Source organism: Shinella sp., from assembly GCF_052438155.1.
Taxonomy (GTDB): domain Bacteria; phylum Pseudomonadota; class Alphaproteobacteria; order Rhizobiales; family Rhizobiaceae; genus Shinella.
Genome location: NZ_JBQVPI010000029.1, coordinates 1 through 53,588 on the forward strand (window position 1 = coordinate 1; position 53,588 = coordinate 53,588).

The following is a 53,588-nucleotide window of genomic DNA, read 5'->3' on the forward strand; positions in this document are numbered from 1 at the left end:
CCGGTAGCTCGTCAGGCTCATAACCTGAAGGCCGCAGGTTCAAATCCTGCCCCCGCAACCAAATCAAACAAAGCCCCGATGCAGAAATGCAACGGGGCTTTTTGCGTTCCGGCTGGGCGGAACAAAGCATCGTCTGCAACCGCTTTGCAGGTGACCTCTTGCGCATTGAGGACCGCAAGGAAGCGGGCAAGGAATTCCAGCTTCGCCTGGCTATTTTTAAACTCCCCCGCCCGTACCCGGCGGCGTATTCGTTTTTGTGCCGGCCTAAGGACGTGCCGTGCGGCGGCCGAGGCGAAGCCGCACGGCAAGCAGCCTTATTCGGCGGCCTCGAGGGATGCCATGTCGATCACAAAGCGATAACGGACGTCGGAGCGTTCCATACGCTCGAAAGCCTCGTTGATCCCGTCCATGCGGATCATCTCGACGTCGGGCATGACGTTCTTGCGGGCGCAGAAGTCGAGCATTTCCTGCGTTTCGCGGATGCCGCCAATGGGTGATCCCGCCACGCGCCGGCGCCCGAGCAGCAAGGGAACGCTGTTGAACGGGCTCATCGGGCCGACCTGGCCGACGATCACCAGCGTGCCGTCAACATCGAGCAACGGCATGTAGAGATCGATGTCGTGCTTGACGGGCACGGTGTCGATGATCAGGTCGAAGCTGGACAGGGCGTCGGCCATGGCCTTCCCGTCGGTGGAAATCAGGAGCCTGTCTGCCCCCAATGCCCTGGCATCGTCTGCCTTGTCGCTGGTGCGGCTTAGCACCGTGACTTCAGCACCCATGGCGGCGGCGAGCTTGACGGCCATGTGACCGAGACCGCCGAGGCCGATCACGCCGACGCGGCTTCCCGGTCCGACATTCCATGTGCGCAGTGGCGAGTATGTCGTGATGCCGGCGCAAAGAAGCGGCGCGACACGGCTGATGTCGAGGCTGTCGGGCACGCGGCAGGCGAACTCTTCCCGTACGACGAGGTGTTTGGAGTAGCCACCACGGGTGATGTCGCCGGTGATGCGGTCGGGCGCGTTGTATGTGCCCGTGTTGCCTTCCCGGCACAGCTGTTCCTCGCCGCGACGGCACTGGTCGCAGCTCTGGCAGCTGTCGACCATGCAACCGACGGCAACGTGGTCGCCGATCTTGTAGCGCGTCACCGCGCTGCCAATCTCGATCACCCGTCCGACGATCTCGTGGCCGGGGACGAGCGGATAGACGGTCCAGGTCCAGTCGTTGCGGGCCATGTGCAAGTCCGAATGACAGACGCCGGAATAGAGGATTTCCATGACCACATCGTTGGCGCGTGGTGCACGGCGTTCGAAAGTGTAGGGAACCAGCGGTTCGTTGGCGTCCGTTGCTGCAAAACCAAAGCTTTTCATGGATATGCCTTTCGTTGATTTAAGAGGCTGGATTTCGTGCATCACCCCGGGTGCCGGCCACCGCGAGCCGGCCCCCGCGATGGCGACGAAAACGTGATGATCCAGGGGGCACTCCAGCCGTGGGTTGCCGAATGAAGGAAGCGCTCCTGCCGACCGGGAGCCTTATGGTCTGGAGCAGGCGCTCACCGGTCTCGGTGAGCGAGACGCTTGGTATGGTTCGCGTCAGAAGCCATACTCCCAAATTATTCCGGATCGTGTGGCTGAGAACCGAAGAGTAAAGACCGAGCTTTACCGCACCTTTTGCAAAGTTTTTGTTCCGGGCGACGACCAGGAAGGTGCTCAAATCACTGACGGTACCTCTGGCCACTACCGAATCCTGTTCAATACAGCGCGCGTATTTGCAGCCTAATCGTACTCTCCCCCTGGTGCTAGAGAGCAACCGCCCAGAGGTGTGTGCCACGATTTCCATCAAGGGCGCGCCGTTGTCGGAAGGCATTGACCCCAACGCCCTCATGAACGGGCATGGCCAGCGGGCCGGTTCGTAACGGGGCTGTGATAAACTGGTACGCCAATCCCATCGAAATGGATGCTGACGCAAGGTCCACGGACGGATAGCAAGGGATGGACGGCGTGCATTTGAAGGAATGGCGGAAACATGGACGAATACGACTACGTTGTTGTCGGCGCGGGATCGGCTGGCTGCGTGGTTGCCAATCGGCTTTCAGCGGGTGGCCACTATCGTGTTGCACTGCTGGAGGCCGGCGGCAGTGACCTGAACTTCTGGGTGCGCATGCCGATCGGCTATGGCAAGGCGTTCTACCATGACACGCTGAACTGGAAATATCTGACCGAACCCGTGCCGGGTTTCGGCGGCCGTCAAAGCTATTGGCCGCGTGGAAAGGTGCTCGGCGGGTCCAGCTCGATCAACGCCATGGTTTTCATAAGGGGCCAAGCCCAGGATTTTGATGAGTGGCGCGCGCTCGGCAATCCGGGCTGGGGTTACGAGGACGTGCTGCCGGCCTTCAAACGGATGGAAAACAACCTTTCCGGGGCTGATCAATGGCGAGGGCAGGAGGGACCGGTCACCGTCACCAATATCGAGAAAGTGGTGCATCCGCTTTGCGCGAATTATCTCGCGGGCGGGCAAGAGGCAGGCCTTGTACGCAACCCGGATTTCAACGGCGCGACGCAGGAAGGTATCGGCATCTATCAGATCACGACGCGCCACGGTTTTCGGTGCTCTGCCGCGACGGCCTATCTGGCCCCGGCGCGCAAGCGGCACAATCTCACTGTGATCAAGGCTGCCCAGGCGACCCGGCTGTTGTTCGACGGCAAGCGCGCGACGGGTGTCGAGTACAGGCAGGGCGGAGAGATTAGGCAGATCCGGGCACGCCGCGAGGTGATCCTGTCCGCCGGGGCCGTGAACACGCCGCAGCTTCTGCAGCTCTCCGGCGTCGGCGATCCTGCCTTGCTGAAGCGCCATGGCATCGAGGTCGTGCACGCGGCCACCGGCGTCGGGCGTAATCTGCAGGACCATATCGGCTTCGACCATCTTTACAGGAGCAGACGCCCGACACTCAACGATGTACTGCGCCCCTGGTGGGGCAGGCTCATGGTGGGGCTGCGCTATGTGCTGACGCAGAGCGGCCCGCTGTCGCTCAGCGTGAACCAGGGCGGAGGGTTCTTCCGCACCAGCCCGGAGCATACGCGGCCGAACATGCAGCTCTATTTTTCGCCGGTCAGCTATACACGCGCCCTTCCGGGGCGGCGGGCGTTGATGAGCCCGGATCCTTTCTCCGGCTTCCTCGTCGGGGTTTCCAACTGCCATCCAACGAGCCGCGGGCAGCTTGCGATCCGCTCCGCGGACCCTTTTGCCGCGCCCGAAATCCAGCCGAACTATCTCTCGACGGAGGAGGACGTGCAGGAACTGCTCGAAGCCGCGCATTTCCTGCGGCGTCTTTCCCGGACCGGCCCGATGCGCGAGATCATCGAGAACGAGATCCGGCCGGGCACAGATATCACGGGCGATGAAGAGCTGATCGCCGACATCCGGGAGCGCTCCGGTTCGGTGTTCCACCCCTGCGGCACCTGCGCCATGGGGCCGGACGCTACGACCTCGGTGGTGGATGCGCGTCTGCGCGTGTACGGCCTCGAGGGCCTGCGCGTCGTCGATGCCTCGATCTTCCCCCGAATCACTTCCGGCAATCTCAATGCGCCAACGCTCATGGTCGGCGAAAAGGGTGCCGAAATGATCCTCGCTGACGCCCGATAGCGTTCAACCGGCGCGGCGGCCCTGTTCCTTGCGCATGTCCTTCAGAACGGCGCCGAGGGTTTCCGCCGCACTTGCGATCATGCGCGGCGGCGCGGAGCTGAAGCCGAGGACAAGCCCGCGTTGCTTGACCGGCGTGATGGCAAAGCGGCTGATGGGGGAGACGAGGATATTGCGCTCGGCCGCACGGCGGGCGACGGCGAGTTCGTCGAAATCGTCGGCAAGGCGGCCGACGGTGTGAAAGCCCGTTTCGGTCGGCGCGACCTCCAGCATGCCCTCCATATGCCGCGCCGCGCCGTCGAGCAGCGCCTGGAGCCGTTCGGCATAGACACGCCGCATGCGACGGATGTGGCTGGAAAAATGACCGCATTCTATGAAGCTGGCGACGACCGATTGCAGGCTTGTGGCAGACCCCTGCAAGGTTGCCCCGGCGATGCGGTAGAAGACGTCGACCAGTCCTGGCGGCGCGACGACATAGCCGAGGCGAAGGGCTGCGAACAGCGCCTTGGAAAAGCTGCCGACATAGATGACGCGGCCGGACGTATCGACGCTCTTCAGCGTCGGCGGTGGATGGCCCGCATAGTGGAATTCGCCGACATAGTCGTCTTCGATGATCCAGGCGCCGGCTCTTTCGGCGGCCCGCAGCAGTTCGAAGCGGCGCTGGAGGCTCATCGTCACGCCGAGCGGGTGCTGATGGGCGGGGGTGACGAAAGCGAGGCGGAAATCCGGTGCGACCGCCAGCCCCTCGGCAACGTTGATGCCCTCCTCGTCGATGCTGAGCGGCACGAGCTTCGCGCCGGAGGAAATCAGGCTGTTGCGCGCGCCGATCGCGCCGGGATTTTCGATCCATACCGTATCACCGGGATCGAGCAGGGTGTTGCCGATGCGGTTGAAGGCATCCTGCGCGCCGTTGAAGATGAAGACCTGTTCGGGCTCGCAGGTGATGCCGCGGTTGGCGCGCAGGTGCATCGCGACGGCCCGGCGCAGCTCCATCAACCCTTCTGCCGGGGGGTAGCCGAGCAGCAGGTTGCGCGGCTGGCGCCAGTAGCGCGCGACCATGCTTGCCCACAGCGCCATCGGAAACTCGTCGAAGGCCGGAATGCCGGTGATGAAGGGGCGCGGGTTTTCCGGGTGCGCGAGGCGGGGAAAGTAGTGTTCCGAAGCGTCGGCGCTGAGCTGGGCAAGGCGCGGCGGACTGCGGATTTCGTCTTCGATGCCTTTCACCGCGATCCTCGCAGGGCGGCCGTCGCGCAGGGTTTCGGCCACATAGGCGCCGGCGCCGATGCTGGAGCGGATCAGCCCCTCGGCGGCGAGCTGCTCGTAAACGCTGATCGCCGTGGTGCGGGAAACCTCGTGGTCCTTCGCCAATGTGCGGCTGGAGGGCAGGCGCTCACCGGGCTGGAGTTCGCCGGAGAGGATCATCTCGCGGAGCGCCGAACAGAGCTGCGCGCTGATCGGCGTCCTGGACGTGCGATCGAACTGCAGCGTGGGCAGCAATGCGCCGCCCGGATATTTTACCATCTCGCCCTCCCGGCCTGTCGTCCCTTCGCAATAATGGTCCGCTACTAAAAGTAAAGTGGACCTTATCGCGTGAAGATTTTGCGATGATTGTCGTACCAGTACGCGGCGTCAAGGGCCGTTCCATCCGCCAGGCAGATTGGCCGTCAAACAGATTAGATTGTCATGAAGATCAAACGCATCGAGACCTTCTGCAACAGATATGTCGGCTTCGTCCGCATCACCGATGAAACCGGCGCCACCGGCTGGGGCCAGGTATCGACCTACAATTCCGACATCACGTCCGAGATCCTGCATCGTCAGGTCGCGCCCTATACGCTCGGCGCCGAGATCACCGACCTCGATGATCATCTCGACCGCATCTTCGAGCGCGAGCACAAGTTTCCGGGTTCCTATCTCTACCGCGCCATGTGCGGCCTGGACACGGCTGTCTGGGACCTGCGTGGCAAACAGGCCGGCAAACCGGTCGCGGCATTGCTCGGCGGCTCGGCCGGTCCGCTGCGCGCCTATGCCTCCTCCATGAAGCGCGATATCACACCGACCGCCGAGGCCGAGCGGTTCAAGCGCCTGCGCGACGAATACGGCTTCGATGCCTTCAAGTTCCGCGTTGGTGCCGAATGCGGCCGCAACCAGGACGAATGGCCGGGCCGGACGGAGGAGATCATCCCGACGATCGCCAGGGCCGTTGGCGCAGAGGCTGATCTGCTCGCCGATGCCAACTCCTGTTACTCCCCCGCGCGCGCCATCGAGGTCGGCCGGATCATGCAGGACAATGGCCTCGTGCACTACGAGGAGCCGTGCCCCTACTGGGAACTCGAACAGACGAAGGAAGTCACGGACGCCCTCGACATCGACGTGACCGGCGGCGAACAGGATTGCGACCTGCCGACCTGGCGCCGCATGATCGAGATGAAGGCGGTTGACATCGTGCAGCCGGATATCTGCTATCTCGGCGGCATCAGCCGGACGTTGCGCGTCGTGCGCATGGCTGAAGCCGCTGGAATCCCCGTGACACCGCACGCCGCCAATCTTTCCATGGTGACGCTTTTCACCATGCACCTGCTGCGCGCCATTCCGAATGCCGGGAAGTATCTCGAGTTCTCGATCGAGGGTGAGGACTATTATCCCTGGCAGGACGGTCTGTTCCGCAAGTCGCCTTATGAGATCGTTGATGGTAAGGCGACCGTGACCGACGAACCCGGCTGGGGTGTCGAGATCGATTCGGAATGGCTGGCGCGCTCCAGCTACCAGGCAAGCGAGGCGAATTGAGATGAGCACCGAAACCCTCGTCCACGAGTATTTCTCCAGCGGCACGCTCTCCGGCTTGCCCGATGGCCATTTCATCGACGGCGCTTTCGTCGCGGCCTCCGGCGGGCGCTCGATGGAAACCTTCGATCCCGGTGCTGCCCGTGCCTTCCATGCGTTCGCCGCGGGTGACGGCAGCGACGTGGACCGCGCGGTTGACGCCGCACGCCGCGCGCAGCGTGACTGGGCGCGCACCAAGGCGAGCGCCCGTGGTGCGATCCTTTTCCGCGCGGCCCAGATCATCCGGGCAGAGGCCGCTCGGCTCGCCGTGGTGGAAAGTCTCGACAGCGGCAAGGCCCTGCAGGAGGCCGAGGGGGACGTCGCGAGTGCGGCACGCTCCTTCGAGTATTATGCCGGCGCGGCCGACAAAATCCAGGGCGACACCTTTCCGCTCGGCACCGACTATATCGGCTACTCCATCGAGGAACCGGTCGGCGTCACCGCCCATATCATCCCCTGGAACTATCCACTTTCGACGGCGGCCCGCAGCATTGCGCCGGCACTGGCCGCCGGCTGCACCGTGGTCGCCAAGCCGGCGGAGCAGACACCGCTGACGGCGCTGATGCTTGCCGACATCCTTTTTCGTGCCGGTCTGCCTGCGGGTGTGTGCAGCGTCATCACCGGTACAGGCGCGGAAGCCGGCGGGCCGCTGGTCGCGCATCCCGGCATTCGCCACGTCACCTTCACGGGCTCTGTGCCGACGGGCATCCGGGTCATGCAGTCGGCGGCAGCCAATGTCACCAGCGTCGTGCTCGAACTCGGCGGCAAGTCGCCGCTGATCGTCATGGCGGACGCGGATATGGATGCTGCCGTCGAAGGCGTGCTCGGCGCCATCTATGAGAATGCCGGGCAGATCTGCTCGGCCGGCTCGCGCCTCGTCGTGGAACGCAAGGTGCATGCGGAACTGGTCGAGCGCCTTGCGGTTCGCGCAAGCGGCCTGACGCTCGGCCATGGCCTGCGCCGCCCGCAGGTCGGTGCGCTGAGTTCGGGTGCCCATCTCGACAAGGTGGCGGGCTATGTGGAGGGTGCTCGCGGCCGCGGCATTACGATTGCTGCCGGCGGTGAGCGCGCAACGGACCCTGAGAGCGGCACCGGCTGGTTCTTCCAGCCGACCATTCTCGATGCCGTCCGGGCGGATGACCCGGTGATCCAGGAGGAGATTTTCGGCCCAGTACTGTCGGTGCAGGTCGTCGAGGGCGAAGAGGAAGCCGTCGCCATCGCCAATGGGACGGATTTCGGCCTCGTCGCCGGCATCTACACCCGCGATTTCGGCCGCGCCCATCGCATGGCGCGCGATATCGATGCCGGGCAGGTCTACATCAACGAATATTTTGCCGGTGGCATCGAGGTGCCCTTCGGCGGCAACAAGCTGTCGGGTTTCGGCCGCGAGAAGGGGTTTGAGGCCCTGCGCAGCTATACCCGCACGAAGAGCCTCGCCGCGAAGATCAGCTGATCGTCATACTGGTCTTACCGCAAGGAGATAATGGACCTTTCAGGGGAGCCAATCTCCCTCTTTGATGGCAATGGCTAAAAATCGGGAACTAAGGGCCATCATCGGGAGTGAGGTGGCCCTCTTCAGAAAAGAACGCCGGAGAAACGGCGGCTTTCAACAGCCAAATGGAAGAGGAGAACAGCATGAAATCGACATTCGCGCTCGCCGCGACGACGGCGCTTGCCCTCATCGTCGCAAGCACTGCAGCTCACGCAGATACCCTGCGCCTGCTCACCTGGGGCGGCTACGCGCCCGATAACGTCATCAAGCTCTTCGAGGAAGCCAACCCCGACATCACCGTCGAGGTCACGCTTTCCAACAACGAGGAAATGGTTGCGAAGCTCCGGGCAACCGGTGGCGCCGGCTACGACCTCGCCCAGCCGAGCCATGACCGCATTTTCGCGGCCCAGCAGGAATACAACATCTACAAGCCGCTCGATCTCTCGAAGATCGACACCGCGTCGCTCGCACCGAACCTTCTCGACGGCGTGAAGGCCAATGCGACGATCGACGGCAATCTCTATGCCGTGCCGCATCAATGGGGCACATCTGGCGTCGTCGCCGATATTTCCAAGGCGCCGAACGTCAAGGGCTGGGCGGATCTCTGCAATCCGGAATACAAGGGCCGCACCTCGATGCGCCTGCGCCGCACCATCCTGCTCGGCACGGCCTTCTCGCTCGGCAAGGACCCGTTCGCGCTCTATGGCGACAAGGCCGCCTACCAGGCGATGCTCGACGAGGTGACGGAAAAGCTGATCGCCTGCAAGGACAACGTCAAGACCTACTGGAACGGCGGCGACGACCTTTCGACGCTCCTGCTCTCCGGCGAAGTCGTCGTCTCGGAAGCCTGGGATTCGACGGCCTTCAAGCTTTACGCCCAGAACAAGAACCTGGTCTATGTGCCGCCGGAAACCGGTGCGCTTGCCTGGATCGACACCTTCGTCATCCCGCGCAAGGGCGAGGCGGATGACGCCGCCTACAAGTGGATCAACTTCGTCATGAAGCCCGAGATCGTCAAGCTGATGTCGGATTCGACGGGCGCAATTGCCGCCGTCAGCAACGGCATCGATCTCCTGCCGGATGAAAAGAAGGCCGCCGTGAAGGCCGCCTTCGACGAAAAGGACCTCGCGAACCTGAAGTTCTTCGCCAATATTCCGGCGGGTCTTGAGGACATGGAAGGCAAGGCGCTCGAGCGCATCAAGGCCGCCGCGTCCAACTGATCGCCTCTGAAGGCGTGACACCAGCCGGCCGAGGGATTGCCTTGGCCGGCTGTTTTCAAAATGGCCGCCTTGCGGCCGCGATTTGCGAGCACCCATGCACGACCTTCAATGCGAAAGCCTGAGCAAGCGGTTTGGCGCCTATACGGCCGTCAACAGCGTGTCCTTCAATGTCCCGCGCGGTTCGTTCTTCTCCATTCTCGGACCCTCCGGCTGCGGCAAGACAACGCTGATGCGCATGATCGCGGGCTTCGAGGAGCCGACGAGCGGTGACATCCGCATCAAGGGGCAGTCCGTGCTCTCGACGCCGCCGAACAAGCGGCCCGTCAAGATGGTGTTCCAGCATCTCGCCCTCTTCCCGATGATGAATGTCGGCGAGAATATCGCCTATGGGCTGCGCTGCCGCGGCGAGAACAAGATGGACATTACCCGCAAGGTGGCGCAGGTGCTCGACCGCGTCGGTCTGCCGGGCACGGAGCAAAAACAGGTCGCCCAGCTTTCGGGCGGGCAGAAGCAGCGTATCGCCATTGCCCGCTGCATGGTGCTTGAACCCGACGCCCTGTTGCTCGACGAGCCGCTCGGCGCGCTCGACCTGAAGCTGCGCGAGCGCATGAAGATCGAGCTGAAGCAACTGCAGCACCAGTTCGAGACGACGTTCCTCTACATCACCCACGACCAGTCGGAAGCGCTGCTGATGTCCGACAATGTGGCTGTCATGAATGCCGGCCAGTTCGAGCAGATCGGCTCGCCGCAGGAACTCTACCACCATCCGAAGACCGGCTTCGTCGCCGGTTTCGTCGGCGACAGCAACCGCTGGCCGGGCCGCGCGCTTTCGGTGGCGGATGGCAAGGTGCGCGTGGCGCTTGACGGCGGCGGCGAGGCGATAGCGACGGTCGGTGACGACCGGATCGCGGCGGGCAGCGCGGTCGAGCTTTTCGTGCGTCCGGAAGTGCTTTCGGTCGGTACAGGCGCCGAAAACCGGCTTGAGGGAACCGTCGAAAGCCTGCTTTTCAACGGGGCAAGCAGCCGCATCCTGGTGCGCACGCAGGGCGGCAACCTCGTCGAAGTCGGCCAGGCCGTGATGGACGACAGCAGCCGCGCCACACCGGGTGCCAAGGTCGATATCGGCTGGAGCCACGGCCATGGCCGCTGCTTCAGCGTGTCGAGGTAACGGCGATGGCGCGCTCGGACGTCACGAAACTCTCCTTCATCCTGCTCTTCGCGCCCTTCGCGCTGTGGATCGCGCTGCTCATCATCCTGCCGCAAATCGGCATCGGCTATATCTCGCTCAGGGAAAAGGTGGGGCCGGGCGAATACACGTTCGGCGTCTCGAACTACGTCGCCTTCCTCTCGGAGCCGATCTACTGGAACACGCTGCTGCGCACCGCCTGGATGTCGATCCTGGTGACCGCGATGGCGCTCGTCGTCGGCTTTCCCGTCGCCTATTACATCGCCAAGATCGCGCAGCGCCGCTCGCGGGCCGCCCTCTTCCTGATGTGCCTTATCCCGCTCTGGGTGAGCGACCTCGTGCGTGCCTTCGGCTGGATCGTCATCCTGCGCGAGACTGGTCTCGTTTCGACCTTCCTGCAGAAGATCGGCCTGGTCAGCGGTCCCGTGGAGTTTCTCTACAACGACGCCACCGTGGTGATGGGGCTCGTCTACACGGTCGTGCTGTTCATGATCGTGCCGCTTGTTTCCACGCTCGACGGCATGGACAATTCGCTGATCGAGGCGGGTTACAATCTCGGCGGCAGCCGCTTAACGGTCTTCCGCCGCATCGTCGTGCCCTATGCCATGCCCGGTATCGTCGCCGGCTGCATCATCGTCTTCATGCTGACGGCGGGCAGCTACCTCACGCCCATCCTGCTCGGCGGCAAGAACAGCATGTGGTTCACGGAGCAGATCTACGAACAGTTCGTGACGCGCTACAACTGGGAGTCCGGCGCGACCTTCGGTGTCCTGCTTCTCGTGTTCACCTCGTTCGTCGTCTGGCTTGGGCTGCGGTTGACCGGCCAGAGCCTCGCCTCCACCGTCGCAAAGGACTGATCATGAACGTTGCGGCCCCGCAATCGCCTCTCCTCCGATGTGTCTACCGCGGCTATATGCTGGCGTTCCTCATCTATCTCGCCGCACCGCTTTTCGCCGCCGGCATGTTCGCCTTCAACGACTCGATGTTTCCGGCGCTGCCCTGGAACGGTTTTACGCTCGACTGGTTCTTCAGCAGCACGGAACCGAAGATCGGCATGTTCCATGACCGGCGACTGCTGCGCGGGCTGCAGAATTCACTGATCATCGGCGTCGCCGTCTCCGCGATGGCGGTCGCCGCCGGCACCTGCAATGCCTTCCTGTTCGAGCGCAAGCAGTTTCCCGGCAAGAACATCTTCTACATCCTGATGATCGTGCCGCTCGTCATTCCGGGCGTCATCCTCGGCATCTCGCTTCTGGTTTTCGCCAGCATGATCGCCAACGGCCTGGAAGAAACGTTCGGAATCGAATGGGACTTTTTGCGCCCCGGGATTTTTCTCGTCATCCTTGGCCAGTTCTCGTTTCTCACCACCATCACCTCGCTGGTGATTGCCGCGCGGCTGAGAAAGTTCGACATCGCGCTGGAGGAGGCGGCCTTCAATCTCGGCGCGACGCGGCTGCGCGTGCTGATGACGGTGACGCTGCCCTATCTGATGCCGGCGCTCTTCTCCGCCTTTGTCGTCGCCTTCCTCGTCTCGTTCGAGAATTTCAACACGACGCTGATGCTGGTCGGCTCCGATGCGCCGCTGACGATCACCATGTACGACCGCATGGTGAAGGTCGGCTCGACGCCGGTGCTGAACGCTGTCTCATTCTTCCTGATGGTGGGATCGGGGGCGCTGGCTTTGCTCAGCGTGGTCGTGCAGCGCAAGGACGAACAGGCGTAGTCCCTGCGAAAACGATTTGACCAGCCCCGGCACTGCGCGGGGCTGGTCTTAAGCTGTTGGTACCGGCCGTTACTTGGCCGCGTTGTACTTCGCGTCGACCTCGTTGATCGCCTGGACGTTGCCGGCGGAGCGGCCGTTTTCGTCAAACGTTTGGGCGAGATAGGCGTCTGCGATGGCCTTGGCGAGTTCCGTGCCGATGACCCGGGCGCCCATGGTGATGATCTGGGCGTTGTTGGAGAGTGCTGCGCGCTCGGCGGAGTAGGTGTCGTGCGTCAGCGCGGCGCGGATGCCCGGAACTTTGTTGGCCGAGATGCAGACGCCGATGCCCGTGCCGCAGACGAGGATCGCGCGGTCGTATTCGCCGGCGATGACGCCGGAGGCGACGCGATCGGAGAGGGTGGCATAGAAGGCGTCCGGGCCGGCGTCGGTGCGCGAGACTTCGTGCACGTCGTGGCGGTCCTTCAGGTGATCGGCGAGAACCTTGGCGAGGCCTTCGCCCGCGCTGTCACCGGCAATAGCGAGTTTCATGAGAAGTCTCCTTTCAGATGGTGGCGGCGCAGCGCGCCAGGATGTCGAGATAACCTTCAACCTTCCAGGCTGAGCGGCCGATGAAGAGCCCGTCGATATTCGGGCAGGCGATCAGTTCCTCGCAGTTCTGCGGGTTGACCGAGCCGCCGTAGAGGCAGGGAATGCGGCGGCCGAGGATTTTTTCCGCCACGTCGGCGATCTCGGCGTGGCGCGCATCGGCGTAGTCCGCCGTTGCCGGAATACCCTTTTCGCCGATCGCCCAGACGGGCTCGTAGGCGAGCAGGATTTCGGCCTGTTTCTGCGTTGTGTTAAGCCTCGACAGCGCACCGCGTACCTGCTGCGCCAGCACTTCGGTCGCATGGCCGCCTTCGCGGTCGGCGAGCGTCTCGCCGATACAGATCAGCGGCACGAGGCCATGGCGCACGGCAGCCTCGGTCTTGAGGCCGACCGTCTCGTCCGTCTCGCCGAAGTGTTCGCGGCGCTCGGAATGGCCGAGTTCGACGAGGTCGAGGCCGCAATCCTTCAGCATCAGCGGCGAGACCTCGCCCGTCCAGGCACCTTCGTCCGCCCAGTGCATGTTCTGCGCGCCGACCTTCACGGACGTATTGGCGAGCATCGTCTTGACTTCGCGCACGGCGGTGAACGGCGGGATGATGAAACGCTGGATGCGCGCATCGCGGCCGCTGTCGGCCGCAGCAAGACCTTCTGCGAAGGCCTTCGCCTCGGCGAGCGTCTTGTTCATCTTCCAGCTCGTGCCAACCCAGAATGTCCGGCTTTGGCTCATATGGTTGTCTCCTTGTGGGCGATCCGCACCACGGTTTTTCCGTCGCCGAGTTCGGCCAGCGTGTCGTGGGGGAGGGGTTTGTCGGATAGGACGGTGTCGAATTCCGCGAGGTCGGCCAGCACATGCAGTGCCGTGTGGCCGAAGCGGCGATTGTTGATCATCAGGCAGGACTGGCGGCTGGACGTCATCATCGCCCGCTTGGTGCGCACGACGGCTTCATCCATGTGGTAGGCGAGGCGCCCTGCGGCTGCGGGTGCGGAGATAAAAGCGATGTCGGCGCGCAGCCGCGACAGCGCCTCTTCCGTGACGATGCCGAAATAGGCGTTGAACTTGGCCGAATAGACGCCGCCGAGGCCGATCAAGCTGACGCCGGAAACGCCTTTCAGGCGTTCCATGATCGCCGCATTGTTGGTGATGATGGTGATCGGCTTTTTTGCCGCCAGCACGTCGCCGAGCACGGAGGCCATCGAGCCGTCGTTGATCATGACCGTCATGCCGGGTTCGACGAGATCGGCGGCGGTTTCGGCCAGCGCGCGCTTCACATCGGCTTCCTGCAATTCGCGGAAGCGAAAATCACTCTCGAACTGGGTGCCGGCATCGATGGTGGCACCACCGCGCACCTTGCGCAGCACGCCGGCCCGCTCCAGATCGTCGAGGTCACGGTGGATGGTCATCTTGGAGACGCCGAAGCGCGCCGCGATGTCGTCAAGCTCGACAGCCCGGCTTTCGACCAGAAGATTGATGATCTCCTGCCTGCGCTCTTCCCGTTTCACCGCGTTCTCCATCCTCACGCTGCGGATAGTTCTATAACATCATGTTTGTGAAATTATAACATAGATTTTGTGATTTTGTGATTTTTGTCACGCAGAGCTTCGCAGGAGCAACCGTGCCGTCCGTTCGTCCGTGATCAGTCCATGGAGCTTATGGCTGTGCAGGACGGCGCGGATGGCCTCGGTCTTCACCGGGCCGCCGGCGATCGCCACGATGCGGTCCTTGCCGTCTTCCGAGAAGGATGCGGCGAGCGTCCGTGCCGTCACCGATGTTTCCAGGATGCGGCCCTTGTTGTCGAAGAAATGGCCAAGCAACTCGCCCACACCGCCAAGGGCCGCGATCTCCTCCAACTCGTCCTGCTGGAGCATGCCGGATTTCACCAGGTGTGCCTGGTTGTCGACCGTGCCGATGCCAACGATCTTGAGGTCGGCGCTGCGGGCAAGATTGAACACCTCGCTGACGCCGCGCTGGGAGAGCAGCACTTCGCGGTCCTCTTCCGTATTGGCGAAGAAGGGCACCGGCATCACATAGGCCTGGGTGCCGGTCTTTTCCGCGAGGCGATGCATGACGTCATAGGGATTGGCAGCATAGTTGCGGGTAAGCCCGCCGAGCAGCGAGACGAAGCGTGTGCCGCTGGCGCTGATCCGCGGCAGGTGGCGAACGGCGGCCGAAAGCGTGCGGCCGTGGCCGAGGCCTATGACGGCAGATTCGCCCCGTTCGATTTCGCGCCGGAGGAAATTTGCTCCGGCATGGCCGAGTGTGGTCAGCGCGAGCGGGTCGTCGTCAATGTCGGGCGAGACCTCGCAGTAACCGAGCCCGTAGCGGGTAGAGAGTTCGACCTCCAGGTTGGCGCATTCGGCAATGTGACCGTCTATACTGACCTTCACCACGCCCTCGGCAACCGCCCGCGCGATCAGCCGGTGCGCCTTCACCGATGGGATGCCCAGGCGTTTTGCTACAGCGGACTGGGTGAAGCCGCCGATATAGTGCAGCCAGGCGGCGCGGACGGCGAGGGAATCTTCATTGTCGATCATCAGTGGTGTCCTGCCTTGCTTTACACCCGGAGTGATTTTTCAGATCAAGCCTTAGCAAGCGGACCAGCAGCGGTCAGCCCAGCTTGAGATCGGAAACACCGGTATCGATATACGGCGCCCAGAAGGCAATGCTTTCGGCGATCTGCGGAATGACCTGCCGGTCGTTCGGCTCGCGCTCCTTGAAGGAGAGTTCCAGGCAAATCTCGTTGTCGACCGCGCCGCCCTCGGCGAAGGCCTTCAGCAACGGTTCCGGCTGGATGCGGCCCTTGGCGTTGAACTCGGCGGTGAACGGCCGGTGGCCACCCTTGTCCATCAGGCTCTGCTTGATGTGGATGATCGGCGAGATTTTCGGCACCGCACGCGCCCAGGCATAGGGCTCGAAGTCGTCCGGGTTACTGGAGGTCACGTCGCCGTGGTCGATATCGGCCATCATCCACATCGGAATGGCCATGTCGACGGCGGTCAGCCGATCCTGCAGCTTGATGCATTCGGCAATGGTCTCGCCGAATTCGCGGCCGATGCTCATCGGCTCCCAGAAGACATAGGAGAGGCCCGCACCCTTGGCGTGCTCGGCAACTTCTGCCCAACAGTCGATCGCGATCTGGATCAGTTCCTCGCGGCGTGCCGGATCGTCAAAGTCCTTGTAGGTGAAGACGGCGAACTGGGTGCCGACGGAGGTGCCGCCGAGATCGCCGATGATATCGGCAAAGGTCTTGAACCAGTCGACATAGTAGCGCCGCACATCCGCATCCGGATGGCCGAAATGGTTGAGGCGGCCATAGGGGCCGGTCATGCCTGACGTGACGCGCACGCCGGTCCGTTCCAGCGCCTTGTCCATCTGCCGCGTCAGCCGTCGGATCGTTGCGGCATTCCAGCTCGGATTGATGAACTCGTGGGTCAGCTGGAGATCACGCAGGCGAAGGTCGCGCGCGACGGCCTCGATCAGGTCGTCGGGATCGGCAAAGCGGTTGACCAGCGGATTTGTGTTCAGCGAAAGCGTCAGCGGCATGGTCGTCCTCAGGCGGCGGCAAGGCGGGTGGCGTTGAACCAGTCGGCGAAGGCCGCGCGCTCGGCTTCCGTCATATGCAGGTAGTGTTTGGTGCGGCGATAGAGGATGTCTTGCGCTGTCTGCGCCCATTCGCTGGCGACGAGATAACGGGCCTCCGCCTCATAGAACTGGCCGCCGAAATGCCGGCCAAGGCTTTCAAGATTGGTGGCACCAGCGATGACATTCTTGGTGCGCGTGCCGTAGAGGCGGCCGTAATGCTGCACCAGCTTGCGCGGCATCCACGGATAGGTATCGCGCAGGCTGTTGGCGAAGGTCTCGTAGTCGGCATTTGGCATGTCGCCACCGGGAAGCGGCGCCTTCTCCGTCCAGTCACCGCCCATGCTCGGGAAGATATGCGCAAGACGGTGCATGCCGCGCTCGGCGAGCTCGCGGAAGGTGGTGATCTTGCCGCCGAAGACATTGAGCAGCGGCGCGCCGCCGGTCTCGTCGAGATCGAAGACATAGTCGCGGGTGACGGCGGAGGGGTTGCCCTTGCCGTCGTCGAACAGCGGGCGCACGCCGGAGAAGGAATGCAGCACATCCTGCCGGCGCAGCTTTTCCTTGAAGTAACGGTTGACTGCCTTCAGCAGGTAGTCGATTTCCGTCTCGTCGGCGGAGACGTCTTCGGCGCGTCCTTCATAAGCGATGTCGGTGGTGCCGATCAGTGCCTTGTCACCCTCATAGGGGTTGATGAAAATGACGCGCTTGTCGTGGTTCTGCACCAGATAGGCGTTCGCGCCCGCCCAGAATTTCGGAACGATGATGTGGCTGCCCTTGACGAGACGCACATTGCGCGAGGAGTTCGAGCCGGCGACGCGGTTGATGACGTCGGAGACCCAGGGGCCGGCGCAGTTGACCAGGCACTTGGCGCGGAAGGTCCGGGTTTCGCCGGTCGTGCTGTTCTTCGTCGTCACCGTCCAGGCGCCGTTTTCGCGGCGGGCGGAGACGGTCGGTGAGCGCGTCAGCACCACGGCACCTTTTTCCGCTGCACCCACGGCATTCAGCGTCACCAGGCGGGCATCGTCCACCCAGCAGTCGGAATACTCGAAGCCGCGGGTGTACTGGTCGAGGATCGGCGTGCCTTCGGGGTCGCGTGCGAGATTGAGCGTGCGCGTGCCGGGCAGCTTCTTGCGGCCGCCGAGATGGTCGTAGAGGAACAGGCCGAGCCGCACGAGCCAGGCCGGACGATCTTCAGGGCTGTGCGGCAGCACGAAGCGCATCGGCCAGATGATGTGCGGGGCGGCGTTGAGCAGCACTTCGCGCTCGATCAGCGCCTCGCGCACAAGGCGGAACTCGTAATATTCGAGGTAGCGCAGGCCGCCATGTACCAGCTTGCCCGAGCGCGAGGAGGTGCCTTCGGCCAGATCGTCCTTTTCGCTCAGCACCACGGAAAGGCCACGGCCGGCCGCATCGCGCGCAATGCCGGCACCATTGATGCCGCCGCCGATCACGAAGAGGTCAATAAGCTCGGGCTCGTTCATCTCAATCTCCTTCGACGCCTCACGGGGAGGCGCAATCGTTTTCTTCAGCGCGCGGCCAGGATGTCCCAGGCGGGTGTTATGCCCCGGCGAACATCCACATAGGCGGCAAACAGGCGCGTCATGCGTTCGGTGTCTTCGGGCTTGGGTTTTTCAGCATCGCCGAGCTCGGGAGTGACCCAGTCGGCAATGCAATCGTCCATCGTGCGGTAGGCGCCAATCGCCACGGCCGCCATCATCGAGGCGCCGGCGGCACCGGCCTCTTCACGGGTGCTGACGCGAACCGGTGCGCCAAGGGCAGCACCCAGCGTGCCACGGATCGATGCCGAGCGGGCCGCACCGCCGCTGACGCGGAGTTCGGAGGGCAGGGCGCCCATGGCCGAATAACAATCGCGGGTCGCCATGCCGAGGCCTTCGACGACGGCGCGCACGAGATCCGGATAGCGATGGCGGCTGGTAAGCCCGGTGAAATTGGCGCGGGCACGGGCATTGACGAAGGGGCCGCGTTCGCCGGCCTCGGAAATGTAAGGATGGTAGAGGATGTTGCCGGGCTTGCTTGCGGCAAACCAGGCATCGACGCGGCCGATCATGCCGTTGAGCCCGACGGTGACGCCGAATTCGCCCAAGAGGTCCGCGCCGAGTTGCAGCAGCCAGTCGAGGTTGATCGTCGCGCCCATATTGGTCTGGACCTGGGTGACCACACCGGGAATCGGCAGCGCGATGACGTAGCCGGTACGCTCGGCATTCAACACGACGTCGGAAACCGATTTTGCCAGAAGGTGCACGCCGGTCGAGCCGATGGCGGAGCAGGCGGCGTTGCGGCCCTCGCTGCGCACGCCGGCACCGAGCGCTGTCATACACATGTCGACATAGCCGAGGCAGACGGGCGTGCCGGCGCGGAGGCCGGAGGCGGCAGCGGCTTCAGCCGTCAGAGGATGGGTGGTCTCCGTGCCTTCGATGACTTCCGGCAGCAGGCCGCGGCGATGCGTCAGGCCAAGTGCTGCAAGCACGTCGCTGTCATAGCAGCGGGTTCGGAAGTTGCCGAAGGTGAAGCTCACTTCGGAAGGGTCGGTGGCGCGGATGCCGGTCAGGTTCAGGTAGAGCCAGTCCTTGCAGTGCATCGCCGTTTCGGCGCCGGCAAGCAATTCCGGGAAATACCGGTCCATATGGGCGAGCTGCGTGCCCTGCTGGCAGGTGTTGAGGCCGGTGCCGGTCGCCTCGAACCGTGCGCGGTCGGCGTCAGTGGCGGTAAGCCGCTCGACGGTCGGCGCCGCGCGGGCATCGAGCCAGAGCCAGGCATCGCCGGCCGGACGGTTGCCGGCCCCAACAAGCCAGGTGCCATCGCCCTGGGCGGTAATCGCAATGGCGGCGGTGCGATCGGCAAGGCGGTCGACCTTGTCCGCCAGCCCGCGCAAGGCGCGCGTGCAGTCGAGCCAGGTCTGGTCGAGCGATTGCGTGACGGAGCCGTCGTCGCCGGTGGTGTAGGTATTGCGGACGGAGGCGCTGGCGATCTGGCGGCCGGTCAGCGTAAAGGCGACGGCCTTCATCACCGAGGTGCCGGCGTCGATGCCGATGATCAGGTCTGCCGCTTCAGCCATGACGCGCACCAACGGATGCCGCGACAGCCTGCGTCGCTTCGCCTGACCCGAAACAGAGCATTCAATCCTCCCGATCGTCTTTCACGAAAGCGTGCGTGGCCTTGCAGGCCATCCGGCCGAGGCCAAATTGGCCTTCCAAGGACTTTATCACGGAACTCCCAAGTCTCGGAAGAGAACATAACACAAAGCTATCGTATGTCTCGTAAAATTTTTCGGACTTCGAAATTTTTTTCAGGTATGGTGAGTGTAGGCAAGGCGTGAGGCTTGGGTATGTTTTCCGCGATGTCCTCGTTATTCCTATGAGGGATTTGTCGCGGCGCTGCGACCTTTGGAATGCCAATAAAAGTGAGTTTTTTCACGTAATATCAATCAGATGAGTTTCGTTCTTTGCTTCTGCCCCGGCTCCATTCGTATGGGCGCGCCTGGGTTTGCAGGGCAGAACTAACCCTCGCCTTGCCAAGCGGAGAGCTGAAGAGGCGCCATGCCTGAAGACAATGTGATCGAAAAGGCAGATTGACAGCCTGCGTTAAGTTAACATATATACTGGGACATATAACACGCATATATCGCAACTGCGAAGATGTGTGCAATGCAGCGCAAGGCAGGTGAGGAGACCTGGCCGGCGCCTTCATGGGGAGGACATCATGACATGTTCTGTACGGAAGACAGTGACGCCCGCCTGCGACGGTGCAAGCAGGTCCGTCGGCGTGCCCCTGCGGTCGGCCCCGTGCCGGCGCAGCCACTGAAGTACCCTCCGTTCAATCGCAAGGCCAATCGACATGACTGACACCACGCTATCGAAGTCGCCGCAGTCTCCGCGAAGCTATCGCTGGATCGGCATTGCCGCCGCCGTCGTGCTGGTCGGCGCCATGGCGTTCGACACGACGATCGTGCAGATCGGCTCCGAAAGAGACGTGCAGGTGCAGAAATTCTCGCCGGAAGCCTACGGTGCCGAGCAGTTTCCGCTCATCAAGCAGAGCGTCGAGACGCGCGCCGTCGATGCTGTCGAACTTTCGACGGCGATCGCCGCCGACAAGAAGGCGGCAGCCGAAAAATACGGCGTGGCGACCTCGGTCGGCCCGGTCCTTCCGGTCAAGTTCACCGGCGTCGTCGGCGAGCGCAAGGCCAATTACAACGTTGTCGCCGTCGAAGGCCTGCCGGCCGAGTTGACCGTACGGGTGCAGACTGGTCCTGCACTCAACGGCACGGACCTTCGCGATGCGACGGGCCAGATCGAGTTCGGCCAGTTCAAGAACCAGATCGAGTACCAGGACGCCGGCTCGGCGATCAACAACGAGGTCAAGAAGGTCGTGCTCGGTGGCATCGATCCCGCAGCCCTTACCGGCAAGACCGTGTCGGTCATCGGTGTCTTCAAGCTGGTCAACCCGAAGAGCTGGATCGTCATTCCCGTGAGGCTCGACGTCCAATGAGCGCGCTTGTCGATACCGGCCCGAAGGGTGAAGTCGTGCTCGCCGCGCGCAACGTGGCGAAGTCCTACGGCAGCGTGCACGCCCTCAAGGGCGTCAATTTCGACATTCATCGCGGCCAGGTGACGACGCTGTTCGGCGAGAACGGTGCCGGCAAGTCGACCCTCATGAAAATCCTCTCCGGCGTGGTGCAGCCCACCGCCGGCGAGATCATTCTCGATGGAGAGCCCATCGCTTTCGCGTCATCCTCCCAAGCACGTGACCGCGGTATCTCCATCATCCATCAGGAGCTCAGCCTCGCTCCCAACATGAACGTTCGCGACAACATCTTCATGGGTCGCGAAATCATGACGGCAACGGGCGTGGACTTCGCTGAAGAAGAGCGCCAGACGCGCCTCCTGATGGCTGAACTGGAAGAGGACATCGATCCTCTCACCCCCGTCGAGGAGCTTCGCCTCGGCCAGCAGCAGATCGTCGAGATCGCCCGCGCCCTTTCGGTCAATTCGCGCATCCTGATCATGGACGAACCGACCTCGGCGCTCAGCGCATCCGAAGTCGAGGTGCTGTTCAAGGTCATCCGCGACCTGATGAGCCGCGGTGTTTCCATCGTCTACATCTCGCACCATCTCGAGGAAGCCCTGCAGATCACCAACCATGCGGTGGTCCTGCGCGACGGCGCGATGACGGCCTATGCCGAGCGCAAGGACATCGATCTCGAATGGATCGTCCGCCACATGGTCGGCGATAATTTCGATCTCGGCTCGCCGCCAACCGGCTATGACAAGGGCGCTGTGGCTCTCTCGATCGAGGGGCTGACGGTGGCGGATCCCGGCGGTGCCGGCTATTCGGTGGTCGATGGGCTTTCGCTTTCGGTGCGTGAAGGCGAGATCGTCTGCATTTACGGCCTCATGGGGGCCGGCCGCACGGAATTGCTCGAGACGGTCGCTGGTCGCCTCAAGCCGACGGCGGGCAAGGTCGTGCTGAAGGGCCGGGACGTTACCGGCCAGTCGATTTCGGCCTGCATTCGCAATGGACTCGTGCTCGTGCCGGAAGACCGGCAGCGCGACGGCCTGGTGCAGACGATGAGCGTCGGCCGCAACCTGTCGCTTGCCAGCCTCGGTGCCTTCACGCGCGGCCTCTTCACCTCCACCTCCCGCGAGGCGGCGCTGATCAGCGAGGCGATCCGCAAGGTGCATATCAAGACGGATGGCGGTGCCGCACCGATCGGCTCGCTCTCCGGCGGCAACCAGCAGAAGGTGGTCATCGGCAAGATGCTGGCGACCGAGCCGGAAGTCATCCTGCTCGACGAACCGAGCCGCGGCATCGATATCGGCGCCAAGGCCGAGGTCTTCAAGCTGCTCGCCGAGCGCGCCAAGCATGGGCTTGCCGTCGTCTACACCACCTCCGAGGTCGGCGAATGCCTCAGTATCGCCCACCGCATCATCGTCATGCGGCGTGGCCGCATCTCCGCCGAATTCGGTCCCGACGTGACCAAAGAACAGATCATGGCCGCCTCCGGCGAAGCCGTGCATGCCCACTAGGAGCGCTGAATCCATGTCAGTCACACCTGCAATCGACACGAAGACGGCAGTCAGCGGCGGCAAGCGCAAGAAGAGCTTCGTCGAGCTGCTGTTCGAAGGCCGCGCCTTCTTCGCGCTTATCGCCATCGTCGTCGTCTTCTCGCTGATGTCGCCGAACTATTTCACGGTCAGCAACTTCCTGATCATGGCCTCGCATGTGGCGATCTTCGGCCTCTTGGCGATCGGCATGCTGCTCGTCATCCTGAACGGCGGCATCGACCTCTCCGTCGGCTCGACACTGGGCTTGGCCGGCGTTGTCGCGGGCTTCCTCATGCAGGGCGTCACGCTGCCGCAAATTGGCGTGATCCTCTACCCATCGGTCTGGGTCGTGGTGGTTCTCACCTGCCTTATGGGGGCCGTGGTCGGCGCCGTGAACGGCGTGCTCATCGCCTATCTGCGCGTGCCGGCCTTCGTGGCGACGCTCGGCGTGCTCTATGTCGCCCGTGGCGTTGCGCTTTTGATGACCAACGGCCTCACCTACAACAATCTCGGCGGTCGTCCGGAGCTCGGCAATACCGGCTTCGACTGGCTCGGCTTCAACCGCCTTGCCGGGGTGCCGATCGGCGTCATCGTTCTTCTGGTCTTCGCCGTCGCCTGCCATATCCTGCTTGCCCGCACGGCCTTCGGCCGCTGGCTCTACTCGTCGGGCGGCAATGAGCGGGCGGCAGAACTGTCGGGCGTTCCGGTCAAGGGTGTGAAGATCGCGGTCTACGTGCTCTCCGGCGTCTGCGCGGCCGTTGCCGGTCTGGTTCTGTCCTCACAGTTGACCTCGGCAGGCCCGACGGCCGGCACCACCTACGAGCTGACGGCCATTGCAGCCGTCGTCATCGGCGGCGCTGCGCTGACCGGCGGCCGCGGCACCGTCATCGGCACCATGCTCGGTGCTTTCGTCATCGGCTTCCTGTCGGATGGCTTGGTCATCATCGGGGTCTCGGCCTACTGGCAGACGGTTTTCACCGGCGCCGTGATCGTTACCGCCGTTCTGCTCAACAGCTTCAAATACGGCCGCCGCTGAAAAGCGGCGACTGACCGGAACTGACTGCGACCGGGAGAGACGGGCCACCGAGTGCCCCGGCAGCGGAAAGTATTGCCGATCATCGGCGCAAACGAACTCAACAAAGGGAGTGAGATCATGTTCAAAAAAGGTATGCGTGTACTTTTCGCAGCAACTGCCGCTTTGCCGCTGCTGTTCAGCACAGCCTGGGCCGAGGGCCTGATTACGGTCATCGTCAACGATCCGTCCAACCCGTACTGGTTCACCGAAGGCGAAGTCGCCAAGGCGACCGCCGAAAAGCTCGGCTACACGGCCAATGTCGGTGCGCACAAGGGTGACACCAACACCGAGAGCAACCTGATCGACACCGCGATCACCAACAAGTCGGTCGCCATCATCCTCGACCCGGCAAATGCCGATGGTTCGGTCGGCGCCGTGAAGAAGGCCGTTGCGGCCGGCATTCCGGTCATTCTCGTCAACGCCGAGATCAACCAGGAAGGCCTTGCCAAGGCGCAGCTCGTTTCGAACAACGCCCAGGGCGCTGCTCTCGGTGCACAGCAGTGGGTCGAAGCGGTCGGCGACAAGGGCAAGTATGTCGAACTTTTTGGCGCGCCTGCTGACAACAATGCGGCAACCCGTTCGAACGGCTACGAAACCGTCCTGACGCAGTACCCGGACCTCGAAAAGTCCGGCAAGGAAGTGGCTGACTGGGACCGCACCAAGGGCCATGCCAAGATGCAGTCCCTGCTTCAGGCAAACCCTGACATCATCGGCGTGATCAGCGGCAACGACGAAATGGCGCTCGGCGCCATCGCCGCCCTCAAGGAAGCCGGCAAGCTCGAGCAGGTGAAGGTCGGCGGTTTCGACGGTTCGCCGGACGCAGTTGCCGCCATCAAGGCCGGTGAGCTGCAGTACACCGTCCTCCAGCCGGTCGCTGTCTTCTCGGAAGCCGCCGTCAAGCAGGCCGACAACGTGATCAAGAACGGCTCGACCGGTGTCGACACCGAAAAGCAGCTGTTCGATTGCCTGCTGATCACCAAGGACAATGTCGACAAGTACACCGCTCCGTTCGTTCTGAGCGAGTAATCAACACCGGGAGCGCCTGTCCGCGGGCGCTCCCATCCACCTTGCTTGGCATTTTCCTTGCCGCCCGATACGAGATACCAAACTTCTCTCCTCGAAGCATGGCAGGGTTCCCCGTGAACAAGAAAGTCGACGTCAAGGATTTGCTTTCGGAAGAGCTGCCGAGCGACAGCCGGCATGCGCGCCAGCTCGTGCGCCGCCAGGCGATCGCCGAAACGGTCATTGCCGAAGGGTCGATCCGCATCGAAGACCTGACCGAGCGCTTCGGCATCAGCCTGATGACGGCGCACCGCGATGTCGACGAGCTCGTCAGCCGCGGCCTTTTCCGCAAGACGCGCGGCATCGTTTCGGCGGCACCCACCAGCCTCATCGAATCCTCCGATGTCTACCGCGCCACCAAGCAGGCCAAGGAGAAGAAGGCGGTTGCCAGGGCTGCGATGCAGTTCGTCGAGCCGGGGCAGGCGATCTTCATGGATGACGCCACGACCGTGCACGAAATGACCCGCTTCCTGCCGGCCAAGGTGCCGCTGACGGTCATCACCAATTCGCTCGTGCTGATCAACGAGCTGAAGGAGGTGAACGACCTCAACCTCATCTGTCTCGGCGGGCAGTTCTACCATTGGTGCAATGCCTTCATGGGGCATATCACCACTAACGAAATTCGCCGCCTCCGGGCGGATACCGTGTTCATGTCGCTGTCGGCGATCGTCGATGACGTGGTCTACCACCAGTCGCCGGAAACCGTCACGACGAAGCGCGCGATGTTCGAGAGTTCTGCCCGGCGCGTGCTTCTGGCGGATCACACCAAGTTCGAGCGGCGCGCGCTGCACCACTTCGCGGCGCTTGAAGAATTCGACGCCGTGATCGTCGACGAAGATATCCCGATCTCCCACCTGTCGCGCATGCGCTCGAAGGGGATCAACGTCATTGTGGCGGACGGAGAACGAGCCGGCTGAGGTTTCCGCTGCCGCGGATATCCAGATGTCGGTCACCGCTCTTCCTTCGCCTGAGAATGGAGACAGCGATGCCTTGCATCATGGGTATAGACAGCGGCTTGACGGTGACCAAGGCCGTCATCTTCGACGCGGACGGCACGGTACTGGCCATCGCCCGCCGGCGTGTTCCGCAGCTCATCCCCGCGCCACAGCATGTCGAACGCGATATGGACGGGCTATGGACGGCAACGGCGGACGCGATCCGCGAGGCGGTCGCCGCCTGCGGTCGTCCGGCTTCCGACATCGTGGCGATTGCCGCTACCGCCCACGGCGACGGCATCTACCTGCTGGATGAAGACAAACGGCCGCTCGGCAATGCCATCGTTTCGCTCGATACACGCGCCGGCGCGATTGCCGATGCGTGGAACGAAGGCGAGGTTGGTGCTCGTTCGCTGGACCTGACAGGTCAGAAGCCGCACGCCTCCGCGCCGTCGGCCATTCTGCGCTGGATCCGCGAGCACCAGCCGGAGCGTTACGCCCGCATCGCCCATTTCATCGCGGCGAAGGACTGGCTGCGCTTCTGTCTGTGCGGCACGATGGGCACGGACCGCACAGAAGCCAGCACATCCTTCACCAACGTGCAGACGCAGGACTATGCCGACGACGCCTTCCGCCTCTTCGGGCTGGAGCAGCTTGCCGGCCGGCAACCGCCGATGGCGGGCTCCACCGAGATCGTCGGCGGCGTGACGGCCGAGACGGCGCGGCAGACGGGTCTCGTCGCGGGCACGCCGGTCATGGCGGGCCTGCATGACGTCACGGCGTCTGCGCTTGGCATGGGCGGCTATGGCGAAGGCGTGGTCGCCGTCATTGCCGGCACCTACTCGATCAACGAGACGGTGTCGCCTGCACCAAAGGTCGATGGCCGCTGGTTCTGCCGCAACGGCATCCTGCCGGGCGAGTGGAACAACATGTCCATCTCGCCCGCCTCGACCGCCAATTACGACTGGTTCATCGAGCAGTTCTGCGCCGGCGATGCGCGGCAGGCCGAGGCCTCCGGCGAGAGCATCCATGCCATCCTGGGCAAGGAATTCGAGGTCGCACGCCAGCGCCCGTCGAGCGCCTTCTTCCATCCCTATCTCTTCGGTTCGCCCTTCGGCGGAGCGTCGAGCGCTGGCTTTTATGGGCTCAATGCCTGGCACGACCGGGGCGATCTGGTGCGGGCCGTGCTGGAGGGCATCGCCTTCAATCATCGTGTCCATGTCGATGCGCTGCGTGATGGTTTTGCGCCGACCTCGGCCCGTCTGACGGGCGGCATCTCGCGCAATCCCGCCATGGCGGGCCTTTTTGCCGATATTCTCGGCCTGCCGGTCACGGCGACGCGCACGGAGGAGGCGGCTGCCTGGGGCGCGGCGTTGTGCGCGGGTGCAGGCGCCGGGCTCTTTGCCTCGCCCACTGCCGATCCGCGCGACCTTGCATCTATCGAGACGACCTACCAGCCGGATCCAGACCGGCAGCGCGCCTATGACGAAAAATATCGGGTCTTCCTCGATCTCGCCGAGGCCATGAAGCCGCTCTGGCCGACGCTCCGGCGTCTCGGCGGCGCTGCATAGCAACAGGACTGCTTCTCATGACGAACACAACAGCCGGCACGGTCGAGACCTTCGACGTGATCATCCTCGGCGCGGGCATCAACGGGGCCGGGCTCTTTCGGGATCTCTGCCTCCAGGGTTTGAAATGCCTGATCGTCGACAAGGCCGATTTCGGTTCCGGCACCAGCGCCGCTCCCTCGCGCCTCATCCATGGCGGCATCAAGTATCTGGAGACGGGGGAACTGGGCCTCGTCGCGCAGTCGACACTGGAGCGCAATCTGCTGCTGCGCAACGCGCCGCATTGCGTCGAGCCGCTGCCGACTTTCATTCCCTCCTTCTCGCTGATGAAGGGCGCCTTTGCAGCGTTCCGCACGCTGCTCGGCTCGACGACCGCGCCGCGCAGCCGCGGTGCCGTGCTGATCAAGATCGGTCTTGCGCTTTATGATCTCTACGGCGCACGGCATCGCGTCATGCCAAAACATCAGTTCTTCTTTCGCCGCAAGGCGCTGGAGGAAATGCCGGAAATCACGCCGCGCATCGTTGCCGGCGGCATCTACTACGATGCCAAGATCAGCCGGCCGGAACGGCTGGTCTGGGAACTGGTGCGGGATGGCCTCGATGCCAGCCCGGACGCCCGCGCGATGAACGACACGACGCTGCTCGGGCAGGAGGAAGGCGTGCTTCGGCTTCGCGATCCGCGCGGCACGGAGCGGCTGGTGCGCGCGGCCACCGTCGTGAACGGTGCCGGTCCCTGGATCGATCATGTCAATGCGACGCTTGGCGTTCCCGGAAAACTGATCGGCGGCACGAAGGGGTCGCATATCCTTCTCAGGCACCCCGAGCTTGTCAAAAGCCTCAAGGGCCGGATGATCTATTTCGAGGCGGATGACGGGCGCATCTGCCTGGTCTACGATTTCCTCGGTCTCGCGCTGGTCGGCTCGACGGACACCAAGGCCGACAATCCCGAGACGGTGCGCTGCGAGGAGGAGGAGATCGACTACTTCCTTGCCAGCCTGCGGTCTCTCCTGCCCAAGCTGGATTTCGGCCGGGAGCAGATCGTCTATGCCTATAGCGGCATCCGGCCTCTGCCGGCGTCGGACGCCAGTAATCCCGGCCTGATCAGCCGCGACCATTCGGCCCCCGTGGCGGAACCTGTAGAGGGACGGCCATTTTCCGTCATTTCTCTGGTCGGCGGTAAGTGGACCACCTTCCGCGGTTTCGCCGAGGAGGTCTCCGATACGATCCTCGCGCGCATGGGTCGCCCGCGCAAGATCAGCACGCAGATGCTGCCGATCGGCGGCGGGCGCGACTTCCCGGTGGATGATGTCGCGCGGCGCGCCTGGGTTTCCGCGCGATCCGCGAAAAGTGGCCTGCCCGCTGCGATGGTTGATGCTTTGCTTGGGCGTTATGGCACGACCGCCGATGCGGTGCTGGTCCATATCGGCGGGGAGGGTGGCGCCACGCCGCTCGCGCATGTGGATGGTTACAGCAGGGCGGAAATCGACTGGATCGCGCGCAGCGAAATGGTCGAACATCTCGCTGATATCGTCATGCGGCGAACGACGCTTGCCATCGAAGGGCGGCTCAGCGTCGCCGGACTGGACGAGATCGCGACCATTGCCGCGTCTGCCCTCGGCTGGGATGAACGCCGCCGGGCGGAGGAGCTTGCGGCCGTTACCGAACAATTGACCGCCTTCAACCGCGTCAGCCTTTGACACCTTGCGTGCGTAAAGCGCGTGCCCTTGAGCCGGCCGTCGAGAGACGGTCGGCTTTTTCTTTGGCTGTCGGAATGAGAAGCCGGATCGGCCATGTCACTTATTCTGAGAGATAGTTATTGACTTGTTATACCAGTTGAGAAATATAGGCCCACGCCGGGTGACCGGTGGAGGAAATTTCGGCTGGACAGGATTTTGGATCCGGCCGCTCGCATTCAGGGAGGTCTTCGATGACATCGATCGCGCTGTTCGGTGCCGGTGGCAAAATGGGCTATCGGCTCGCCAAGAATCTCAAGGGTTCGCGCTTCGATGTCCGGCATATCGAAGTGAGCGATGCCGGTAAGGCGCGCCTTGCCGGCGATCTCGGGCTCTCCTGCGTATCCGCCGATGAAGGTCTCGATGGCGCTGATGTCGTCATTCTCGCGGTTCCGGATACGGCGATCGGCAAGGTCGCAGCCGGCATCGTCGACAAGCTGAAGCCGGGCACCATGGTGGTGGCGCTCGATGCTGCCGCCCCCTTCGCCGGCCACTTGCCGGAACGCGCGGACCTTACCTATTTCGTCACGCATCCCTGCCATCCGCCGATCTTCAACGACGAGACCGACCCGGCCGCCAAGCGCGATTTCTTCGGCGGCGTCGCTGCCAAGCAGCACATCGTGTCCGCGCTGATGCAAGGCCCCGAAGAGGCCTACGCGCTCGGCGAGGAGATCGCCAAGGTCATCTGGGCGCCGGTCATGCGCTCGCACCGCGTTACCGTCGAGCAGATGGCGCTGCTGGAGCCGGGCCTGTCCGAAACCGTCTGCGCCTCGCTGCTCGTCGTCATGCGCGAAGCCATGGATGAATGCGTGCGCCGCGGCGTTGCCAAGGAAGCCGCCCGCGACTTCCTGCTCGGCCATATGAACGTGCTCGGCGCGGTGATCTTCGAGGAGACGCCGGGCGTCTTCTCCGATGCCTGCAACAAGGCGATCGAGTTCGGCAAGCCCGTGCTCATGAAGGACGACTGGAAGCGCGTGTTCGAGCCTGCGGAAATCGCAGCCAGCATCCAGCGTATCACCTGATTTCCGGCGGGCCTGGCCCGCCGCGGCCGGCGTCACGCGCCGGCTAAAGATCGCACCGGGGCGGCCATTTTCAATGGAGGGATGGCTGCTGGAGTTCGGTGCCTAACCGGGAGGAGAGACTATGAACATTACCCGCAGACTGATCACCGTCGGCTTTGCTGCCGTCATGGCCGCAAGCGTTGCCATGCCGTCTTTCGCGGCCGACCTCATCGCCATCATCACGCCAAGTCACGACAATCCGTTCTTCAAGGCGGAAGCGGTCGGTGCGGAAGCCAAGGCCAAGGAACTCGGCTACGAGACGCTGGTTCTGGTGCATGATGACGACGCCAACAAGCAGTCGCAGCTGATCGACACCGCCATCGGCCGCGGTGCCAAGGCGATCATCCTCGACAATGCCGGCTCGGAAGCCTCGATCGCCGCCGTGCAGAAGGCCAAGGATGCGGGCATTCCCTCCTTCCTGATCGACCGCGAAATCAACGCCACGGGCGTCGCCGTCTCGCAGATCGTCTCGAACAACTATCAGGGCGCCCAGCTCGGTGCCGAAGAGTTCGTCAAGCTGATGGGCGAGAAGGGCAACTATGTCGAGCTGCTCGGCCGCGAAGCCGATCTCAACGCCGGCATCCGCTCCAAGGGTTACCACGACGTCATGGACGAATATCCTGACATGAAGATGGTCGCCCAGCAGTCGGCCAACTGGAGCCAGACGGAAGGCTACTCCAAGATGGAGACCATCCTTCAGGCGAACCCGGACATCCAGGGCGTAATCGCCGGCAACGACACGATGGCCATGGGCGCGATTGCAGCCCTTCAGGCTGCCGGCCGCAAGGATGTCATCGTCGTCGGCTTCGACGGTTCGAACGACGTGCGCGACTCCATCAAGGCAGGCGGCATCAAGGCGACCGTCATGCAGCCGGCCTATGCCCAGGCCCAGCTCGCTGTCACCCAGGCGCATGAGTACATCACGACCGGCAAGGCGCCGGCCGAGGAAAAGCAGCTCATGGACTGCGTGCTCATCACCGCGGACAATGCCGGCAAGCTCGAGACCTTCGCGCTCTCCGAATAATCCTCCCGCGATGGCGCGAGGCGGGGTCGGTCCCGCCTCGCGTTTTCTGTTTGTGACGGAGAATGGGAATGCTGAGGTTCAACGCTGCCTGTACACTGGTGCTTGCGGGCGCACTCGCGCTTAGCGGTTGCAAGTTCGTCAAGACAGAGGACGAGCAGAAACAGGCGGCGGCAGGCGCCTTCAACCCCGACAAGCTGGTCGCCGACATATGGGACGCCAAGGTCGTGCCCTATCTCGAGGAGCGCGGTGGCGCCTTCCAGGACGTCTCGGCTCTTGCGGCAAGCGATTTGAATGCGGCCGCAGAAAAATACGGCCACAAGGAAAAGCAGGGCAATGCGCCCTGGACTTTCGCCGCCAAGATCGACGGCGTGATCGTCGGCGAAGAGACCAAGTCACGTGCCGGGTACGTCGACGTGGATGTCGATGGCGACAAAAAGGCCGATGTGCGCGTCTCGATCGGCCCGGCGATCCGCGGCACGGCGCTGCGCGACAGCCTGAAATTCGTGAACTTCAACGAGTTCAAGAACCAGATCGAATGGGCGCAGTACGGCAAGTCGTTCAACACCTATGTGAACGGTGCGCTGCTGGAGAAACTGTCGCGCGAAGGCCTGACCGGCAAGACGATCAAGGCGACCGGCGCCTACCCGCTGCCCGCCAAGGGCCAGCTGCCGCAGTTCGTGCCGGCCACCATCACCGTGGGAGGCTGACGATGGCTGAACAGGACGATGGCGACGTCATTCTCGAACTCAAGGACATCACCAAGGCCTATTCGGGCATCGTGGCGCTGAAGAAGGCGGACCTGAAACTTCGGCGCGGCGCGGTGAACGTGCTCGTCGGCGAAAACGGTGCCGGAAAATCGACGATGATGCGCATCATTGCCGGCGTTGAGCGGCCGACGCTCGGCGAGATCTGGATGGATGGCGAACGTATTCATCTCAACAGCCCGGCGGATGCGGTGCGGCACGGCATCGGCATCGTTTTCCAGGAGCTGAACCTCTTCGGAAATCTCTCTGTTGCCGAGAACATTTTTGCCACCCGCGAGATCACCCGCGGCCTGCGCGGTATCGACCACAAGGCCCAGGTGGAGAAAGCCAACGAATTCCTGAACCGCCTCGAGGCCGGAATTTCCGCCGATACGCTGGCGGAAGACCTGCCGATTGGCCAGCAGCAGCTTGTCGAGATCGCCCGCGCCGTCTCGCTGGATACCCGCATCCTCATCATGGACGAGCCCACTTCGGCGCTGAGCGCTGCCGAAGTCGACGTGCTGTTCCGCGTCATCGCGGACCTGAAAGCACGTGGCGTCGCCATCGTCTATATCTCGCACCGGCTGGAAGAGCTGATGCGCATCGGCGACTATATTACCGTCCTGAAGGACGGCCAGATCACCGGCCATGCCATGGTCAAGGACATCGATACGCGCTGGATCGTGCGCTCGATGATCGGCTCGGATGCCAAGGACTTTGCCAAGCAGGTCGATCACGCGCCGGGCGAGGAGGTTTTTCGCACGGAAGACATCTGCCTGCCGCGCGCGCAGGGCGGCTATGCGGTCGATCATGTCTCGATCGGCGTGCGCAAGGGCGAGATCCTTGGCATCTACGGCCTGATGGGCGCAGGGCGTTCCGAGCTTTTCGAATGCATCATGGGCCGGCACGAGCATTACACGGGAAAAATCTTCGTCGAGGGCGAGGAGCTGAAGGGCCGCGACACGACCCGGCGTATCCGCGAGGGGCTTGCGCTGATCCCGGAGGATCGGCAGCGCGAAGGGCTCGTGCAGTCCATGTCGATTGCCGACAACCTGTCCATGGCAAGCCTCGGCCAGTTCCTGAAAGCCGGCTTCCATATCGACCTGAAGCTTGAGAAGGCGGCGATCCTCGAGGCGATCCGCAATCTTTCCATCAAGGCGAAGAACCCGGATTTCGACGTCACCTCCATGTCGGGCGGTAACCAGCAGAAGGTCGTCATCGGCAAGGCGCTGATGACGGAACCGAAAGTGCTGCTGATGGACGAGCCGAGCCGCGGCATCGACGTTGGCGCCAAGGCGGACGTCTTCCGCACCATGCGGCGCTTGGCAGGCGAGGGCCTCGCCATCCTGTTTTCCACCTCTGACCTCGAAGAGGTCATGGCCCTGTCCGATCGCATTGCGGTGATGAGCAACGGACGGCTGGTGACGGTCGTCGACCGCAAGGACGCCACCGAAGAGATGATCGTCTCGGCCTCCGCAGAGGGACATAAAACCAAAAGGATGCATGCGTGATGACGACAGCAACGCAAACTGCCGCCACCGGCAACCACCTCTCCACCGGAGCCGCCCTGCTCACGCTGATGAAGCTTCGAACCTTCATTGCGCTCTTTGCGGTGATCATCTTCTTCTCGATCTTCGCACCGAATTTCCTGTCGACCGCCAACATGATCCTGATGTCGAAGCACGCGACGCAGAATGCGTTTCTGGCAATCGGCATGACCTTCGTCATCATCACCGGCGGCATCGACCTGTCCGTCGGCTCGATCGTCGGCCTCTGCGGCATGATCGCCGGCGGGCTCATCATGTATGGTGTCGCGCTGCCGCTGGGCTACACGGTCTATTTCAACATCGTGGAAGTGGCTGTTATCGTCATGGTCGTCGGCATCCTGATCGGCGCGGTCAACGGCCTGCTGATTACCCGGCTAAACGTCGCCCCCTTCATCGCGACGCTCGGCACGCTCTATGTGGCGCGCGGCATGGCGCTGCTTTATTCGGATGGCCAGACGCTGCCCAACCTCACGGGGCGCGAAGACCTCGGCAACCAGGGTTTTTCCTATCTCGGTTCCGGCTCTATTCTCGGGCTGCCGGTCTCGGTCTGGATCCTCATCGTCGTGGCGTTGGGGGCCGCCTATTTCGCCCGCTTCGTGCCGCTCGGCCGGCATATCTTTGCGGTCGGTGGCAATGAACGCGCCTCTCGCATGTCCGGCATCCGCGTCAACCGCGTAAAAATGTTCGTCTACATGTTTTCCGGCTTCTGCGCGGCGATCGTCGGCCTCATCATCTCCTCGGAACTGATGGCCTCACACCCCGCGACCGGCACAAATCTCGAACTCAACGCCATTGCGGCGGCCGTTCTCGGTGGTACATCCATGTCGGGCGGGCGCGGCACGATCGGCGGCACGATCATCGGCGCCTTCGTGATCGGCATTCTCTCGGACGGGTTGGTGATGATGGGCGTGAGTTCCTTCTGGCAGATGGTGATCAAGGGTCTCGTCATCATCGTCGCTGTTGTTGTCGACCAGGCGCAGCGCCGCTTGCAGCAGCGCGTTACCCTGATGCAGATGGCAAAGGCAGGCTAAGCATGGCGAAGGTAAAGGGTGCGCTCATCGGCTGCGGCTTCTTCGCCGTCAACCAGATGCATGGCTGGCAGGACCTGCCTGACGTCGAGATCGTGGCGATCTGCGACCGTGATCCGCAACGGCTGGCGATCGTCGGCGACCAGTTCGGCGTGGCGCGGCGTTATCACTCGGCTGACGACATGTTTGCCGACGGCGGCTTCGATTTCGTCGATATCGCAACGACGGTCGGCAGCCATCGGGCGCTGGTCGAGCTTGCCGCCAGCCACAAGGTGCCTGCGATCTGCCAAAAACCGTTTGCGCCGACGCTGGCCGATGCCCAGGCGATGGTTGCCGCGGCCGATGAGGCCGGCATTCCACTGATGATCCACGAGAATTTTCGCTGGCAGACGCCGATCCTCGCCGTCAAGGCGGTGCTGGACAGCGGCGTGATCGGCACGCGCTTCTGGGGCCGCGTCTCCTTCCGCTCCGGTTTCGATGTCTTCTCCGGCCAGCCCTATCTCGCCAGGGGAAAGCGCTTCATCATCGAAGATCTCGGCATCCATTCGCTCGATATCGCCCGCTTCCTGTTCGGCGACGCTAGCCGCATGACCGCCCGCACGCGCCGCATCAATCCGGACATTACCGGCGAAGACGTGGCGACCATGCTGCTTGACCATGACAACGGCATCACCTCGATCGTCGATGTCAGTTATGCGACGAAATTGCCGGAGGAACCGTTCCCGGAGACCTTCGTCGAAATTGATGGCAGTAAAGGCACGCTGCGCCTCGGCAAGGATTACAAGCTCGTCGTCCACGGGCCTGACGGCACGACGGAAAACATCGTCGCGCCGAACCTGCTGCCCTGGGCCTCCCGGCCGTGGCACAATATCCAGGAGAGTGTGGCCCTTATCCAGAGACACTGGATCGAGCGGCTGGCGTCCGGTCAGGCGCCGGATACGTCGGGCCGTGACAATCTGAAAACCTTTGCCCTCGTCGAAGCCGCCTACTTGAGCGCCGAGCGCGGGGAGACCATTTCGCTGGGGAACCTGCTGGGATGAGCGAGGACCTGCTGAGGCTTTACGGCACAAGCGAGCGTGCGCCGGAAAGCCGGACACTCGTTGCGGGCGATCTCAGTGTGGAGCTTCAGGACGGCAACCTTCGCACCCTGCGTTTCCGGGGACAGGAGGTTCTCCGGGCCGTCGCCTTTCTCGTGCGCGACAAGGATTGGGGCACATGCAGCGCCGCGATCGCCGATCTGGCCGTCGCGGAAACGGGACTGGGCTTTTCCGTTACCTATAACGCCCGCTTCACCGCGCCCTCGGGTGCCAATCTCGATTGCGCCATCGCGATTTCGGGCACGGCAAAAACCGTTACGTTCTCTGCTCATTGTGTCAGCGATGCCGATTTCGAAACGGCCCGTGCCGGCTTCGTCGTGCTGCACCCGGTCGTCGGCGTTGCGGGAGAGCCCGTCGAGGTCCGGCATGGTGACGGCAGCATCGAACGGTCGCACTGGCCACAAGAGATCGAGCCATGGCAGCCGTTCAAGGACATCGCTGCGATCACCCATCAGGTCGCGCCCGGCATTGCGGCGATGACGGCCTTCGGTGGTGACATCTTTGAGATGGAGGACCAGCGCAACTGGACCGATGGTTCCTACAAGACCTATGTGCGTCCTCTGGCGCTGCCATGGCCCTATCGCGTGGCGAAAAACGAGCCGTTCAGCCAGACGATCGCCGTTGAAATTCGGGCGGAAGACGATGCTGCACGCGCTGCCGATGCATCTGACGCCATCACCCTGCAACTGGCGCCGACGGGCTTGCGCTTTCCTGAAATCGGTGTCGGTCTGCGGCCGGAATGCCTTGCGCAGGAGCTGGCCGCGCTCAAAACCCTGAAAACCATCGGTGCACGGCACCTGATCGGCCATTTCGATCCGGGGGCGGGGCATGGCCTTGCCGCGCTGAAGGGCTACGCGGAGATCGCGGAAAAATCCGGGCTCAGAATGACGCTGGAACTTGCCGTACCGTGCAAGCGTCCGCTGCAGGAGGAAATGGCCGGGTTCGCAGCGCTTGTGCAGGGGGCCGGCCTGACGCTCGATACTCTGTTCGTCTGCCCCTCGGTTGATCGCCAATCGACGCCACCCGGAAGCTCGTGGCCGGAATGCCCGCCACTGGAGGAGGTCTATGTCGCCGCGCGCGCTGCTTTTCCCGGTGTGCGGCTCGGCGGTGGCATGATGAGCTATTTCACTGAACTCAACCGCAAGCGCGTGCCGGCGGACCCTATCGATTATGTCAGCCATTGCACCAATCCGATCGTGCATGCGGCCGATGATCTGTCCGTCATGCAGACGTTTGAAGCGCTGCGCCATGTCGTTAGCTCGACCCGCGCGATCTATGGCGACAAGCCCTATCGCATCGGCCCGTCGACGATCGCCATGCGGCAGAACCCCTACGGCAGTGCGACGAAGGACAACGCAGCGGGTGGGCGCATTCCCATGGCCAATCTTGATCCGAGGCATAACGGCCAGTTCGGCGCGGCATGGACGCTGGCTTACGCCGCAACGGTCGTCCCTGCCGGGCTGGAGGTGCTGACACTGTCGACGCTTACCGGTCCCTACGGCCTGGTCGCAGGGGAGGGCGAGGCAACACTACAGGGTGATTTGCGGCCGCTCGCGCATGTTCTGGCGCGCCTTGGCATCTTGGCAGGCGAGGCAGTGCATGCCGTCGAGACGTCTCGCCCGGATGCTTTGCTCGGGCTCGCTTCCAAGGAACGCTTGCTTTTGGCGAACATCACCGCGAAACCGCAGGTGGCCGCCTTGTCCCAACCGCCGCGCAGGGTCTCGCTGATCGGGGCAGAGAGTGTCGATTTGCCGGCAAGCGAACGGATCGTCGTGCCGCCCTATGGCTGCGTCGAGATCGTGCTCTGAACCCTACGTCCGATCCTTGAGGGCATAGAGCGCACGGGAGCGTTCGAGATGTTTGATCATCGCCTTTTCCGCGAGGTCGGCATTGCCCTTCTCGATCGTGCGGATGATTTCCGCGTGTTCGGCGAGCGTAAAGTTTTCGCGGCCCGTCCAGATGAGCATTTCGGTATGATAGGACTTCAGCCAGCCCAGCATTGCACCACTGACCGCGGCGAAGATCGGATTTCCGGAAATCTGCGCGATGTACTGGTGGAACTCCATGTCGGCTTCGATGAAGGCGTCCGCATCGCCGAGGCTCTGCTTCTGCTTGTCGAGGAGGGCATTGAGTTGCGCGATATGGTCCGGGGTCGCCTTGGCGGCCGCTTCCCGGATCATGCCGCGTTCGAAGAAGATACGGGCGCTCTTCAGGTGCTCCAGCGAGTCGGAAGAGCCGGAGAGCATCATCTTGGCTGGCAGATCGACCTGCCGGAAGATGGATTCGGCGGTGATGCGCAGCACCTTGGCGCGCTCGCCCTGCGAAATCTCGACAAGGCCCTTTCCGGCAAGCGCCTGCATCGCCTCGCGGATCGCCGGGCGGCCGACGCCGTAGCGCTCCATGAGTTCACGTTCGGAGGGCATGTCGTCGCCCGCCTTCAGTTCGCCGGTTTCGATCATGTGCTTCAGCCGTGCGAAGACTTCGTCGGAGAGTTTTTTGCGGACGATCGGTTCGGAAACGACGTTCATGGATCACCTGATTTCGACAGGTTGGAATATGCACCAAGTTGGTTCGCCGCAACAGCTTTTGCGGCAATCGGCTTGCAATAACATAAATACTCATTATACCAGTTGACGAAGACAAACAAGCACGCGCCTGCGCTCGGGAGGAAAAACCGTGATCCGTCTGACCTATCGGATAGAGACCCCCGGTTCCGTGGAAGCGATGGCGACGAAGATCGCCAGCGACCAGTCGACCGGCACCTTCGTGGCCTTGCCGGGTGAGACGGAAGAGTTGAAGGCACGGGTGGCGGCGCGTGTCGTCGCGATCCGCCCGCTGCCGCCGACCGATCGTGCCTCGTTTCCGCAGGAGGCGGGCGGTGCGACGCTGTTCAATCGGGCGGACGTCGATATCGAATTCCCGATGGATGCCGTCGGAACCGATCTTTCCGCGCTGATGACCATTGCGATCGGCGGCGTCTTCTCCATCAAGGGTATGACGGGCATCCGCATCGTCGACATGAAGCTGCCGCAGGAATTTGCCGCCGCCCATCTGGGTCCGCAGTTCGGCGTGCCGGGCAGCTTTGCGCTGACAGGCGTGAAGGACCGTCCGATCATCGGCACCATCGTCAAGCCGGCGCTTGGTCTCAGGCCGCATGAGACGGCGGAGATGGTCGGCGAACTGATCGAAGCGGGCGTCGATTTCATCAAGGACGACGAAAAATTGATGAGCCCGGCCTATTCGCCGCTCAAGGACCGGGTGGCGGCGATCATGCCGAAAATCCTCGATCACGAGCAGAAGACCGGCAAGAAGGTCATGTACGCCTTCGGCATCAGCCATGCCGACCCGGACGAAATGATGCGCAACCATGACCTCGTGGCGGCGGCAGGCGGTAATTGCGCCGTCGTCAACATCAACTCGATTGGTTTCGGTGGCATCGCCTTTCTGCGCAAGCGCTCCAGCCTTGTACTGCATGCCCATCGCAACGGCTGGGATGTCTTAACGCGTCATGCCGGCTTCGGTTTCGAATTCTCCGTCTGGCAGCAGTTCTGGCGCTTGCTTGGCGTTGACCAGTTCCAGATTAATGGCATCCGCGTGAAATACTGGGAGCCGGACGAGAGCTTCGTGCGCTCTTACAAGGCGGTTACCACGCCGCTCTTTTTTGAAGGCGACGTCGCGCTGCCGGTGATCGGTTCCGGCCAGTGGGGCGGGCAGGCGCCCGATACGATTGCAGCGACGGGCGGCTCGACCGACCTGCTCTATCTCTGCGGCGGCGGCATTGTCAGCCATCCTGCGGGACCGGGGGCCGGCGTGAAGGCGGTCAGGCAGGCCTGGGAGGCGGCGGTTGCGGGCATCCCGCTCGAGACCTATGCGAAGGACCATGCCGAACTTGCGCAATCCATCGACAAGTTCGCCGATGGCAAGGCGGCCTGAGCCATGGCACGCCCCCTGATCAGCTATTACGGCGACGATTTCACCGGCTCGACAGACGTCATGGAGGCGCTCGCCTCGAATGGCGTGGAAACCGTGCTGTTCCTGAATGTGCCCGACGAAGCGCTCTTGTCGCGGTTCTCCGATGCGCGCGCCTTCGGTCTTGCCGGCACCAGCCGCAGCGAGACGCCGGAATGGATGGACGAACATCTCCGCGCGGCTTTCGGCTGGCTGAAGGCGCTTGATGCCGAGCTTTGCCATTACAAGGTCTGCTCCACCTTCGATTCCGCGCCGCATATCGGCAATATTGGTCGCGCCATTGAGATCGGGCGGACGGTCTGTGGCGAGGCGACCGTGCCGCTCATCGTCGGTGCACCGCAGATTCGTCGCTACACGGCGTTCGGAGACCTCTTTGCCGCCTACCAGGGGCGCACCTACAGGATCGACCGTCATCCTGTCATGTCCCGCCATCCCGTTACGCCGATGGATGAGGCCAATCTGCTGATGCATCTTGCGCGTCAGACGAACCTGTCGTCTGCGCTTATCGACATGGTCGCCCTGTCCGGTCGGCCCGAACCCGAGGCGGCCGATATTCTGCTGATCGACGTGCTCGACGCGGCGACGCAGGCCGCTGCCGGCGCTCTGCTGTGGAACGATTTGCGCCAGAAAAGCCGCTTCGTCTGTGGCTCGTCCGGTGTGGAATATGCGCTGATCCCGGCATGGCGGGCCGAGGGGCTGATCGGCGAAAAACCGGTTTTTGCCGAGGCCGGTGCGGTCGATCGCATCGCCGTCGTCTCGGGCAGCGTTTCACCCACGACGGAACGGCAGATCCGTCACGCGCTCGCCGATGGCTTTGGCGGCGTGACGCTCGATCCAGTCCTGCTGTCCGGTGACAGCGGCGCGGCGGCGATGGACGCGGCGGTCGAGGATGGTCTCAAGGTGCTGGGGAGCGGACGGAGCGTCCTGCTGTATACGGCGCTCGGCCCCTCGGCGGATCGCGGCGGTGAACTCGACATATCCGCTCGCCACCGCCTGGGCCGGGCGCTTGGCCGTATCCAGCGCGAACTTGTTGCGCGCGCCGGCCTTTCCCGCGCCGTGGTGGCAGGGGGGGACACGTCCAGCCATGCGCTGGGCGAGATGGGCGTTGCGGCGCTGACGTTGAAAATGCCTCTGCCGCAGACACCGGGCTCGCCGCTCTGCATCGCCCATGGCGGTGCGCTGGATGGTTTGCAGATTGCGCTGAAAGGCGGCCAGGTCGGCGGAGACGACTATTTTTCAATGATCCGGGCCGGACGTTCCTGATCTGGCCCGATCGGGCAACTCCTATGTCGGAAACTGCCGGTAACATTCTTCGGCGATCTGTTGGAGAAGCGTGCGCGGAATATCGCCGGTCACCGCGTAGCCGAGATCGCCATCGATCCAGTAGAAGGTCTCGACGCCGCCCGTGGAGGCGAAGCGGAAACTCGTCGTCCGGTTCTCCCCGTTGCGGCCAACGAGGACCGTGACCCGGCGCCCGACGTCGTTTTCAAACATGAACATCGCGCCCGGCTTGTCTGCGACCGGCAGAAGGCGGCCACCGACCAGCTTGAAGCCGACCGATTGCAGGTTCGGCACCTTAAGGTCGGTGATATCGAGGCGTTTTCCAAGCCATTTGGCCAGATGCGCCTCCTGGTCGGCAAAAACCTCGACCGGATGGCGGACCTCGCTTGCATAGATCAGATAGGCATTGCGCGCCTCGTGCGGTAGCGCGTCCATGGCCGTCAGCGCCGGCGCCTTGTCGAAGACCATCGGCGCGAAATGGCCGGTAAGACCACCGAGCATGAAGATGAGCGCCGCTGCCGCTGCCATGGCAAGCCGGCGCGGCATGGCAGATTTCGCTGTTGTCGACGGGCCGGCGATCAACTCGACATCCGAGGGGCGGGAAACCGAATAGGGGGCGAAGGCGTTCTTCAGGCCTTCGTTCTGGGCCTGCCAGTCGGCCATCACGCGCGCCGCCTCGGGGTTGTCTGTGAGATGGTCTTCCACGCGCTTGCGATCGGCCTCATCGAGGAAGCCGTCGGCATAGGCGTGCAGGTCCGCTTCGGAAACGGGTCGGCTCTCGCTCATCGGGGGCTCCGCAGGTGAATGACGTTTTCCTCCTGCAGCTGCTGGCGCAGCATCTGGCGGGCGCGCGACAGGCGCGACATGACGGTGCCGATGGGAACGTCCATGATGTCGGCGACCTCCTGATAGGAATGGCCTTCCACAGCGACCAGCATCAGCACGGCGCGTGCCTCCTTCGGCAGGATTTCGAGGGCCTGGACGAGCCGGTTGCGCTCCAGCGGATCCGATACGGCAATGGGGGCCGCGGTGGTTTCCGCAGCCTCTATACCGACGGAGGGGCGCCGCGCGAGGGCGCGGCGGGTGTTGAGATGCAGATTGGTCATGATCCGATAGGCCCAGGAACGGATATTCGCGCCGCGCCATTGCGCCCTGTGGGTGAGCGCCTTCTCGACGCAGTCCTGCAACAGGTCCTCGCTATCGGCATCCGAACGGGTCAGGCTGCGCGAATAACGCCGGAGCTGCGGCAGGAGCGCCAGAATTTCGGCGTCGAAGGACAGAGGCGGGGAGGCGGGGCCTTCCCGTCCGCCGCCCTCGCCCGAGCCGTGCGGGTCAGGGCTTCGCGACATTCCAGACGTCGTTCACGCCATCGCCGGTCGTATCGCCTTCCTTGGTGTCCTTGATCCAGTAGTAGAGCGGCATGCCGTCCTTGGCCCATTGTTTCGCCCCGTCCTTGCGGGTGACGAGGGAATATGCACCCTCTGCCTTCGCATCGGAAGCGGCGATCGCCGGCGGCCAGTTCGTGGCGCATTTGTCGTAGCAGTTGGAGGTGCCGGCCTTGTCCTTCTTGAAGGTGTAGAGGGTCATGCCCTTCTCGCCGGCAAGCACCTCGCCCTTGTCGGTCTTGACGGTCGTGAACGGTTCGGCGGCGAAGGCCGTGCCTGCCAGGACGGCAATGGCGAGCGGCACGAGGATGAGAAACTTCATGGTCGTCTCCTGTCGTTACGACGGCTTTTTCCAGCCGCCCATGCCAAGACACCGAAGCCCATGAAATTATTCCGCCCCCGCTTCAAAAAAATGGCAACAGCCAATAAAGCTCTTTTCGCCGATGTCGGTTCCGGCTCGGCGAAGCGAGCGTGAACGTGCTAGAGCTTATCCGCGCTATGCGCATCTGGGAATTCGAGAGGAAGAATGGCGGAAGAGGATCGCGACGAACGCCGCAGGGCGGATCCCGATGCGTTGCTTGCATTGGCGGACAAGGATCGCCGGGGCAAGCTGACCGTTTTTCTGGGGGCGGCGCCCGGCGTCGGCAAGACCTATGCCATGCTGTCCCGGGCCGGGCGATTGAAGGCCGAAGGTGCGGATATCGTCGTCGGGCTGGTCGAAACCCATGGACGCAGCGAAACCGCCGCCCTTCTCAACGGCCTGGAGGTCCTGCCCCGCGCGTCCATCCCCTATCGTGGCCGGACGCTTGAGGAGTTCGATCTCGACGGTGCGCTGGCCCGGCGGCCGCGCATCGTGCTTGTCGACGAACTTGCCCATTCCAACCCGGAAGGCAGCCGGCATCCGAAGCGCCACCAGGACATCGAGGAACTGATCGCCGCCGGCATCGACGTCTGGACGGCCGTCAATATCCAGCATCTCGAAAGCCTGGCCGATCTCGTTGCGCAGATTACCGGGGTGACGGTGCGCGAACGCGTGCCGGACGTTGTCCTGAAGAAGGCCGACGAGGTCGTGCTGGTCGACCTGCCGCCGACAGAACTCATCGAGCGGCTGAAGGAAGGCAAGGTCTATCTGCCTGAAAGCGCCAGCCGCGCCATAGACCGCTTCTTCCGGCTCGGAAACCTGACGGCGCTTCGCGAACTGGCGCTGCGGCGCACGGCGGACCGGGTCGACGAGCAGGTGGTCGACTACCTGAAGCAGCACGCAATCGAAGGCCCCTGGGCGACCGGCGAGCGACTGCTCGTCTGCGTCGGGCCGGACGATCTTTCGGAAAAGGTCGTGCGGGTCGCAAGCCGCCTTGCCTCCGGCCTCAATGCACCCTGGCTCGTCGTATCCATCGACCGGGCGGACCGCGATGTGGAGACGAAGGAGCACCTGCAGCGCATCGAAGCGCTGTTTCGTCTCGCCGAGCAGCTTGGTGCCGAAACGCGCCGGGTGGTCGGCAACGACTTTGTCGCAGAAATCCTCAAGCTGGCCCGGCGCGAGCATGCCACGCAGATCGTCATCGGCGCCAAGCGCAACCGCAGCTGGACGCGGTTTTTTTCCCGGTCGCTGCCGGATGCGCTATCGCACCGGGCAGCCGGTCTCGGGGTCTATTTCGTCACGCCGGAGAAAAACGAAAAACCTCCGGTGCAAGCGCGCCCTGCCATGCCCGGCGTCGCATCGTTGCGCCAAGCCGCATTGATTGCGACAGGTCTCGTTGCCGTCACGGCGCTGGCGGGCAAGTTGGTCCACCTCGCCGCCGACTTGCCGAACATCTCGCTGCTCTTCCTGCTCGCCGTTCTCGGCTCGGCGGTATTGGGCGGCTACATGTCTGCTTTCATCGCTGCCATCCTGTCGGCGCTCGCCTATAACTTCCTGTTCATCGACCCGCTGCACACCTTCACGATCACCGCGCCGCATGAGGTTTTTGCGCTTGTCGTCTTCCTGTCGGTCGCGATCATTGCCGGTGGTTTCGCCTCCCGCATCAAGGAGCAGGCAGAGGTTGCCCGCGTGCGTGCGACGGCATTGCAATCGCTCTACGATTTCTCGCGAAAGCTCTCGACGACGGCGAAGGCCGACGATGCCATCTGGGTCGCGGTCTCCCATCTTCAGGCGAGCCTGAAGCGCAACATCGTTCTGCTGCTGCCGGAGGGAAGCAATCTGACGGTGGCCGCCGTCTGGCCGCCCGACACGGAACTGGACGTGACCGACTTCACCGCCGCGCGCTGGACGCGCGACAAGCAGGAGATTGCCGGTTCCGGTACCAGCACCCTTCCGAACAGCCGCTTCGAGTTCCGCCCGCTGATGGGCCCTCATGGCCTGGTCGGCGTCTGCGGGATCCAGCAGACGGACGACCGTCTCGATATCAACGCCGAACGCGCGCTGTCGGCGATCCTCGACCAGACGGCGATCGCACTCGATCGCGCGCGGCTTTCCGAAGACAGCGTTGCGCAGGCGGCAAGGCAGGAGGGCGAACGCTACCGCGATGCCCTGTTGTCCTCCGTCTCGCATGACTTGCGGACGCCGCTTGCCACCATCGTCGATGCCGCCGGCAGCCTGCGCCAGGCGGGCGGAGAGGTCAGTCCCGAGCGCCGCGACGGCCTCCTTCGATCGATCGAGGAAGAGGCGAACCGGATGAGCCAGTTCGTCGCCAACCTGCTCGACATGACCCGCATTGCCGCCGGCACGCTGAAGCCGAAGCGGGATCGGATCGATGTCACCGAAGCCGTACAGTCGGCTGTCGAGCGGGCGCGTAAATATTTTCCGGACAGGCTGATCGAGGCGGGCATCGCGACCGATTTGCCGTTCATCGAAGGCGACAGCGTGCTGCTCGGCCAGGCGCTGTTCAACCTGCTCGACAATGCAGTGAAGTACGGTGGCGACGAGCCGGTCAACGTCTATGCCCGGTGCGACGGGCAGGAGGTAATCATTTCGGTTACCGATCTCGGCAAGGGCATTCCCCCGGCGGAAATCGATCGCGTCTTTGAAAAGTTCTATCGCCGCGGCAAGCCGGATGGACGCTCGTCGGGCACCGGCCTTGGTCTTTCCATCGCTCGCGGTTTCATCGACGCGATGGGCGGTAAAATTCATGCCGAAAGTCCGGCAGTCAAGAAGCGGGGAACCCGCATCGTTGTGCGTATGCCCGCCGGTGACAAGGCGAAGCCCGAGAAGGTAAGCCAGTGAGGGCCGGCGTCGCGGTATCCGCGATGCACCAATGAAATCGCCTACTCCAGCGCGTCCGCCTCCTTGCGGGCGCGTTTCGGTTTTCAGGTGCTCCGATGCCGTGTCATCAGCTTGGCCTGCAGCACGACCACGACGAGCAGGAAGGCGCCGCGGATGACGGACTGCCAGTAGGCGGAGAGCGAGATCCAGCCGAGGCCGTTTTCGAAGTTCAGGATGTTGAAGACCATGGCGAGTAGCAGCGCGCCGGCAAGTGTGGCGCCGACCGAGCCTGAGCCGCCGGTCAGCAGCGTGCCGCCCACCACCACCGAGGCGATGGCGAAGAGTTCCCAGCCGACGCCGAACTGCGAGGCGAGGATGACACCCGCAAGGCCGGCGAGCGTGCCGGAGGCGAGATAGACGGCGGCGAGCGTGCGCTCGACCTTGAGCCCCATGAGGCCCGCCGTCGCCTCGCCGTCGCCGTGTTGGCCTTGTCGACGCGTTCCGCGAAGGCGAACTTCGAGGTGCGGTCGATACCAACGTACAGATATAGTTTGCCTTCCCCCGTCTGCACTTCGGCGATATCAATGTGGAAGAAGCCGATCGGATAGGCCTTGAACGCTTTCTTGGCAGGCTTGTCGCCCTCGACATCCGGCGGCCGTGAGATGGCGTGGCGCTGAAAGCAGCGGTGCAATGACGATTGCGTCAGGTGCGGGATCGTCGCTTGCAAGCTGTAGAGACAATCGTCCAGTGGCAGAAGGGTATGTCGGCGCAAGGCGATGATAATCGCCTCGTCGTCATCGGACAGGACCGTAGACTTCGGTTCGCTTGGAGCGGTCGGCAGATCGGCGACAGAGGTTCGCTTCTTCCACTTGGCAACCGTCTTCTGATCGATGCCGTAGCGCTTGGCCAGCGCTCTCAGGCTCTCTTGACTATGTTGTCTCGCTCGACGGACTGCCTCTGTCGTCGTGGCGCTGCCGTGAAGAACCTGCCCCCATAGCGCTTCCCTCCATTCAATGGAGAACATTGCACCATCAAAGCAAGGGATCAAACACCAGTTTACGCCCCTGTTACTGTAACGTGCTTCCCTCCCCATTGGGTTCGTACTACCCTCCTCAACAACGGTTGTGGAGATGATGATGCTAAGGCTCTTGATCGTGGTCCCCTTGCTGTTGGTGTTCTCAGCCACGAGCAGCGTTGCGCTTTCCCCGAGCGAACTTCACCAGAGAGCCATCGAGCGGCGAGCAGTGGAGGCTGCTATTTGGGGCATGCCGGCGGTCAATACCGACCTCATGTTGCAGGAAATGCTCAACAAAACCACGGGTAAAGTCAACGAGGTTATCTACTGGGGCCGTCCGCTCGACTATCGCAACCAGACGCTGACACCGAACCCTGACGTGATTTACTTCATGGTCTTTTTCGACACGCGTGATGTCGGGCCGATCGTTCTCGACATTCCACCTGCCGATGAGAGTGGATCCCTTACCGGCAACACCATGACCGTATGGCAGACGGCGCTGGAGGATGTCGGCGTGCTTGGCATCGACAAGGGCGCTGGCGGGAAATTTGTCTTCGTGCCGCCCGGCTACGACGGGAAGATTCCCACCGGCTATGCGGTCCTGAAATCCGACACGTCGACGGGGTATGCGCTGCTGCGTTCGAACATGAAAAGTCATTCAGATAAGGACGTCGCCGCTTCAATCGCCTACGGCAAACGATTGAACGTCTATCCGCTGTCGCAAGCGTCGAACCCGCCGGAAACCGTCTTCACTGACGCCAAGGACATCATATACGACAGCACCATCCGCTATGACGCTAGCTTATACGACAGCTTGGCCCGCGTACTGGAGCGTGAGCCCTGGATCGAACGCGACCGGGCGATGATCGATCCATTGCGAGCCATCGGCATCGAGAAAGGCAAGCCTTTCAAGCCGGATGACGCAACAAGGAAGATTTTGGACGCTGCTGCCGGGGAGGTGGGCGAACTGCTGTCGGCGCGATATGATGCGGGGTTTCCGCCCTTCTATCCCGATAGCCACTGGACCTACCCGACCCTTCAGGAGGCGATTGAAGGTCAGGGTTCCGGGCTATGCCGACCGCAACGCGTATCCGCTCGATGCCAGGGCTCTGCTCTATACTTACGGGTACATATCGATCAAACGGCCGGGCACAGCGCAGTTCTATCTGATCTCGATCCGCGACGGGGACGGGAACGGCTTCGAGGGCGGGAAGACCTATCGGCTGAACGTGCCGGCGGGCGCACCCGTCAAGCAATACTGGTCGGTGACGGCCTACGATCGCCACATCCATGCGCTGATCAAAAACGTGGACAAGGCGAGCGTTGCCGCCAACAGCACCGAGGTCGAAAAAAACGCCGACGGTTCCATCGACGTCTATTTCGGATCAAAGGCCCCTTCTGGCAAGGAGGCGAACTGGGTGCCAACCGACCCCGCCCGCGGCTTCGAGCTGATGTTCCGCGTCTACGGTCCGACGCCGGCCTTCTTCGAGAAGACCTGGATATTGCCCGACGTCGTGAAGGTCGAGTGAGCGGAGGGAGACGGCAATGGCGGTTGGCGTTCGATTCGCAGAGTGGGGTCTCAGGCTTTTTCTTTTCGGCATCTTCCTGACTTTCGGAATCCTTGCCCACTACTGTGTCGGTGCCCGCTGGCCGACCGGCGAATTGTTCATGCAGAACATAACGTTGTGGTGGGCCTGCCCCTGGACGCTTTCGGTTGCCGCGGTTCAGGCAGGCGGCCTGGGAATGGTGGCACTCGGCGCCATCGGGATGATCGCTGCACGATCTGGCGCGCGCAGGGCCCGGCCGGGCGGCCTAGCCCTGAGACTCTGCGTCGGTGGATTGCTGGGCGTCTTCCTCGTCGGCTATCCCGGTTACTTCGTTTTCGACGGCATCTGGCCTGGCTACTATTATGCTCCGGTCGTGACCGCCAAGAACGTCTGGCTTCTCGGCCAGGGTGCTTTCATCGCCGTCTTCCTTGCCGGCGCCATCATTGAGTTCGTTGCCGTCGATCGGCTCCTGCGCATTGCCACTACGATCAGCCAAGAAGGAGCAGCATGATGCGACCGTCGACGCTTTTCGGCCTTCTGCTTTTGGCAGGGGCCGGCATTTCAGTGCCCGCGCTGGCACAGGATTACATATTCAAGGGTGGATACCCCACGTCGGAGACGGTCGCGAAAGTCCATAACGAACTCGACCTCAATCGCGCCGTTTCCGCCTACAGGTTTTTCTATCCTACGGTTTCGAGCGCGGCGATATTCAAGGAGATGGTTCGGATCGGGGCGACCCCGAACAAGGTGTTCGGTTACATGGACACGCAGCCGCGCCAGGTCGGATTCACTCTGAACTCAGACACGCCTTACGGCGGCATGCTCCTCGACCTGCATGATGGCCCGCTCGTCATCGAGATACCGCCGGGTCCACTGCTCGGGGCAGCCCTTGATATCAACCAGCGCTGGATCATGGACATGGGCGTGCCGGGGCCTGACGCCGGGAAGGGGGGCAAGCATCTGCTCCTTCCGCCTGGCTACTCCGGAACGGTTCCCGATGGCTACTTCGTCGGACATGCCAGTTCCTTCAAGGTAATCGCCGGAATGCGCGCGATACCAGATAAAGGGGACGTCGCGGGAGCGATCAACAAGCTGAAGACGATCAAGGTCTTCCCACTCGAGCAGCGTGCCGATTGGAAGCCACCGACGTGGATGGATCAAACGTCCATTGCGCAGAACCAGACGCCGACGACGTTCGAGACCACGCTCGGCTTTTGGGAAGCACTTCACGAGATCGTTGAAGCGGAGCCGCCCCTAGCTGGCTTTAGTACGGAATACGGTGATCTTGCCGCTCTTGGCATCGCCAAAGGCCGCCCCTTTAAGCCAGACGAGAGGATGAAGGCGATATTGGAGAAGGCTGCAGCCATGGGCTCGGCGCAGTTGCGGGTCGAGTCCCTGGCGGACCAACGGCCCGATCGCATCGTATGGCCGGACCGGCAGTGGCAATGGGCGTCGTTGCGCTTCGAGAACGATGCTTTCGAGACACCAGACTACCGCGACAATGAAGCTGCTGACAAATGGTTCTACCAGGCGATTGCGACATCACCGGCAATGTTCCGCCGGGATCCTGCGGCGGGATCTCTCTACTGGCTCGGGCTGCGCGACAAGGATGGTCAATACCTCGACGGCGCCAAAGCATATCGGCTCCGCGTGCCTCTCCCGGTCCCCGATCGCCTCTTCTGGTCTGTAACCGTGTACGATGCCGAAACACGCAGCCAGATTTCTACGGACCAGGGCAAGGCGGCGCTGCGTTCGCTGTTCGAGCTTGCCAGTGTGAAGGGTGATCACGCCGATCTTTATTTCGGCCCGGAAGCTCCCGCGGGCCTTGACGCACCCTGGATCAAAACGATCCCCGGGAAAGGCTGGTTTGTCTATTTCCGCATCTATGGTCCTCAGCCGTCCGCATTCGATGGAAGCTGGAAGCCCGCTGACTTTGAAGAGGCAAATTAGTCCGAGACGAAAGGCAGGATGGTATGAAGGCTAGAGCAGTCTTGATTTTTGCAATCGCACTCGGTGGAGCGGATGCTGCCGAAGCCGCGGAAGCGGCGGCGGGTCGGTATGTGCCCGGTGCCTATGCAATGCCAGGTGCCGGTATCGTTCCTCCCACGCCCGGCGTCTACTGGGCGTTGTCGAACGTCTATTACCATGGGGAAGCCTCGGGAAGTACGCCCTTCGGCGAATCCTCTGTCGCTGTGGGTCTAAAGGGGGACATTTACGCAACGGTTCTAGCTGGCATCTACGTCCCTGATTGGGATCTACCCGGAAACTGGACTTATGCCATGCAGGCTGCTCTCCCACTCGGTTACACCCGAGCAGAGGCTCTCGTTGGTCCGGCCGATCTTGCCCAGGATGTCGCTGGTGTTGGAGACATTGCATTTTCTCCCGTTATCCTCGGCTGGCACAATGACGCCAACGATTTGTGGTTTTCGGCAGGCCTAACTATCACTGCCCCGACGGGAGAGTACGAGGCTGGCGATCTCGCATTTATCGGACTGAATTACTGGACCTTCACGCCTTCCGTTGGAATTACCAAGCTTGTGCCCGAGCACGGATTAGACTTTTCCGCAAAGTTCGGGATTGATATCAACACTCGAAATCCTGACACGGATAACTATAGTGGCGCGACGGCCCACCTTGACCTCGCCGTTACCAAAAGCGTGTCCGAGAACTGGCAGATCGGCGTGATAACAGGCGTCTTGTATCAGTTCGAAGACGATGACAGCGATTTTGCAAATGCCCGCGATGATGGCTTCAAGGGCCGTTCGATCGCCGTTGGCCCGTTAATCAAATACAAGGCCAAGATAAGCGAAGCCAACGAAATCGACTTGAGCCTGAGCTGGGCGCACGAAGTCGCTGTAGAAAACAGGATGAAGGGCGACGCCATTTTCTTCAATCTCAGCGGAAAATTCTGAGCGAACTGAGAGGCCTCTGTCCTTAGGTGTTAAGCAGGCGGAGGCGGCCTGCGCTCTACCGCGCATCGAAGTCGACCTTCCCCCAAATTCTATCCCGCCTTGAGTTCGCTCCAGCGGTTTGGCAAAGGGATTACAATGAGAGCCGGCCTCACGCGGCCCTTGGCTATTTGTCACCGGCAGAATATGCTGACGGTGCTATGACTTCGATGGGCCAAAACAGTCTCGTCCCCGCTGGAGGCTAACGCTCCAGTCGGACCACCTGAGCCAAGCACTTCAAGACCCAGCATGCACTAACATTAAACCCGGATCACCGAATGGGGGCAGACCAATACCCCGTCTGCATGAACCTCCGATGAGCTTCTGGTGCTCGCCGACTTGCTGTATCGCATTCATGCGAACCTGGATCGGCGAGCCTCGGAGAATTTGGATGGGACCTATAGCGCCACCATACGATTGCCGGGATTTGGACCGTCCTTCAAGCGCGTTAACGCGTTGGGCAGGTCGTCGAAACCAGTGATTTCGATGATCTGAGGAGGTCAGCGAACGGCAAGCATAAAGATCGGTGAGAGTGGGTCTGGAAATGCATCCCGGTCAGTGAGCTACGAGCTCGTAGGGCTGATTTTGCACCTGATCCGCGTAGCTTCATACCGGCCAGCGGTCGTACTCGAGCCGCAACAACAAGCCTGATACGTGGCTGCGCCTGATCACACGTTCAAAACCGCTCGAGGAACGGCATGCATGAACGGGGGCATCCACGCATGACGCGAGGCACTTAACCGCCGGCGCATGCGGACGGCACGGCTCGGCCAACGCCCCATGATAGTTGCCCCTGTACAATGGTCAGTGTGTGCCGGCCGTTCGAATAGGCCGTGCCATCTGACCCCATGAGGGGGAGGTCGATCGCGGTAGCGCCGTCGACGGATACCGAAGCGCGGTCACCGAGGAGGCGCACTGCCAGACGCGTGCCGTCCTGGCACGTATAGTCGCTGACGGGATAGGGGTTGCCCACGCCGATCGACACGTCAGATGCGGCAACCTCGAAGCTTGCTAGCATCAGGGCGCCGATTGTTAAGACTGACAGATTTCCCAACATGATAGTCCTCCAACTTGCATATCTCTCGCATAACACCCGCCACTTCCTCGACGGCAACAAGTGCTGCCATCGCCAGAGCCGACGAGCGAGGTTGTTTGCGCTCGTAAGACATCGTTGGGGCGGATAACCTACTCGGGGTAGGTTTCAACGCCGTCTTGCGTCGGCTTGTTGAAAAGGACAAATACCAAGGGGTTACCGGGCTCGGACATTGCATCGCTGCGCAGCCCTGATATCTCTCCGGCCACTCCAGTCGTATACTCCGCCACGACTTCGCCGAAGCTGTTGCGCTGGATGGCCACCTTTTGTCCAGGCACGACCTTGTCATTGAGTTTGACCAGATGTTCGACGATACCACCCGCGGTGGCCAGCACCGGGAATCCGCTATTGCCGACAAAGACAGCCATGCCTTTGGCTGTGCGGCCCATCGGTCCGTCAACGATCCCATAATGCTTGAGGACGTTCATCGTGCCTTCCACAAACAGCGCGATCATCTCGTGATTTAAGACGCGCGCAGCGCCGATCTCTGGTGCAATGGCCGGGATTCCCGCGTCTATGAATGCATTGTGCAGGACGGTGGGATAGGCGGCTTTCGGCATATTGAGGATCTGGCTGACGGGATAGAGATCCAGCATTGCCTTGACTTCGGGCCTGTCTACCTCGCCGATGTTGAATGCAGTGACTTCGAATCCGGTCGTTCCGGTATGGAAATCAATCGCGGCATCGGCATTCGGTCGCAGCAGTCGGTTGAACAGCAGTCCGGTATGGCGGCTTGGTGCAGTCGGGCCGTTCTCATTTCCCGGCCATATCCGGTTCCCGTCGATCAGATCGATGCCTCTGCCCTGGTTCGGCCACCGGCGCTGCATGCTTTCCAGGGCCGGGCGGGATATGTCGGTGACGGCCATCACGGTGCCGGACATCTTCGCCGGATCGAGCTGGTTCATCACGGTATGGACGGTATGGATGGAACTCATCTCGTCACCATGCACGCCGCTTGTCAGAACGACACGCTTGCCCGGCTTTGCGCCCCTGGCGACCGTCACGGACACGTACCAGTGCTGCCCGGTGGGCGTCTCCACGCCCTGAAAATACAAATGCTGCTTCTGCCCGGCCTCCAGCTCGTTCACGTCGAGCGAACTTATGACCTTCTTCCCGCCGATGACATCACCTGTATAGACGGTTCCCGTCTTCGCACCAGTTTCTGTGCTTGCGGGCGCGTCGGCCGTTTGTGCCTGTGCCGGTCCCGCGATCAGCGCGGCCGCAGCGCCGATCGCTGCAGCCGATGCAAGCATGAAGTCGCGGCGATCCACACCCTCGCCATTTTCATTCGCGATCATTGTCGTTCCTTGCTGATTTGAATCGCACCGAGGGTTTGCTGCCCCCAAATACAGGCGATCGGACCAGGTTCGTCGATTTGAACGGATGCAAGACCGCCCACTCTATGATTCATCGAATGCTTCAAGGAGTACAGTCCACGCCAAGGAAATGGATACTGAGTCTAGGCCTGGGACGTGATGCATATTTGCGGAACGCGACGCCTGATAACCTCCGTGCCGTTCACGCTCAGGAAACGAACTTCCGCCTCGCATCTTCAATTTCGGTCAGATGTGTACTCACCCAGGAACAAATACCGCTGACCAACGCCAGCAGGCTATGACCGAGCGGGGGTTAGTCGATACTCGACCTTTGGCGGTACGACGGGATAGACTTTGCGGCTAAGCAAACCGTCACGCTCCAACTGACGCAAGGTCTTGGTGAGCATCTTCTGGCTGATCCCCTCGACTCCATCCCGCAACTCCGTAAACCGCATCTGCTCACTCTCGCCAAGAGCGGTAATGATGAGCAAGGTCCATTTGTCTCCGATTCGATCGATCATCTCCCGCGCAAGAGCGCTATCTTTGCTGTTGTTCAGGGGGGGCGGTTTTGCTGACTGTATGTTTGGTTTCCATCTGGAAACAATAGCGCTTTCAGGTGTCTTATTTCCCCGGGAAACTTACTCTCTTATGG

General features: G+C 62.5%; 46 protein-coding genes and 3 pseudogenes. 30 read left to right on the forward strand and 19 right to left on the reverse strand.

Annotation, left to right across the window (positions count from 1 at the left end; genetic code table 11):
* Positions 1-314: 314 nt before the first annotated feature.
* Positions 315-1,367: an NAD(P)-dependent alcohol dehydrogenase gene (locus tag ACT6VE_RS29230; protein ID WP_444801779.1), complete on the reverse strand. Its 1,053-nt coding sequence runs from the start codon at positions 1,365-1,367 to the stop codon at positions 315-317.
* Between the two features lie 19 nt (positions 1,368-1,386).
* Positions 1,387-1,881 carry a LysR family transcriptional regulator gene (locus ACT6VE_RS29235; protein ID WP_444801780.1) on the reverse strand — a complete coding sequence of 165 codons (495 nt, stop codon included), beginning with the start codon at positions 1,879-1,881 and terminating at the stop codon, positions 1,387-1,389.
* A 141-nt stretch (positions 1,882-2,022) separates the two neighbouring features.
* On the opposite strand from ACT6VE_RS29235, the gene ACT6VE_RS29240 reads away from it, so the two are divergent.
* On the forward strand, positions 2,023-3,639 hold the full coding sequence (locus ACT6VE_RS29240) for a GMC family oxidoreductase (protein WP_444801781.1): 1,617 nt from the start codon (positions 2,023-2,025) through the stop codon (positions 3,637-3,639).
* Between the two features lie 3 nt (positions 3,640-3,642).
* Here ACT6VE_RS29240 and pdxR read toward each other — a convergent pair whose 3' ends face one another.
* Complete coding sequence (gene pdxR, locus ACT6VE_RS29245; RefSeq protein WP_444801782.1) at positions 3,643-5,157, reverse strand: MocR-like pyridoxine biosynthesis transcription factor PdxR; 1,515 nt, start codon at positions 5,155-5,157, stop codon at positions 3,643-3,645.
* A 162-nt stretch (positions 5,158-5,319) separates the two neighbouring features.
* Between pdxR and ACT6VE_RS29250 the strand changes: the two genes are divergently transcribed.
* From ACT6VE_RS29250 to ACT6VE_RS29275, 6 genes are all read left to right on the forward strand, one after another.
* A complete protein-coding gene (locus tag ACT6VE_RS29250) occupies positions 5,320-6,423 on the forward strand; it encodes a mandelate racemase/muconate lactonizing enzyme family protein (RefSeq protein WP_444801783.1) in 1,104 nt (367 codons plus the stop codon).
* A 1-nt stretch (position 6,424) separates the two neighbouring features.
* Entirely contained in the window at positions 6,425-7,912 is a 1,488-nt protein-coding gene (locus ACT6VE_RS29255; RefSeq protein WP_444801784.1) for an aldehyde dehydrogenase family protein, read from the forward strand.
* Between the two features lie 182 nt (positions 7,913-8,094).
* Positions 8,095-9,171: an extracellular solute-binding protein gene (locus ACT6VE_RS29260; protein WP_444801785.1), complete on the forward strand. Its 1,077-nt coding sequence runs from the start codon at positions 8,095-8,097 to the stop codon at positions 9,169-9,171.
* A gap of 94 nt (positions 9,172-9,265) precedes the next feature.
* The gene (locus ACT6VE_RS29265; protein WP_444801786.1) at positions 9,266-10,339 is read left to right on the forward strand and encodes an ABC transporter ATP-binding protein; all 1,074 of its coding nucleotides are present in this window, start codon (positions 9,266-9,268) and stop codon (positions 10,337-10,339) included.
* Positions 10,340-10,344: 5 nt separating this feature from the next.
* Positions 10,345-11,214, forward strand: a complete 870-nt coding sequence (locus ACT6VE_RS29270; protein ID WP_444801787.1) for an ABC transporter permease — start codon at positions 10,345-10,347, stop codon at positions 11,212-11,214.
* A 2-nt stretch (positions 11,215-11,216) separates the two neighbouring features.
* Complete coding sequence (locus ACT6VE_RS29275; RefSeq protein WP_444801788.1) at positions 11,217-12,080, forward strand: ABC transporter permease; 864 nt, start codon at positions 11,217-11,219, stop codon at positions 12,078-12,080.
* A gap of 69 nt (positions 12,081-12,149) precedes the next feature.
* On the opposite strand, the gene derI is transcribed toward ACT6VE_RS29275, so the two are convergent.
* The 7 genes from derI to ACT6VE_RS29310 form a co-directional block, all read right to left on the reverse strand.
* Entirely contained in the window at positions 12,150-12,608 is a 459-nt protein-coding gene (gene derI / locus ACT6VE_RS29280; RefSeq protein WP_069060916.1) for a D-erythrulose-4-phosphate isomerase, read from the reverse strand.
* Positions 12,609-12,621: 13 nt separating this feature from the next.
* Positions 12,622-13,392 carry a triose-phosphate isomerase gene (locus ACT6VE_RS29285; protein ID WP_444801789.1) on the reverse strand — a complete coding sequence of 257 codons (771 nt, stop codon included), beginning with the start codon at positions 13,390-13,392 and terminating at the stop codon, positions 12,622-12,624.
* Positions 13,389-14,165, reverse strand: a complete 777-nt coding sequence (locus tag ACT6VE_RS29290) for a DeoR/GlpR family DNA-binding transcription regulator (RefSeq protein WP_444801790.1) — start codon at positions 14,163-14,165, stop codon at positions 13,389-13,391. Before ACT6VE_RS29290 ends, ACT6VE_RS29285 begins: the two co-directional genes overlap by 4 nt.
* A gap of 87 nt (positions 14,166-14,252) precedes the next feature.
* Positions 14,253-15,197 (reverse strand): sugar-binding transcriptional regulator, encoded by a 945-nt coding sequence (locus ACT6VE_RS29295; RefSeq protein WP_444801791.1) that lies wholly within the window; start codon positions 15,195-15,197, stop codon positions 14,253-14,255.
* Positions 15,198-15,270: 73 nt separating this feature from the next.
* Positions 15,271-16,206, reverse strand: coding sequence for a sugar phosphate isomerase/epimerase family protein (locus ACT6VE_RS29300; protein WP_444801792.1), 936 nt, complete (start codon positions 16,204-16,206; stop codon positions 15,271-15,273).
* 8 nt (positions 16,207-16,214) lie between these two features.
* Entirely contained in the window at positions 16,215-17,726 is a 1,512-nt protein-coding gene (locus tag ACT6VE_RS29305) for a glycerol-3-phosphate dehydrogenase (RefSeq protein WP_444801793.1), read from the reverse strand.
* Positions 17,727-17,770: 44 nt separating this feature from the next.
* On the reverse strand, positions 17,771-19,321 hold the full coding sequence (locus tag ACT6VE_RS29310; protein ID WP_444801794.1) for an FGGY-family carbohydrate kinase: 1,551 nt from the start codon (positions 19,319-19,321) through the stop codon (positions 17,771-17,773).
* Between the two features lie 779 nt (positions 19,322-20,100).
* On the opposite strand from ACT6VE_RS29310, the gene ACT6VE_RS29315 reads away from it, so the two are divergent.
* The 14 genes from ACT6VE_RS29315 to apnL all read left to right on the forward strand — a co-directional run bounded on the left by ACT6VE_RS29315 (position 20,101) and on the right by apnL (position 36,988).
* Positions 20,101-20,751, forward strand: coding sequence for a DUF2291 family protein (locus ACT6VE_RS29315; protein ID WP_444801795.1), 651 nt, complete (start codon positions 20,101-20,103; stop codon positions 20,749-20,751).
* The gene (locus tag ACT6VE_RS29320; protein WP_444801796.1) at positions 20,748-22,289 is read left to right on the forward strand and encodes a sugar ABC transporter ATP-binding protein; all 1,542 of its coding nucleotides are present in this window, start codon (positions 20,748-20,750) and stop codon (positions 22,287-22,289) included. The genes ACT6VE_RS29315 and ACT6VE_RS29320 overlap by 4 nt, the downstream gene beginning before the upstream one ends.
* 13 nt (positions 22,290-22,302) lie before the next feature.
* A complete protein-coding gene (locus ACT6VE_RS29325) occupies positions 22,303-23,343 on the forward strand; it encodes an ABC transporter permease (protein ID WP_444801797.1) in 1,041 nt (346 codons plus the stop codon).
* Between the two features lie 117 nt (positions 23,344-23,460).
* On the forward strand, positions 23,461-24,408 hold the full coding sequence (locus ACT6VE_RS29330) for a D-ribose ABC transporter substrate-binding protein (protein ID WP_069061614.1): 948 nt from the start codon (positions 23,461-23,463) through the stop codon (positions 24,406-24,408).
* 98 nt (positions 24,409-24,506) lie between these two features.
* Positions 24,507-25,361 carry a DeoR/GlpR family DNA-binding transcription regulator gene (locus ACT6VE_RS29335; protein ID WP_444801798.1) on the forward strand — a complete coding sequence of 285 codons (855 nt, stop codon included), beginning with the start codon at positions 24,507-24,509 and terminating at the stop codon, positions 25,359-25,361.
* 68 nt (positions 25,362-25,429) lie between these two features.
* The gene (locus tag ACT6VE_RS29340; RefSeq protein ID WP_444801799.1) at positions 25,430-26,950 is read left to right on the forward strand and encodes an FGGY-family carbohydrate kinase; all 1,521 of its coding nucleotides are present in this window, start codon (positions 25,430-25,432) and stop codon (positions 26,948-26,950) included.
* A gap of 17 nt (positions 26,951-26,967) precedes the next feature.
* Entirely contained in the window at positions 26,968-28,644 is a 1,677-nt protein-coding gene (locus tag ACT6VE_RS29345) for a glycerol-3-phosphate dehydrogenase/oxidase (protein WP_444801800.1), read from the forward strand.
* Positions 28,645-28,874: 230 nt separating this feature from the next.
* The gene (locus tag ACT6VE_RS29350; RefSeq protein WP_444801801.1) at positions 28,875-29,702 is read left to right on the forward strand and encodes a phosphogluconate dehydrogenase C-terminal domain-containing protein; all 828 of its coding nucleotides are present in this window, start codon (positions 28,875-28,877) and stop codon (positions 29,700-29,702) included.
* Positions 29,703-29,823: 121 nt separating this feature from the next.
* Complete coding sequence (locus ACT6VE_RS29355) at positions 29,824-30,765, forward strand: D-ribose ABC transporter substrate-binding protein (protein WP_160860763.1); 942 nt, start codon at positions 29,824-29,826, stop codon at positions 30,763-30,765.
* Positions 30,766-30,833: 68 nt separating this feature from the next.
* Complete coding sequence (locus tag ACT6VE_RS29360) at positions 30,834-31,472, forward strand: DUF2291 family protein (RefSeq protein ID WP_257946392.1); 639 nt, start codon at positions 30,834-30,836, stop codon at positions 31,470-31,472.
* A gap of 2 nt (positions 31,473-31,474) precedes the next feature.
* Positions 31,475-33,019 (forward strand): sugar ABC transporter ATP-binding protein, encoded by a 1,545-nt coding sequence (locus tag ACT6VE_RS29365; protein ID WP_444801802.1) that lies wholly within the window; start codon positions 31,475-31,477, stop codon positions 33,017-33,019.
* On the forward strand, positions 33,019-34,086 hold the full coding sequence (locus tag ACT6VE_RS29370; protein WP_257947140.1) for an ABC transporter permease: 1,068 nt from the start codon (positions 33,019-33,021) through the stop codon (positions 34,084-34,086). Before ACT6VE_RS29365 ends, ACT6VE_RS29370 begins: the two co-directional genes overlap by 1 nt.
* Positions 34,087-34,088: 2 nt before the next feature.
* Positions 34,089-35,123, forward strand: a complete 1,035-nt coding sequence (locus tag ACT6VE_RS29375; RefSeq protein ID WP_444801803.1) for a Gfo/Idh/MocA family protein — start codon at positions 34,089-34,091, stop codon at positions 35,121-35,123.
* Positions 35,120-36,988, forward strand: coding sequence for a D-apionate lactonase (gene apnL, locus ACT6VE_RS29380; protein WP_444801804.1), 1,869 nt, complete (start codon positions 35,120-35,122; stop codon positions 36,986-36,988). The genes ACT6VE_RS29375 and apnL overlap by 4 nt, the downstream gene beginning before the upstream one ends.
* A 3-nt stretch (positions 36,989-36,991) precedes the next feature.
* Here apnL and ACT6VE_RS29385 read toward each other — a convergent pair whose 3' ends face one another.
* Positions 36,992-37,708: a transcriptional regulator NanR gene (locus ACT6VE_RS29385; protein ID WP_444801805.1), complete on the reverse strand. Its 717-nt coding sequence runs from the start codon at positions 37,706-37,708 to the stop codon at positions 36,992-36,994.
* 148 nt (positions 37,709-37,856) lie between these two features.
* Between ACT6VE_RS29385 and oiaX the strand changes: the two genes are divergently transcribed.
* On the forward strand, positions 37,857-39,113 hold the full coding sequence (gene oiaX / locus ACT6VE_RS29390) for a 3-oxo-isoapionate-4-phosphate decarboxylase OiaX (RefSeq protein ID WP_444801806.1): 1,257 nt from the start codon (positions 37,857-37,859) through the stop codon (positions 39,111-39,113).
* Between the two features lie 3 nt (positions 39,114-39,116).
* Positions 39,117-40,412, forward strand: a complete 1,296-nt coding sequence (locus ACT6VE_RS29395) for a four-carbon acid sugar kinase family protein (protein WP_444801807.1) — start codon at positions 39,117-39,119, stop codon at positions 40,410-40,412.
* 21 nt (positions 40,413-40,433) lie between these two features.
* Here ACT6VE_RS29395 and ACT6VE_RS29400 read toward each other — a convergent pair whose 3' ends face one another.
* The 3 genes from ACT6VE_RS29400 to ACT6VE_RS29410 are packed head-to-tail and all read right to left on the reverse strand — an operon-like array spanning position 40,434 to position 42,137.
* Positions 40,434-41,216, reverse strand: coding sequence for an anti-sigma factor family protein (locus ACT6VE_RS29400; RefSeq protein ID WP_444801808.1), 783 nt, complete (start codon positions 41,214-41,216; stop codon positions 40,434-40,436).
* Positions 41,213-41,779, reverse strand: a complete 567-nt coding sequence (locus tag ACT6VE_RS29405; protein WP_069060938.1) for an RNA polymerase sigma factor — start codon at positions 41,777-41,779, stop codon at positions 41,213-41,215. Before ACT6VE_RS29405 ends, ACT6VE_RS29400 begins: the two co-directional genes overlap by 4 nt.
* Positions 41,763-42,137, reverse strand: a complete 375-nt coding sequence (locus tag ACT6VE_RS29410) for a COG4315 family predicted lipoprotein (protein WP_444801809.1) — start codon at positions 42,135-42,137, stop codon at positions 41,763-41,765. Before ACT6VE_RS29410 ends, ACT6VE_RS29405 begins: the two co-directional genes overlap by 17 nt.
* A 204-nt stretch (positions 42,138-42,341) precedes the next feature.
* On the opposite strand from ACT6VE_RS29410, the gene ACT6VE_RS29415 reads away from it, so the two are divergent.
* Positions 42,342-45,038: an ATP-binding protein gene (locus ACT6VE_RS29415; protein ID WP_444801810.1), complete on the forward strand. Its 2,697-nt coding sequence runs from the start codon at positions 42,342-42,344 to the stop codon at positions 45,036-45,038.
* Between the two features lie 83 nt (positions 45,039-45,121).
* Here the strand turns inward: ACT6VE_RS29415 and ACT6VE_RS29420 are convergent.
* A pseudogene (locus ACT6VE_RS29420) lies at positions 45,122-45,496 on the reverse strand (ABC transporter permease subunit); the annotation flags it as partial.
* Positions 45,487-46,041: pseudogene (locus ACT6VE_RS29425) on the reverse strand (IS481 family transposase); the annotation flags it as partial. The pseudogenes ACT6VE_RS29420 and ACT6VE_RS29425, both read right to left, overlap by 10 nt.
* 277 nt (positions 46,042-46,318) lie before the next feature.
* On the opposite strand from ACT6VE_RS29425, the pseudogene ACT6VE_RS29430 reads away from it, so the two are divergent.
* The 6 genes and pseudogenes from ACT6VE_RS29430 to ACT6VE_RS29455 form a co-directional block, all read left to right on the forward strand.
* Positions 46,319-46,657 (forward strand): annotated as a pseudogene (locus tag ACT6VE_RS29430) (DUF1254 domain-containing protein); the annotation flags it as partial.
* A gap of 361 nt (positions 46,658-47,018) precedes the next feature.
* Positions 47,019-47,561 (forward strand): DUF1214 domain-containing protein, encoded by a 543-nt coding sequence (locus ACT6VE_RS29435; RefSeq protein ID WP_444801817.1) that lies wholly within the window; start codon positions 47,019-47,021, stop codon positions 47,559-47,561.
* A gap of 139 nt (positions 47,562-47,700) precedes the next feature.
* Positions 47,701-48,090, forward strand: coding sequence for a hypothetical protein (locus tag ACT6VE_RS29440; protein WP_444801811.1), 390 nt, complete (start codon positions 47,701-47,703; stop codon positions 48,088-48,090).
* Positions 48,087-49,529: a DUF1254 domain-containing protein gene (locus ACT6VE_RS29445; protein WP_444801812.1), complete on the forward strand. Its 1,443-nt coding sequence runs from the start codon at positions 48,087-48,089 to the stop codon at positions 49,527-49,529. The genes ACT6VE_RS29440 and ACT6VE_RS29445 overlap by 4 nt, the downstream gene beginning before the upstream one ends.
* 23 nt (positions 49,530-49,552) lie before the next feature.
* On the forward strand, positions 49,553-50,491 hold the full coding sequence (locus ACT6VE_RS29450) for a SphA family protein (protein WP_444801813.1): 939 nt from the start codon (positions 49,553-49,555) through the stop codon (positions 50,489-50,491).
* 26 nt (positions 50,492-50,517) lie between these two features.
* Positions 50,518-50,733, forward strand: coding sequence for an integrase core domain-containing protein (locus ACT6VE_RS29455; RefSeq protein ID WP_444801814.1), 216 nt, complete (start codon positions 50,518-50,520; stop codon positions 50,731-50,733).
* Between the two features lie 530 nt (positions 50,734-51,263).
* Here the strand turns inward: ACT6VE_RS29455 and ACT6VE_RS29460 are convergent.
* The 3 genes from ACT6VE_RS29460 to ACT6VE_RS29470 all read right to left on the reverse strand — a co-directional run bounded on the left by ACT6VE_RS29460 (position 51,264) and on the right by ACT6VE_RS29470 (position 53,457).
* Positions 51,264-51,545, reverse strand: a complete 282-nt coding sequence (locus ACT6VE_RS29460) for a hypothetical protein (RefSeq protein WP_444801815.1) — start codon at positions 51,543-51,545, stop codon at positions 51,264-51,266.
* A gap of 167 nt (positions 51,546-51,712) precedes the next feature.
* Entirely contained in the window at positions 51,713-52,915 is a 1,203-nt protein-coding gene (locus ACT6VE_RS29465) for a M14 family metallopeptidase (RefSeq protein ID WP_444801818.1), read from the reverse strand.
* Positions 52,916-53,232: 317 nt separating this feature from the next.
* Positions 53,233-53,457 carry a winged helix-turn-helix transcriptional regulator gene (locus tag ACT6VE_RS29470; protein WP_444801816.1) on the reverse strand — a complete coding sequence of 75 codons (225 nt, stop codon included), beginning with the start codon at positions 53,455-53,457 and terminating at the stop codon, positions 53,233-53,235.
* Between the last annotated feature and the right edge of the window lie 131 nt (positions 53,458-53,588).

Excerpts from the sequence above, each read along its gene's own strand:
- ACT6VE_RS29295 (WP_444801791.1), bottom strand. The coding sequence starts at position 15,197 with ATGATCGACAATGAAGATTCCCTCGCCGTCCGCGCCGCCTGGCTGCAC.
- ACT6VE_RS29250 (WP_444801783.1), top strand. The coding sequence starts at position 5,320 with ATGAAGATCAAACGCATCGAGACCTTCTGCAACAGATATGTCGGCTTC.
- ACT6VE_RS29335 (WP_444801798.1), top strand. The coding sequence starts at position 24,507 with ATGGCAGGGTTCCCCGTGAACAAGAAAGTCGACGTCAAGGATTTGCTT.
- ACT6VE_RS29435 (WP_444801817.1), top strand. The coding sequence starts at position 47,019 with ATGCGGGGTTTCCGCCCTTCTATCCCGATAGCCACTGGACCTACCCGA.
- ACT6VE_RS29260 (WP_444801785.1), top strand. The coding sequence starts at position 8,095 with ATGAAATCGACATTCGCGCTCGCCGCGACGACGGCGCTTGCCCTCATC.
- ACT6VE_RS29375 (WP_444801803.1), top strand. The coding sequence starts at position 34,089 with ATGGCGAAGGTAAAGGGTGCGCTCATCGGCTGCGGCTTCTTCGCCGTC.
- ACT6VE_RS29230 (WP_444801779.1), bottom strand. The coding sequence starts at position 1,367 with ATGAAAAGCTTTGGTTTTGCAGCAACGGACGCCAACGAACCGCTGGTT.
- ACT6VE_RS29340 (WP_444801799.1), top strand. The coding sequence starts at position 25,430 with ATGCCTTGCATCATGGGTATAGACAGCGGCTTGACGGTGACCAAGGCC.
- ACT6VE_RS29355 (WP_160860763.1), top strand. The coding sequence starts at position 29,824 with ATGAACATTACCCGCAGACTGATCACCGTCGGCTTTGCTGCCGTCATG.
- ACT6VE_RS29405 (WP_069060938.1), bottom strand. The coding sequence starts at position 41,779 with ATGTCGCGAAGCCCTGACCCGCACGGCTCGGGCGAGGGCGGCGGACGG.
- ACT6VE_RS29300 (WP_444801792.1), bottom strand. The coding sequence starts at position 16,206 with ATGCCGCTGACGCTTTCGCTGAACACAAATCCGCTGGTCAACCGCTTT.
- ACT6VE_RS29345 (WP_444801800.1), top strand. The coding sequence starts at position 26,968 with ATGACGAACACAACAGCCGGCACGGTCGAGACCTTCGACGTGATCATC.
- ACT6VE_RS29275 (WP_444801788.1), top strand. The coding sequence starts at position 11,217 with ATGAACGTTGCGGCCCCGCAATCGCCTCTCCTCCGATGTGTCTACCGC.
- ACT6VE_RS29305 (WP_444801793.1), bottom strand. The coding sequence starts at position 17,726 with ATGAACGAGCCCGAGCTTATTGACCTCTTCGTGATCGGCGGCGGCATC.
- ACT6VE_RS29325 (WP_444801797.1), top strand. The coding sequence starts at position 22,303 with ATGTCAGTCACACCTGCAATCGACACGAAGACGGCAGTCAGCGGCGGC.
- ACT6VE_RS29330 (WP_069061614.1), top strand. The coding sequence starts at position 23,461 with ATGTTCAAAAAAGGTATGCGTGTACTTTTCGCAGCAACTGCCGCTTTG.
- ACT6VE_RS29285 (WP_444801789.1), bottom strand. The coding sequence starts at position 13,392 with ATGAGCCAAAGCCGGACATTCTGGGTTGGCACGAGCTGGAAGATGAAC.
- ACT6VE_RS29440 (WP_444801811.1), top strand. The coding sequence starts at position 47,701 with ATGCAGAACATAACGTTGTGGTGGGCCTGCCCCTGGACGCTTTCGGTT.
- ACT6VE_RS29450 (WP_444801813.1), top strand. The coding sequence starts at position 49,553 with ATGAAGGCTAGAGCAGTCTTGATTTTTGCAATCGCACTCGGTGGAGCG.
- ACT6VE_RS29365 (WP_444801802.1), top strand. The coding sequence starts at position 31,475 with ATGGCTGAACAGGACGATGGCGACGTCATTCTCGAACTCAAGGACATC.
- pdxR (WP_444801782.1), bottom strand. The coding sequence starts at position 5,157 with ATGGTAAAATATCCGGGCGGCGCATTGCTGCCCACGCTGCAGTTCGAT.
- ACT6VE_RS29270 (WP_444801787.1), top strand. The coding sequence starts at position 10,345 with ATGGCGCGCTCGGACGTCACGAAACTCTCCTTCATCCTGCTCTTCGCG.
- ACT6VE_RS29395 (WP_444801807.1), top strand. The coding sequence starts at position 39,117 with ATGGCACGCCCCCTGATCAGCTATTACGGCGACGATTTCACCGGCTCG.
- ACT6VE_RS29470 (WP_444801816.1), bottom strand. The coding sequence starts at position 53,457 with ATGATCGATCGAATCGGAGACAAATGGACCTTGCTCATCATTACCGCT.
- ACT6VE_RS29240 (WP_444801781.1), top strand. The coding sequence starts at position 2,023 with ATGGACGAATACGACTACGTTGTTGTCGGCGCGGGATCGGCTGGCTGC.
- ACT6VE_RS29415 (WP_444801810.1), top strand. The coding sequence starts at position 42,342 with ATGGCGGAAGAGGATCGCGACGAACGCCGCAGGGCGGATCCCGATGCG.
- ACT6VE_RS29315 (WP_444801795.1), top strand. The coding sequence starts at position 20,101 with ATGACTGACACCACGCTATCGAAGTCGCCGCAGTCTCCGCGAAGCTAT.
- ACT6VE_RS29235 (WP_444801780.1), bottom strand. The coding sequence starts at position 1,881 with ATGAGGGCGTTGGGGTCAATGCCTTCCGACAACGGCGCGCCCTTGATG.
- ACT6VE_RS29255 (WP_444801784.1), top strand. The coding sequence starts at position 6,425 with ATGAGCACCGAAACCCTCGTCCACGAGTATTTCTCCAGCGGCACGCTC.
- ACT6VE_RS29370 (WP_257947140.1), top strand. The coding sequence starts at position 33,019 with ATGACGACAGCAACGCAAACTGCCGCCACCGGCAACCACCTCTCCACC.
- ACT6VE_RS29320 (WP_444801796.1), top strand. The coding sequence starts at position 20,748 with ATGAGCGCGCTTGTCGATACCGGCCCGAAGGGTGAAGTCGTGCTCGCC.
- ACT6VE_RS29310 (WP_444801794.1), bottom strand. The coding sequence starts at position 19,321 with ATGGCTGAAGCGGCAGACCTGATCATCGGCATCGACGCCGGCACCTCG.
- ACT6VE_RS29460 (WP_444801815.1), bottom strand. The coding sequence starts at position 51,545 with ATGCTAGCAAGCTTCGAGGTTGCCGCATCTGACGTGTCGATCGGCGTG.
- ACT6VE_RS29445 (WP_444801812.1), top strand. The coding sequence starts at position 48,087 with ATGATGCGACCGTCGACGCTTTTCGGCCTTCTGCTTTTGGCAGGGGCC.
- ACT6VE_RS29265 (WP_444801786.1), top strand. The coding sequence starts at position 9,266 with ATGCACGACCTTCAATGCGAAAGCCTGAGCAAGCGGTTTGGCGCCTAT.
- derI (WP_069060916.1), bottom strand. The coding sequence starts at position 12,608 with ATGAAACTCGCTATTGCCGGTGACAGCGCGGGCGAAGGCCTCGCCAAG.
- ACT6VE_RS29360 (WP_257946392.1), top strand. The coding sequence starts at position 30,834 with ATGCTGAGGTTCAACGCTGCCTGTACACTGGTGCTTGCGGGCGCACTC.
- ACT6VE_RS29350 (WP_444801801.1), top strand. The coding sequence starts at position 28,875 with ATGACATCGATCGCGCTGTTCGGTGCCGGTGGCAAAATGGGCTATCGG.
- ACT6VE_RS29400 (WP_444801808.1), bottom strand. The coding sequence starts at position 41,216 with ATGAGCGAGAGCCGACCCGTTTCCGAAGCGGACCTGCACGCCTATGCC.
- ACT6VE_RS29410 (WP_444801809.1), bottom strand. The coding sequence starts at position 42,137 with ATGAAGTTTCTCATCCTCGTGCCGCTCGCCATTGCCGTCCTGGCAGGC.
- ACT6VE_RS29385 (WP_444801805.1), bottom strand. The coding sequence starts at position 37,708 with ATGAACGTCGTTTCCGAACCGATCGTCCGCAAAAAACTCTCCGACGAA.
- apnL (WP_444801804.1), top strand. The coding sequence starts at position 35,120 with ATGAGCGAGGACCTGCTGAGGCTTTACGGCACAAGCGAGCGTGCGCCG.